This window comes from Acetobacter lovaniensis, from assembly GCF_014207635.1.
GTDB lineage: Bacteria > Pseudomonadota > Alphaproteobacteria > Acetobacterales > Acetobacteraceae > Acetobacter > Acetobacter lovaniensis.
The window spans coordinates 1-54,284 of sequence record NZ_JACHIE010000008.1 but is presented as its reverse complement, the minus strand read 5'-3'; the positions used below and the strand labels follow the sequence as shown (position 1 = coordinate 54,284).

The following is a 54,284-nucleotide window of genomic DNA, read 5'->3' as shown; positions in this document are numbered from 1 at the left end:
GATGCAGAAAATGCAGCGTTACGGCGCGAGATCGCTGCAATGCACCGGGAAATGATGGGGGAGATCCACCGCCTTCAGGCACGGGTGGACAAGTATGAACATACCTCCAATCTGCAAAGCCGCAAAATCAGTCGTGCTCCCCGCACGTTAACGGCAGCCGGGCCGGATGATGCGCAGCCCCAATTCCGTGAAGACCCGGTTGTTCCGCCCGCCAACCATGGCCCGCGTAGCCCCAATGATAGCCGCATTGCCCTACCGGAAGGGCCGGTACAGTCTTGGAGTTCATTCAAGGCGGCCTCCGCCAAGGATGAGAGCGTGGATATTGGCGGCATTAAAATCGGCTTCCCCAAAGGCCGCCCAACCATTGCGTCGGATGATAAGGCTTACGCGTTTTCCATTGGCCTTCTGGCGCAGGAAGACTTTGGGGGCTTTATGGGGGTTGGCCAGCGCGGGAAGGAAAGTGCTGGTAACTTCAACAAGTTTACCGAAAATGCACGACGTCTGCGCATTTACATGTCCTGGCGCTACAAAGACTGGGTAGTGAACGTAACGCCAGACTTTGGTGCCAATAACAGTGATGGCACCGTTGGCCTGTTTGAAGCCAACATGAACTATACAGGCTTGCACAACACAACTCTGACAGTAGGGTATTTTCAGCCCCGCATGGAAGAAGACAGCGCAGAGCGTTCAGGGGCATTTGAATTTCTGGAACGCCCGACCATTGTTGATCTGGTTCGTAACATTGCTGGTGGTGTAGCCCGCTTTAGCATTGGTGGTGAGCATTACGAAAAACGCTGGCTTGTCGCCGGGTATTTTACAGGGCAGAAGTATGGTGATCGCACAACTGACAAGACCATAACAGACAGCCAGACCGGTGCTGTGTTCCGTGCCGCAGGCCGTCCTTATGTTTCCAAGGATATTGATGTGCACGTCGGGGTTGGAGCGACGGCTGCATTTAAAGTGAACCAGTCCGGCACCGGAAGAACCACGACATTTAAGGACAATGTTGAAATTCCTCTGGGCGAAACACAATTACTGACATCAAATGCGTTAACCAATATTTCCCAGATATGGGCAGTGGGGCCACAGTTTGGTTTCCGTTATAAAAAATTCCTGCTCAAGGGTGAGTATTATCATGTTGGGGTGCAGCACGATAATGTAGCAGCCAGCATAGACCCGCCTGCCATTGGTTTTGATGGCTGGTACGTTGCGGCAAACTATACCCTGTTTGGGCATGGTCGTGGCTATAATGAAAAAATTGCCGCGTTTACAACCCCGGGTGTTGAATATGACTTTGACCCGGCAAAAGGGCACTGGGGCGCACTGGAAGTTAGCGGTCGCTGGAGTGTGACCGACCTGCGGACGTCTGGTACCACTAAAATGACAGGAACTGTCATTAGTACCGCAGGGGAAACTGGCAATAAACAGACTGTATGGCAAGGTGGGCTGAACTGGTATCCCAACCAGCACATCAAGGTCATGCTGGATTACACGCATTTTAGTGTTTCCAGCTACAATGGTGCAAAATCAACGGATGCCAATTTCTTTGGCCGCAGTGGCAACGCTGTTGTTGGCCGCGTGCAGGCAGCATTCTGATCTGACATTATGATTAAGGAACAGGCTTATGAAACAGGAAAACTTTTTTAACGTTCGCCGTGCCGTTCTCAAAGTAACGGCGGTATTGGGTGTTTCTTTTCTGGCGGGCTTACAGGTAACTGCAAGCTATGCGGAATCATACCACCTGTTGAATGTTTCCTACGATCCAACGCGCGAGCTTTATGCCGATGTGAATAAAGCTTTTTCTGCCCAGTGGCATAAAAACCATCCCGAGGATACGGTCAGTGTCAAATCGGCACATGGCGGCTCCGGGGCACAGGCACGTTCCGTGCTGGAAGGCGCGCCTGCAGATGTAGTAACACTCGGCCTAGCTTATGACATTGATCTGCTGGCACAGCACGGCCTGATTGCTGCTGATTGGCAAAACAGGCTGCCGCATAATGCGACCCCTTACACCAGCACCATTGTGTTTCTGGTTCGTAAAGGTAATCCCAAAAACATTCATGACTGGCCGGATTTGATCCGTGATGGCGTGCAGGTTATTACTCCCAACCCCAAAACATCTGGTGGTGCGCGCTGGAATTATCTTGCAGCATGGGGATGGGCTCTGCACCAAAAGGATGGCACGCCAGAAACCGCCAAAGCCTACCTGAAAAACCTGTTCAAGCATGTGCCTGTACTTGATACAGGCGCACGAGGCGCTACAAACAGTTTTGTGCAGCGTAATCTGGGTGATGTTCTGCTTGCGTGGGAAGACGAAGCTCTTCTGGCTACGCGTGATATTGGACCGGATCAGTTTGAAATTGTTGTGCCGTCACAGACCATTCTGGCAGAGCCTCCTGCATCTCTTGTTGATAAAAATGTCAAGGCGCATGGGACCGAAGTGGTAGCCAAAGCATATCTGGATTTTCTGTTTACGCCTGAAGGGCAGAAAATCGGTGCCAAACACTATTTCCGTCCTGTTGATCCTGCAATTCTGGAAGAAAACAAGGCACTCTTCCCCAAAGTGAATACCTTTGATGTAAAGAGCCTCGGTGGCTGGACCAAGCTGCAGAAAGAACATTTTTCTGACGGCGGCGTTTTTGATAGTCTTTACAAGTAAAACTGGAATGGCGCGTCGCACTTTAATGTGCGACGCGTTTTTAATGATCAAACAGAGTCAATAACAGTAAATGCAAAAGATGTTGGTGTTCCAATGGGTGTAGCGGGCCGAATGATTTGGAACCAACAGCCACATAATTTGGAACCCTAAAAACCATTTCCCCGATGCCGGGAAAATGGTCAATAAAGGCTCCCTAAAATGCCCTTTAATTGCTGATTAAAACCTCCCCACGCGTTCCTCGTCCGGTTGATTTGGAACTCACCGAGTAGTTGACCGTCACCGCTTCAATATCGAAGGCGGCAAACACTTCTCTCACTTCAGGCCGGTCATTCAACGACAGAATGAAGCGCCCTTTGATCTGTGACAGGTGGTCAGCCATTTCAATGAACTGATCCCGAGAGAACGGGGCATTATAATCCCGCTCACATCCCCAATACGGCGGGTCCAGATAAAACAGGGTGTTGTCACTATCATAGCGTCGCAACACTTCCTGCCATGGTAGGCATTCCACCACCACGCGGCACAGGCGCGCATGAACGTCTTCCAGCATGCTCCCCAATTGCTGCACGTCAAAACGAGCCCGTCTTAAAGATACCCCGAAGTTCTGCCCGCTAATCTTCCCACCAAACGCAGTGCGTTGCAGGTAAAGGAAGCGCGCTGCGCGGTGTAAATCCGTCAGGGTATCTGGTGCAGCCGAGGTCAGTCTCTGGAAGTCGTCTCGTGTGGTGATCTGCCAACGCAGAATGTCCATCAAAGGAACGTAGTGCCATCGCAGAATACGGAACAGATTCGCCACGTCACGGTTCAGGTCATTAATGACCTCGCACTCAACATAAAAATCCCGACGTAGGAACACACCACCCATACCAACGAATGGTTCAACGTAGGCAGAGTGCGGGATAGCACGCATTTTTCCTATGATGCGGGATGCCAGGCGCAACTTGCCCCCTAGGTACGGGGCGACAGGTTTGACCGGCTGAATTGGCCTTAGATTCGACTCCATTGGGGTTTTATTCCATACAGACCCCGCCGCTGCGCAGCGGTGGGCGGGGCGGTTATCCGTGGGTGTTGATGCACCCGGCTTGGCTGTTAGAGCAGCCTAGCCCCCGCCACTTGAACCGCGTCCGGTTGATATGGCGGGGTATCCTTTAATCCCGAGAAACCAGACGCTCACATGCAGCTACCAGTGGCCTGCATGCAGAATATGGTCCGAGCAATGTGCTGCTTGGTCCGGTGTATTCAACCTGAGCGACATGCCCGCCATGAAGCCTTGCGACCACATGGCACGTCCCATGCCCGGACAGGTCAACTTCAACGCCAAACGGTCCCTTGATGGTAAATGGTCCTTGCACGGCCTGATCCTGCCGCCATTGCAGAACCTCTCCGTCATCCAAAGCAGCCACGTTATCAGGAACGCCTGCACAGGCGATCAATGAGGAACGCGGCATACCGATCAAATCCCGCTTGGCCCGAACTGGGATGGAAGAGCAGGAAGCCACAAGCAGCAACAGGCACAGGCTAATCCTCATCATCGTTCCTCATCTGCAGGAATGGGTCTGCATGTCTGGATAACAGCAGCAGTATCCCCCCAACCATCAAAGTCCCGATCAGAGCCCCGAAACCACCCAGAACCAAAAAAAACTCGTTATCAGGCGTCATGCGCCTGCTCCGGCTGTTCGGTTTTGAGAGGAGGGGCATTATTGGCGGCTAGCGGGTATGCAGGCAACGGTGCAAAATCACGAGGGATACGCTGCGCCTGAGCGTCCAGTTCGTGAATAATCATGCGCGCGGCAATCGCCTGTGCGTAAACCTCCTGCATCACGTCATCCAGTCGCCAACGCAAAAGCATGAGGTCATTTACGCGCAGTGTCATTGTTGCCACCAGAGTATCCATTTGCCGGTCTCTCTCGGAGGCTCGGTCAAGTATGGCAAGCGCCTGCTGACCCGCATCAAACTTCTGGCGTTGCGCTTTCAGGTAGCCATTCATCATATTGGCACACCATCCGCCCACACCAGCTCCGGCCGTCATGATCAGGTTGCCATACTCGCTGATGAAGTGTGACACGCTCATACTTACTTCACGTCCCTGCAGCCGTGGGTGCTGCCATCACATCCGTAGGCTGGGCGGGCAGCGCCGTGCTGGTTGTATCCGTGCCGCTAGCTATGGCGGCGATGGCTTTCACATACGCCTTCATATCCGCCGTAAAGACCTCGCCCATGGCAGCGGTCAGGTTGGCCTGCTGCTGTATCCATGCCTGCGCTGTTGTGGCTTGCGTTTTCAGTGGAACAACCACGACCGGCGGCGCGTAATCGACCAGCGCGCCATTCTCCACGGCCATGCTTTTGGTGCCGGTATTTCCCCCTTTTGCTGTCCATTGCTCCGCCGTCATGGCGAACAGGGTGCTGGCAGCGGGCAGACCATCCATGGAAGCACAGCTCCACATATCGTACCACGCGCAGGGCTTCCCCATATCCGCATAGTAGCGTGCGGGATACGCGGCTTTCAGATCGTCCAGAATGCTCACTGTCGTTCTCCAATAGCCATGACTGTCAATGTAAACTGGACGGCGGAATTACCAGCACTATTGCTGGTGAAATATGTCGCTGCCCAAGTGAAGCCCGTGTTGTCGATAACTTCATTGTAGTTCGCGTCGAGCGCGATGTGCGCAACACGGGTCCAGGCATTACTGTTGGGTTCGTTGTTGATCCGCAGGAGAACACGCGGGACCGTTCCGGCCTTAAACGCTACCGGGAATTTGGTTGTGACAATGCCGCTGTTGTCGCCTGAGACGACGAACGTCTGTATCTGCTGGCCGGGATCAAGAGGCAGGTCAGACAGGCTGGCAAGAATTGGAGCAGTCGTACCGTCTCCGAACACAAGCCGCCCGTCCGCATTCTCCCAGATGTCGGTGATGCGCTTGTTCGGAGCAACCGGAACCGATTTGACATACCGGCCCTCTGCCGTCAGGGCATTTAAGGCATCCTTGCCACCAAAGATCAGGATGCTGGGGACCAGAACCTGCCCTGTTTCACTGAGGTCAAACACCCCGGTCGAGAGCGCCATAGTGCCCTTGTTGGCCGTTCCGGGCGTACCGCCAGCAATGGTCAGGGTGGCATCGGGCGCGGCGTCTCCCTCAGCAGGCGGCCCGGCAGACCAGAAGCGATGCGTAACGGTGCTGGCAACTGTTTTGCTGCCCCAGTCCATTGCACCCGTGACATTGCCGCCAACCAAGGGCAGAAACTGTTTATTCGCCCAGTCCTGCGTTGTCGCATCAGACAGAAAATCCACCCATTCAGACCCGTCAGCACCGGGAGTGGTCAGGTTTTTATCAGCAGTTGAGCGCCAGTATTTTGGTGTAGCATCCCGCACAACCGTTCCCAGCGGGTAACCTTTTATCGCGTCAGCCACACTCTGTGACCAAAGGGGAATACTCCCCAGCGCCTGAATAGCGATCGTAAGCTGGTCGTCATTATCAGCATCCGGGATCTGTCCTGAAGCGACAACTGGCCCTAAAAGCGAATTGCGATCCTGATTTCTGTCTTTGGCAACCAGGTACGTCCCCTGTATGTCCAATCCATCATTGCGGTCAATGAATTGCCTACGCCCCTTTGCATCAGTCACATATCCGCTTGTTGTTGTGTAATCTACCATTCAGGAAAGCTCCTGGTCTTTGATGTAAAGGTTAGTGTCAGCCGGTGCCTCGCGCTGGAGCGGGCAGAAGAGGCGCTGCAGAATGTCCGCAATAGCGGGCGTCAGAACAGAGCCGCAGATAGACACACCGCAGACTGCCACACCGCAGATCGCCGCGTTCGCTTCCAAATTGGCCGATCCGGATTTGACATGGACAACCCAATCCCACAGCAGGTTTTCATCCCCGCAGATGGCATCACCGCAGATCGCGGTCCCGCATACAGGCGGGTATGGCTCCTCAATCTCAATTTCCACACCCAAACTGGCCGCCAGTTGGGTCAGCGCAGGAATGGAGTTGTCCCCGACAGATACCCAGCGCTGGTGTGCCAGCGACTGGCGCAGGGCAGGTGTTACAGCTAGTGCATCCCGTCCGCATGGATCTGGCCCCAGCGTCCGCTCATAATCAGAAAGCAGGAGCGTTGCCGTGCCGGGGTTAATCTCCAGCTTTAGGGCTTCCAGCATGGCTTCGGCGTCAGCTATCAGACCAGCACCCGGATACAGGTATCCTGCAACATTGCTAGTTTCGTCCTTTGCCCAGGCGAACCCGTCCGGGCAGAGTGCATTCAGGCGGGCAGCCAAAATTTCATCGGGGGTGCGGCTCATGCCACGTCTGCCCATGTAATCGCACCCAATACCGGCACCTGATTGGCTGCAAGCTTAAAATCTTCCGTAGGGGCGGAGATAAAGTGACTGGTTTCCCCTGCAACCGCAGATACTGCATCGGACAAACCAGAGACATAAAGCCATCCACCCATGGCAATCCCTGCATAATAGGCAGCAACAGCGGCCTGCACTTCCGAGCGGGCAGATTGCGTATCCGGGTTGAGGGATATGGTCGGGTTCTGGGCTGCAATCTGTCCCGCCACTACCGTGACATTACCACGCACGGGCCGAATACCGTCGATGTAGGTCTGGATGGTCTCAATCTGTGCTTCTGTTGGCACAGTCGGACCAGGCATGAGCACAATAATGCCCACCATGTTGTTGCCCAGCCAGCCCGGCACCACATTCACATATCCAGCCCCGGCATCGCCTGCCAGTTCCTCATATTGTGCTGTAGTGCCTCCTGCCGCACGCTTGCGCACACGGAGCAGAATTCGAGAGCGCCAGACCTCCACATCTTCAATATCATCGCCACCGGCAATGCCTGCCCCGTCCGCACTGGCGGACGTAATCCCTGCAACAGCGGATACGAGCGTTAGGGCTGTGTTGGCAGCCAGATTACCAATCGCGCCTGCCGTCTCGGATCTGACGGATACTGCTGTGCCGTTTGATCCGGACGGAACAGTCACGGCAGATGTCGTTGCCCAGCGCACGGAGCCATCCACAGTCAACTCCGTTCCGGCTGGAACAATAACGTCCTGGCTGGCACTCAGCAGAACATAGCCAACAGCAGTGGTCGCCCCAATACGTGGTACCCCCCATGTGTCCGCATGTAGGGGCAGCAGACCGCCAATCGTTGCAGTCTGGATAAACATTTCCTTGGCGAGCTGCTGCACAGCCAGATACAGCTCATACAACCCCATGGCATGCACGGCAGCCAGCACGTTCTCGAACGTATTGGCCGCGCGCCCATCCAGTGTCACCAAAGATCCGTCATCCGCAGTAAACTGCCGCCCGTCCAGAAAGGTGCAGAAACGCTCGGCCAACGCATCTGGTGTTGGAATAACCAGTGTCACGCTCCACCCCCCACAACAACCGGAGTGGATACAATAGTGCCAAACGCGGATGCGCTGGCCTGCAACCGGCCGCGCGCGGTCCATGTGGCAGATACAGAGTAATTATGCCCATGGTCAGTTGCGATCTGCCCGATGCTTTCGTCCAGATACCGGATCGCGGCCTGCCGTGTGGCTTCAGTCTGCTTGGCATCTTCCAATAACCACAGACGGCAACCTGTCTGCCGTCCATCACGGCGCAGTCCGTCCCCCGGCCAGCCCCGTTTGGCCAGCAACCCACCGGGAGCCACACCATTCAGGACGCCCGGAATGCGGTCATCAGCGCGCGCACGACGGTACGAGCCCATGGCAATCAGGAACGTGCTGGCAGGGGTGCGGTCAATAACCACAGACCCACGCCCATTGCCTTTTGAAGCAACACGCACGTCACACCGGCCAAAGGCGGCGGACCATCCGATCGCAATGTTGGTGTATGGCACGTAAGTCATGCAGCAGAACATCGCGCGCGCGCGGTTTTCCGGGCAGACTGTCAGATAACAGGGTGTATTTTATGCCTGTGGCTTACCCGTCGTGTCAGAGCCTTTTTGCACACCAACATGGAGGTGGCCCTGCACGCTTACTGTCCCGGCAACTATATCCTGACTGGCCGTTATGCTGCCATTGACCTGCAATGGCACATTGAGCGTGGCGAGCTTACTGGTCAGATCCAGCACGGTCACGTCGCCAATCTCAACCGTCATTTCCGTGGCAGCCTGCACACGAACAAACTTGCCATCTTGTAAATAAACAGCCTGTCCAACAGCATCGTACAGAACAGTCTCGCCAGAGGCCAGATTACCCATATGCGCCAGAGAAGGATTGGCCGGAGGCAAAGCCAGAAGGTCGGCCTCGTCCCCGCCAAGTGCCACCACATGCGTAACAGCGCCGTCCAATGGCGCGCGGGAGGACAGCCCGAACTGCTGATGCACCGGCACGCTGCTACGTGGGCAGCCTGCATGGGCTTCCACGGTCAAAGTCTGCCCTGCGCCATTATCATTGATCGCATGCACAACAGCGCGCCTGGTCAGGGATCGCAGCTTCTGGGCGTTGTCGCTTTCCATCGTCATGACTTGCGGCTCTTGGCCGTGCCGTCAAAGGACCGCGCTCGCTTTGTGCGGCGTAGGCCATTATGGCGCGTATCCATGTCCCCCGTCAGATCATAAACGTCTGGGTCCACTACAGATATGCGGGTACGGTATCCATCCTGTGCGGCAACCCATGTTACAGCACCAATCAGCATGTCCTGGTCAATGCCGGCAAAGTGGTCCTGCACAAGCACCAACTGATTAGGCAGCCAGAGTGCGCCACTGGCTGCCCGCAACCCGATCACTGAATATACGCGCATCGCAGCACCGGCGCGGGTGGAGCGCATCCGCCATTCTGCCTGATCCTGCATGGTCCAGGGACTTGCATCCGTGCGTGGCTTCATTGCTTTGCGATGTGGCTTGCGGGCATGTCCGCGATAAGCCCCGGACGCGGGGCTCAGAGAACCAGTGTTTGGGTCAACGGGATTTGCCGCCTGTTGGGTAGCCACAGACCCACCACTTTGTGTCGCGGATAAAAAAACCCTTGGGCGGAAGCGCCTGACATCCGGGTCAATGGCGTGCCCCCATCGCAGGGTTGCTGCCGCTTCCGCCTGATCTGGAGAAAACTGCACGCCCGCACTACTCAACGGAGCAGCAAGCGGTGTTCCACCAGCTTTCAACGGGCTGTTAGCGGGTCTTAAATGGCTGTTAAACGAGCCTTTAACATACACGTCTGAAAACCGCCCTCGGGAGGAAAGGCGCGCTTCCATCGCATGCACATTACCGGGGTTGCGCAGGCTGTCTGGGGCACGGGTCTGCCCGGATTTTGTCAGCACCACCCCACCTACGCCATCGGATGTGACCAGAATGCCTCTCTGGCGGGAATGGCGTTCAATCGCGGCCATGGCGGTCTCGGCCGGTTCAAGCGCCACAAGTGTAAAAGGTGTGCCCATGTCCACATCTGCCGCCACAGTAAATCCGAACGGTGTGCAGATTGTCTGCACCAACTTGGCCAGCGTCACCATACGATATTCGCCAGGGCCAGTCGGGTTGGCTGTGCCATCCACCAGATCGCCCGTTACATCCCGGCCGGTAATCCATGCTTCAAAATTACCGCCTTCCTGCCGGAGCTGGACGTCATCTACCCAACCCTTCAGAACTGTCTGCCCATGGATCAGGATTTCCACAGGATCATGTTCGGTAATGTGGAAGACTTCAGCCAGAGCTGTTTTGGTTATTGGAGGAGGAGAACTGTCGCCAAACAACTTCAGATCATACCGGGGGAAATAACCGATGCGGAACTGCCCGGCTATGTCCGCTAGATCCCGCCCGACTTCGGCAGATGTATATTCCACCAACTCACGCCCTGCGATCCTGACCACCATGGGCCGTTGCCCGCCGTGAACTGTTACCGTTTCTGTTGTGCTCATGTGCCCTGCTCCAGCACATACAGCGTTCCGGCCGGAATGACTGCGGGTGTCAGAATAGTATTGCGGGTCATCATATCATTCAGCATGGGCACCACATTTTCTGTCGTATCACCTGCCAGGGCATAGGCCAGCAGCCATGGGTTCATTTCCACAGGAACCTGCACGGCAACAATGGATGGCAACCGCCCCAACTGTTCGGAAATATCGGCATAAACCGCAGCACGGGTGGTCTGGATGGCACTAAACAGATCCGCAATGCCCGCAGGGGCAATACCGTCACCAGTGGTTATCGCTCCCGCCGCAACAACAGCATTGCTCAATCCATCCAGTGCCGCCACTAGCGCATCCCGTGTGCTCAATGCCTCCTGAGTGTTGGCGAAGGTGATTGCCGCAGCCGTAGCAATCGCCTGTGTCACGCAGGCTACAGCCGCCACCAGTGTAATGCTCAGAGCGGCAGAACCACCCGGTGTGGTCGCCAGTTTTGTGCCAATGGCCACGCACCCTTTCGCTGCAGCAATCAGTAATGCCGTCCCGGCCGCAGGCGTTGGTGCAAGTGTGACACTCCCTCCCGCACCCTGCGCCGTCAGTTGCCCAAGATAATCAGACGTGGTGACAGAGGCAGGTGCGAACATGCCATTGGAGCCCGTCTCGCTGGTGATCTGTGCAGACCCGACCGCTGCTATGGGCACGGGCAGAACGGCATTGGCAATGGCAACTGGCACAGCCACCAACGCATCTGTCACAGCATCAGCAAAGGTTGTGCCCGTATTTTTTGCAGGCAATGCAATGCCCAGACTCAATACGGTCAGTGGCGTTGCACACGCCGTGGAAATAGGTTCGGACGTACTGGTGATCAGCCCCGAGAACATGGCCCCAACCTGAGCCACACTGTTTTCCACAGATCGCGCCAAAGATACCCCGATCAGCAAAGGGGATAGAACTTGCCGCATCACGGATGTTGCCGTGTCCAGCATGTCGTCAGCGGCGTTGAGAAGTTTGGTCAGGCTATCCAGAAACCCACTGGCCTGCCTACTGTTCGCCCCCTTGGGTTCACGCACCACTGTCATTTCCAGCGTGGCAATGCCCTGACGGCTCTCATCAAATCCGATGCGGGCTGGCTCCCCGATCAGCCTGACCTTCAGTTCCCCCCACCACGGGTGCACCAGTGTGGCTGGTCCTTTGGTGGCAAGTGCTGCGCGCATCAAACCCGCACGGTAAACGTAATCGTCCCCGCAGATCAGCCCACGAATATGGATGGGTCCGTCCAGTTCGCCCATATCCTGTAGAGCGAAGTCATCAACACCAGGGAAAAACATCTGAACAACGCGGCGTCCCACCTCATCTTCGGAGGCAGGCATGGAGAATGTCACGCCCCGGAAGCTGGCTTCGGCCAATGTCGAGGCAATGAGTGACGTCATGCCTCCCAGACCGGACAGGTTGGCAAGCCCCCCCATGGCTCCGACAGAGCCGTTGAGCATGCCCACTGCATTGGAAAGCGTGCCAGTCAGGCTCTTGGCGGTAGAGAGAACGCCACTGGCAGTTCCTGCTACATTGCCAACCGTAGAGCCGATCTTGCTTAATGCCCCACTCATGGCCGCCCTACCATCCGACCAGTGTTGGGAGATGCAATGGTCAGCCCTTGAGCCGGGCCAGAGACCTGACGCGCTGTAACACCACGATCAGTGGTAATATGCACGGCATACTGCCCTCCCTGATTGCCATGAACGGCTGCGGCACCCGCCATGGTTGGCACATGTGCGGCATGGCCAGCAGGCACCGGGGCCGCAAAACCCATATGCCGCCCCAACCAGCTCGTATCAAATGTGGTCTCCAGTTGGCCGATTTTGCCCGCAAGTCCGTCGGTGAGCGCATGCCATCCAGATGCAATCCCATCCAGAATACGCAACGGAATGCCCGCACCCCAGCCGTTCAGCCAGCCTGCAAAGTCCACAAAAAGCTGCCGGATAACACCCCACGATCCAGAAAACACAGCCCCAATACCACGCATTCCTTGTCCCATTCCCGCCAGGACACGTTGCCAGTCCAGATGGAAGATGCCAGCCAACACGTTACCTATACCCCGTGCTTCTTCCATCAGCCCACGACCAATGGTGGCAAACGATCCAGAAAACCGGGACCAGTGCAGGGCAATGTCGGCAATCGCCACGCCCACAACGACAAATGCCGTCACAATGGCGCTTGCCGCAGCGGTTGAAACTCCGAGGAAAGATGCCAGCCCCGTGGTGGCCCACATTTCAGCCAGAGCCACCCCACGCAAGGCGGTTTTAACCACAGCAAATCCAGCTTTGAGCGGTCCCCAGACAACGCCAAGGGCAGCCGTTGCGGCAGACAGACCAAGCACTGCACCAGTCACACCAATAATGGCTGAACTCGCCCCAGGCACATGCCCATCCAGCCATTCAAAGCCGGAATTTACCCGATTGAGCGCAGACGTCATGATGTTAAGCGTTGGCACAAAACCTTCGCCAACGCGCCTGTTCAACTGAGAGAGGGATTCCTCAAACGCCTTAACCCGGATTTGTGTGGATGTTAGGCCAGTGTCATAATCCTCCCCAATTTCGGACTGATCGGCTCCGGCCGTGCGTCGGTGAATTTTCTCATACTGGTCCCAATGCTGGGTCATGGCAGCCGCCGCCACGAATGAATCGTGGTTACGAAATATATCGCCCATGGCGCGGGCATCCGTGCCGCCTTTTGTCACACGGTTGATCTGCGCCATCACAGCCAGTAACGGATCTTCGCCCCGCTCTCTGGCATGCTGTTCGGTGCTGAACATATCAATGCCGTAATGCGCCAAACGGCGGCTAGTGTGTTCCTGCATCAGATCCACCAGCAACTGTTTGGTGTCCGTTACAGCCTCACCATCGGTGCCGGTTGATTTGCGGATAATTGCCATCGTTGCGGCCAGATCATCCACGCCCGCACGGCCATGAATACCAAATACCCCGGCCGTCGCTGCGGCTTGTGGCAGAAGGGGTGCCAGTTTTTCAAACGGCAGGTCGGCCGACTTCCCCGCAAGCGCCACCGATGCCAGTGCGCCACCAAGGTCGGAAGATTTTATGCCAAGACTTTCCTGAAGCGAAAACGCACTGCGCGCCACGGCATCGGGTGCTGCGTTATATGCGGTGCCAATGCGCGCAATCGTGGGCATGAGTTCGGAAATTTGTGCAGCCGAATAGTTTTCCCGAGAGAGGAAACCCGCCGCTTCAGCCAGATCCAGCCCACGCTGGCCAGTCTGGCGTGCCAGTATATTCAACTGCTGCCCGTAGGACTGGACAAACGCACGGTTCGCATCCCCGTGCAACTCACTCCCAATGCCGATATGTACTAAAGTGTTGTCCCACTCAGCCGCTGCGTGAATGGGCTCCAGCATGGCTATCGTGGACAGACCCGCTGTCATGGCATGGTGCATACTGCCCTGCAGGCTCTCGGAAAAACCTTTCCCCGCACTATGCATGTCACCGGCCCATGCACCCATGGGGCCATTCATAACAGCCCCGCCTGCCGCCCCCATGGCATCGCGCAGCGCACGCACACGGGTTAGCAGCGCATCCACGGCGCTGGTCGCCTTTTCGGCACCACCAGCAATTTCGGCACCCATGGCCTCGCCCGTGGTGCCTGCCACTGTCTCTGCGGCCCCCAGCTCGCCAAACGCCACATTCAGTTCGGAAACCTGCCACGCAGCAGTGCCGAAAGCTGTTGCCATAACGTCTGCCGCTACAGACGCACCTCGGGTGGCCTCCTCCATCCGGGTTGCCGCCCCGGCGGAAGCCCCGAGCGCTTCATCCAGCCGCACGGTTCCTGCCGTTGTGGCAGACAATGCCTCTCCAAGCTGGGCAAGAGGGGCCAGTGCGGTTGTCAGTCGGTCAAGTGTGGCATTCAGCTTGCCAAAAACATCGTCCAGAGCCTTTACGCCGCTGGATGCCTCGTCTTTGAGCGTCAGCCGCAGGGCAGCGGTTAGTTGAGAACCATCCACTGTTTTTAACTCCCACCCTGTGCTTGTACGGCTTGCTCTTCAAAAAAAGCACGGAGCTGCTCAGACCAGAACTGCAACTCCGGCCACGTCATGGCCATGTATTCTGCCTTGGACCAGCCCTGACCATTCGCCAGGGCGGTCACGACAACACCCCAGTTTACAGGCCAGGATTGGTAAAAATCGACGAAATTACTGTGGCCGCGACATAGTCCCGTGCATCCAACCGTTTTAAGATGGCTTCTCCAACGAAGCCTCCCATTTTGGTTGACTCCTTCATCATCATCAGCGCACGCGGACCATCGCCCTTTACGGCCTGAATACGCAACATTGCAGCCCCCGTCAGCGGGTGGAAAGTCAGTGTCGATACAGTCTGCTCAGAATGACCACCCCCCGGAACCTCAGTGGTCTGCACCACCGATTTCCGCAACGTCAGAAGCACAGTACCATCGGGCTGCCATTTTGCCCGCTTGGGTAACGCTGGCAGCTTTTCCTCGTCCTCCAGTTCGGTTTCCAAAGAAGTATCTGAGGCTTCCTGGTCCATGTGATCCCGAAGGAAAGAGTTGTCTTCATGGGAAACCAAAGGGGCTTCGTGCTTGCTCATGATGTCACCTGAATAGTGTAGTTGTCGAAGAACCAGCGCAGAGCGGCCTTGCCGCCGCCATCGCTGATGTCGGGCTTCTGTTCGATAATGGCGTCAGTGATGGCAATGACCTGCCCAGTGTCACAGCGCACCTGCAACGGCCCACGTGCGGACGGGTCGGGCCAGTCCAGATCATCTCCGGTCCCCATCAGGGCCGTGGCATCCACCTGCCCACCCTGATAGCCCGCAGCCGTGCGGGTCTTATATCCGGTGGCCACTGCCGTGTTCTTGCGGCCGGGCAGGCGTATCTTGCTGCCCGGTGTGCAGTCGATCAGCGTTGATCCAGAATAAATCTGGATAATGCCGATTACGTCACCAGCATTCGCCATGCATCAATACTCCGTCTGGATCTGGCCATCGAGCCGGATCAGGTTGCCGATGACCTTGATGGGCATCTTGTAAAGAAGGCGGTTTTTGTTTTCCGGGTCGATCCAGAACACCACCTGATCCGCCAGCGCATCCACATCCATGATCCAGCCCTGAGCCTCGTAAAGCTTGAGCTGGATCAAGGCTTCGGTCTTGGCGATCTTGGGTGTGATCACCCCGTCAGCCAGCCCCAGCGGGTCACCATCATCCGCCAGCTTCATGCGACTCCAGCCAGATGTGTAGCTGCGCCATTCGTAGCGCACGCGCGTATCTGTTTTGGGGGTCATGATGTCGAAATAAGCCGTGCTGGGCATTCCATTGGCGTCGGTTTTATAGGTTGTTGGCACGCGCTCAATCAGCACCGTGCCATCCTGCTCCACCTTGAAGGTCGTGCCACCCTGACCAAGAATGACATTGCGCATATTCTCATTGAACAGGTCAGCCGCATCCGGTGCCAGCCCCTGCAACCCCGTCAGAACCAGATCCTGCATCTGCCGCGCCGGGTCATTGTTGGATGCCTGGGACGCAATACCACCCAGCACGGCAGCAGCCTCCCACGGTGCCCAGCGTGAAGCGTTAGCGGGAATGGGAGAAAGGTATGGGCAGTTCAGTGTCGCCAGCAGGGCCAGCGTATCCGAATAGGTGCCTCGGAAGCCCACAAACCCATGCGCGTCCTGTTTGACCATGGCCCCATACCGGCGGGTCAGCTCCGTGGTAAAGGTGGTCAGGTTCGTGGCATCGTTCACCGTCAGATACATGTCGGTGTACCAAGTTGCATAAACCGCATCCAGCGCATCGGTAATATCAACCGAGCCCGCACCACCCGCAAACGGGGTCACGGTAAAACTCACCCCTGCCACCTGATCCGCATGGGCGGCACTCATGCGCAGGTCCAGATCATTACCCACAACACCTGGTTCATTTACCGTCAGGTCAACGGACGCCGTGTTGGCATTGGCGGCGGCACCAACAATGGCCGCAGCGTCAGCCACAGCAGCGATGGCGGCAATTACAGCCGCCTGCATCTGGGCAGGCGTCATGGCGCGGGTCAGCACTACCGGCACACGCACCCCACCAATGTAAAGAGCGACCGTGCCATTTGCTTTGGGCGAACCAACGGGCAGCACACCGCTCGCCGCCTTGGTAAAGGTTCCAGCCGTCTTGACGCCAATCACGTCAATCTGCTCGTAAGGAGCCGCCCCTAGAAGCTTGACGGCCGCGCGGGCAAGAGATGTGCCAGCGCCAAACAGGGCCGCAGGCTGGGCCGGATCAGTAATGGGCACAGGTGTCAGCACATTGGCCACACCGCCTGCAAGCTGGCCAATCAGCAGCCCGCGCAGTGGCATGTCCACCAGGCTATCACCATCACGCACGGCGGTGATTTCGGCATTGCTACCCGGCACATTCCAGTTGTCGGGAATTTCGGTCAGTGTCACCGATGTCATGGTTTACCCCCATTCTGGCTGGCCGAGGCTGTTGCAACGGCTGGAGTGGTGGCAGAAGTCGTGGCGGGTTTTTGCACCTCCACATCCCCCCAGCGGATCAGACGCCGCCAGAACGGATCACGCGGGTCCACGTCAACCGGCCCCTTGCCAATCAGTTTCCCACTCGCATCCCGCAAGGTTTCCGGGTGCCGGGGCACAACGCTCACAAGCGTATTCATTTCTCTGCTCCACTGCTCTGTGCTGTGGTGACGGGAGCAAAATCCCATGTGCCATCCACGTCACTCAAATCGGCCAACTGCGCCCGCGCCAGCTCTTTGCTGTAGCCAACATTCTTCACGACCACATTCAGGGTTGCGATTGCTGTGCGGTCATCAATCCAGTTCGCGGCTTCCAGATTGCTGGCGCGCTTCACGCTAACCTGCCCCACGCCCTCAATCCGTTGGCTGTCCAGGGCAAAAATGGCCGCAGCCATCATCCCCATCACACCGGGAGTTTTCGTGCCTTTGAGCAGAAATTCCGGCTTGTCCTGGCGCACCACCAAAAAGACCGGAATACTGACATCGCCACGGTAGTCGGTCCCGGACAGAGTGTTGGAGTTCCAGTCAGCCAAGCTCATGCCAATGGTGGGTGCTACCCGTGCGATTTCCGCCCAGCGTGCAGGAGACATACGAGGTTGCACGTGCTCATACCGGAACAGACTGGTCGGAAAGACCGGCTCCAGCAGGGCGCGCACCCCATCAAATGCCGCCAGTAACGGGCCACCATCGCGCAGAAGAGGCAGAACAGGGCTGGTCATAGCCCAAACCCCACGGATGGCCTGCGCGTGGCAATACGGCTGAAGTCATTGCCCACGTTCAGGGGGGTGGCTCCATCCAGCGTCACGCTGCCAGAATTGATATTCCCCAGCCACGCAATGGCGTCCTTGCGGTCAGCCCGCATGGAATCAGACGGTGCTGTATCGGTCTTTGACCACAGCACCCACCGTGCCAGCACACAGCAAACCTGCAACATCTTGGGAGATACACTTACCAGCGGCACCGCGTAACGGCGGCGCAGGTAACTGTCGATCTCGTCCGATGCCACGCCAATGGCAGTGTTGACCTGATCCTGGTCAATCACCGTGCGCTCTACGCCACGCGGTGTTGTGACCGTAATCAACTCATCCTCGCCAAAGGATTTCGTCATGTCGTCAACCGTGGCGTAGGCCATTACAAACCCACCCCGATCAGCTCAAGCATGGGCTCATCAACCATCGCGCTGATCTGCTCGGCCGTAAAATGGTCATGCGGGTAAATCCCCACGGCCGGGTGCTCCATGTCCGCACGCCGAAACCCCGGCTCACGGCACACAATGATCAGCTTCCGACGCGGCACATGCGCCCCTTTCTGGGAGAGCAGCGTGACCAGCTCGTCGGGACTGATCTCTTCACCACCACGGCCAGCAGCAGCCGCACGGTTGGTCTGGGGAGCCCGCGCCATCTGTTACGCCCCCACAGCCTGCGGCAGCCGGTCGGAAACCAGCAGATCGCAGTAGTCAGCCCATACGTTGGATGCCGGACCATACGTTTTGCCATCATCCGCCAGACTCATGACCAACGTGCTCTTGAGCAAAGTGCGCGCAGCTCCTTCCAGATTGCGCGGCACCACCATTACCGTTGGCTGCACACCATAGGGCGTGCCGTCCCGGCGGCACTGGCTTGCCATGCGGGCAATGGCATCCTGAAACACTGCACCCGTCAGTGGCCGGTTGGAGCAGAAGGCAAACTGATACATGCCGTATCCCGCCGTGCAGCGCCCATCCGTGCCCCACTGGAATTCACGGTGCATGAACACATTCTCGGAATTGAGCTGCGTGCGCGGGGTAATGGTGAACGGGCGGCGGTTCTGAAAGATCATGGCTTTCAGAGGTTTGCTGGTGTCGAACAGATACCACCACGGCTGGGCGGCTTCACCCGCAGCAATGGTGCTCATATTCGCGTAGGAAACCGTCTTGCCCGTGCTGTTAGTTGCTTCGTGATCAGTATCAAAGAAGTTCTGACCATCCATGCATTTGCTGGCACGTCCTTTGGACAGGGTTTCGTAAACCAACTTGTCAGGGAATGTTGCCGCGTCCTGACCGAGCGCTTCCACCCACGGGAAAATATACCCGTAAGTGTCATCTTCCAGATCTTCACGCTTGACACTGAAGCTCTCTTCAAATGTCCGATTAACCAGCACCATCCGATCAGCAGTGGAGAGCTGGTGGATCTGGCGCGGGCCAAGCCACTCCCGAATGCCGGGCAATTCCGACATACGTGGAAAGAAGTTCGCAGCGGACGTGGAGGGCATTTCAAGCGCGAACTTCTGCCATGTGGGCTGCACCACACCGAGTGGGCGGTTGAATGCCAGATTGATGCGCGTACTCAGCGCGTTGATGTTACCTGCTGTAATTTCCATGGTTCAGCGCGCCTTATGCCAGATACGTCCAGGCGGTGCCCTGCGCGTCGAGACCGGCAAATGTGCCAACCTGCTCACGGGCAGAACCACCTTCGGGTGTTTGGGTGAGGGAGACGGTCTCGTCATCGACCGCATAAACGGGTTTGCCATAGGCCGCCCATGTGGGTGCCACATCAAACGGCAGCGCCCATGTGCCGCGTTCGCACCACACATCACCTGCGCCGGTCTGGTCGCCATACACGTTGGACGTGCCGGTGTTGTCCTGCCCATGCCGCGCAATGCCTGCAATGCCCACGATGGGCGAAGGCGGTGCGGCTGCTGCAGCCTGAACCAGCGTTCCATCCTGACAGACGGCCGCAATGGAACCACGATACACCTTCATGCCCGCAGCAACCGGCAATGCAAATTCAGGGCCGTGCCCGCAAGGAATACGGGTCAGCGCGCGATCATCAGTAAGCATTGGCGTCCCCCAGAGCTTTACGCTCGGCATCCGTCACCTTGAAGGTGGCGTCCATTTTCGCCAGAGCCTTGGGGTCGGCATCCGTGTCCACACCCGCCGCTGTCTGGGTTGCATGGGCCGAAGTGTTCTGGCGTGCGATCTGCCCCTGCGGAATTTTGGGGAGCTGCGCGATAATCTTTGCCGCCATTTCGGGGTTGCTGGCATGCAGGGCAATCAGCTCGCCGCGCAGGTCTTTGCTGATCACATGACCATCCCGTGCGGCAGTATCTACAGCCGCTTCCGCCGTGCGTTCGGCGTCCTTACGCTGGAGTGCGGCCAACTCTGTCTGCACGGCAGTCAGTGCCTGGGCATGTGCGCTTTCGCCTTCAAGGCGGGCGCGCACGCCGGTGGTAATGGCGGCAGCATCCGCATCGGCCCCAAGGTTGAGCAGTCCGGCCAGACTGGTGTGCATGGCACGGCTGGATTTGGCGTCAGCAAGCGCACGGTCAACGTCCGCCTGCGTTGCTGTTGCGGGCAGCCCGAGGGCTGCCGCAATGGCTGCGAGGTCCATCCTCGTCTCCTGTTGTTTATGATGAAGGGAGGTCAGTTCCAGATTGGGGTCATTCGTCAGGGCGGCACGCAAGATGCACGTCACAACACCATCTGAAGTGTGATCGAAAACAGGAGAGACCCCGCGATACGCACGGTTGGCCCACGCCTGCTGGCCGGGCGGCGTCCACTCAACACGCCCCCAAATGCCATCGGCCCGGTTTTCAAGCTGGACGATCCAGCCCATGGCGGGAGATGACATGCCGATCTTTGCGGCTGTGTCTGTGGAATGGTTTTCGTCCAGAGTCAGCTTGCCATGGGCGCGCTCCATGCTTTCCGAAATAACTTTTGCCGGATCACGCAGCACGTAAGGTCCACGCCCATCATCACCTTTAAAGGTGCCTGCGGGCAGGATGTGTATCCACTCCGGCGGTGTATCTCCCGGAGCGGGCTGGATCATGTGGAGTGCTGCTCTTGCCATGCCGCGAATATCGCGCGGGGCGATCCATGCGGGCAGACTGACAGATAGCAGGGTAAGAAAAACATGGGGGAAAAGGCGAAAAACACCCGTGCCGGTTTTTTCGCCTCAGAGGGCGCTGGACAGGGACAGACCCATAATTCCCCACGGGAGGCGTAAAACGCTCTGTGAACCCCTTTTAGACCCTTTTAGAAACCTTTTAAAACCCAATCAGTCCTTACACCCCACCATCGCCGCCAAGGGCACGGGCAAAAACTGCCTCCAGTTCCTCCATGATCATGAGCACATCTTCGTCGGACAGGCCAAGGTAAGGGCGTGCTTCTATCAGCACACTGTCAACATGCCAGAGGTGCCCTCCCATCATGAACGAGAGATGTCGCCCGTTCTTGGGCTGGATCACGCCACCATGCTGATGAATGCCCGCATAAGGCAGCCGTGAGCCGACCAGCAGCTCGGGGCTGGCAACAATGGATTCAATGGATGCGCGCAACATGCCGCTTTCCACCAGAATGCCTGGCCCCTTCTTTTCCACCGCCGCGTAGAGTGGGTTCAGGGGGGCATAACTTGCCCAGGATACACCATCGGGATCTCGGCCATCGTCAAAGCGCTGCTGAACACTTCCTTCCAGCCCCACACCAATGGCAGCCAGCAGTTTTTCAGGTTTCAGCCCGATGGCCGCAATGCGTTCCAGCGTTCCATGCAGGCCGTCCCATTCCATGCTCACTGCAACAGACATTGAATTTCTCCCTCGACTTCCGATATGATGTGCGTGACGCGCCGCGACACGGTGTTATTCAGCCGACCATAGGACCACCCTTGCGGTGGGTTCGTTTGGGGGTTCTGGCTGGCCCCCCGGCGCGTCATTCCCCTAATTGTCCTCATCCGGCACAGTGTCCGCCTCGCTCAATGCGTCCAGACTGCCCGAGAGGATCGGCAAATCCCGCAGGGCTTTTGTGGCCTTTTCCTTCGTGGTCCGGTGGAAGGAGAGCAGGTAATTCTCTGCGCCATCGCCGGTAGTTTTCAGCGCCCCCCTGTAAATATATCCAGCCTGATGGAAGAACAGCACACGCTTCTCACCCTGCCGCGCCACAATATCAGGCTGTGCCAGGGCGGCTGGCAGACGCCGGTAATCCGCCTCCGTCAAATCCCCATGTTTATGGAGCTGCTTCTCCATCGTCTCGCCAGACAGCTTGACTGTGCGTGTCTGTGCTCCCAGCGCCTTGCGCACAGCCTCTGGCATTTCTCCGGCATTGACGTTGCCAATCGGGTGCTTGTGCAGGCGCAGGATGTCCGTCTGGCGGGCATCGTCTCTATGAACATCCGGCACCGGCACAAGGTGGGTCTCTTCCTGCTCAGGCTTGTGCGCAACGGGAGCAGGACTGGGAGCGGGCTTTTGTGGCGGAGCTGATGGACGCGCAACAGAGCCTGCATCCTCAGCCTTGAACCGGCTCCCTATTGGCGGTGCCAATCCCTCTTGCCATGCTTTGCCGGGGTTATAGGCAAAACCGGGGTCAATACCCTCTGGCACCCAGAGCGTCTCACCAGTGCGTTTGTTCAACCATGGCCGTGCGTTCAGGAGCGGTGCGCTGGAAACTGTCAGCCCCATGCGCTTGACCATTTTTTCCGACAGGGCGCGCACGGTGCAATGGCATTTCCAGCCATTGGGGGGGTAATGCGTGTTCCACCACGGGTCATCCGCCCGGATAACCTGACCGTTCCACGCTACATGCTGGGGTCTGGGGTGCTGGCAGGTGTGGTGCTGGTATTGCCAGTATGGGAACATCTCCAGCGCTTCAGGCGTGCTCTGGCGGGCATACCGCCCGGCTCCATGAGCTGTGAGCATGTTGGTGCTGTAGATAGTATCGGAGCGCCACGCGGCACTTCCATTGTACGCCCAGCCATGTTTGGCAACAATTGCGTCAAATTCCTTTCGGAAGCCATTGGCCGTAATCCCGCCCGCAATCGCCTGGTCAATGGCTTTACGAAAATCCGCAAGTAATGCCTGAGACGTGGCTCCCGCCACCATAAAGCCACGGGCATGCGCTTCGTGCCATAGGTCATCCCAATGCTTCGTCGGCACATTCAGCTTCTGCCGAAAAAACTCCATGGCCTTTCCGGGCGGCATCCGTAGGGCAGACGCAAGGCTGGCACCGTCCGTGTCAGCCATTGGCCGCCATTTCTTCGTACACCTCAAACTCTCCCAGCAGGTTGGCCACCATCATGCCTTGGGCCATGGCATGGGCAAATGCCGTGTCCGATAGCTTCAGATCGGCAATCCCACGGGCAATGTCGGACATATCCGTGGCGTGCATTACAACGTGCCGCGCCTGGTCAATCATGCCGTTCAGGGCATCCTGCGCGTCACGCGCCATACCCTCCACCGCCAGATCCATGACCGAGGGGTTTGCAGGCAACTGGCTGTGCGCGCGCATCAACCTGCGCAGGCGGGCCGAGAGCGCTGTATGCGCCGCGGTGTGCTCTGGCTCTGGCTCACGTGGCGTGCTGACAGTAGGAACGGGCACACGGGCAGGCTCGGCCCGAGGTGCCAGTGCTTCTGCGGGCAGAGTTTTTGGCGGCTCCACAGGTTGTGGTTGCGCCTTGGTTCCCACCACAATGTCGTCAGGCTCAGGCGGCTTCAGACCAAAGCGGTCATACAGATCCTGCGCACGGACCATCCATCCCTGCGGGCCAGCCCACTGGATGGCTGAGACCAGTTCAGTCAGCGGGGGTTCATCCGGCCGACCAATGGCAATAATGGGGTATTTGTCCTGCGGCCCGAACGAAAACGCCACCATGGGGGCCGCGCATTGCGTCGTGGCCGTGTGGGAAAGCATCAGAGCGTCAGCCCGTTCAATGTCGTCCTGAACCTGTTTGTGGACAGCACCGGATGCGTGGGCACCGGCCTTGCTTTCGGTCGTGCCAGTCTGCCCCAACACACCCTTGCTGATTTCTTCATTCAGGAATCGCATCCGGCGTTCATGGATGTCATTGGCACCCGCACCGTTCTTTGGTTCCTTGAAGTCGATCAGCATGCCTTGCGGGATCATGGCGGCACAGTTGCCCGCAATATCCGTAATCGCCCGGAACAGCACATTCCGGTCCTGTTCGGATGCATTGGGGCCGTATGTGCCCACCCGCATGGGTAGCCCGTAATTCTGGACAAACAATGCCCAGTCCCGGTTGGTGAACAGCTTGAACATCACTGCCCACACGCAGGCGCGCGTCAGACCACTCTGGATTGTCAGTCCCGACCAGGACGGATGGCGATGCACAACAAACTTGCTGGCCATCATGTCGGTCAGGCCAATCTGTGCAATGCCATCGGGTATGGGGCTGCGGGCTGGAGTAGCATTCTCATCACGGATCAGAACGCTTTCACCGTCCTCGTAACTCACCTCAAACCAGCGCTGCGGTCTAAAACTCATGCTCTGCGGATAAAAGTTCCCGGCCGCGCAGTTCCATTCCATTTCATGGACAGAAAAGCCTTTGGCCAGAGCATCCATCATATCAAACAACGACCGGCGCAGAATGCCGCGCTCCACCCATGCGCGCACAAAATCAGCATGTTTGACATGCTCAGGATCGTCTGACGCTGGAGTAACGGTAATCGGTAACTGCGACACAACCCGTTTGCGTGTGTTCAGCACGCCAAGGTAATGCAGATCCCGCCGCTCTATATGCTCGGCCAGAATTTGCCATGCCTGACTATCGCCCTGATCCGCCTGCGCCATGAGCGCACCAATTTTGGCTGGTGTCAGTTCGCCAATCGGTGTGGCGACCACAGCAGGGCGCAGCCCGGTCATCCGTGCGCCAGCAACGTCTCCGGTCAGATCAGACGCACTGATCGGCTGGCCATACTGGTTGATGAGCTGCGCCATGTGTTCAGGAGTCCTGAATAGTGGTGTTGAGGGTCTTGCACTCTTCAAAGAGCGCTTCGATCTCGGCCGCCGTGGGGGCCGTGCCCGAGGTGGAGCTTTCCACCGCCTTCACAATGGTGGTGACAATGGAGGGCACTTCCTCCGCAGCCGCCACGACCAGGCCAATAATGTTCACAATCATGGACGTGTTCATGGCTTACTGTTCCTTGCTGGCGGCAACACTGGACAGTGCGGCCGAAATGGCTTTCTGGAGTGCGGCCAGATCACTCTGGGCAGTCGCCACATCGCTGCTGCTGATCGTGGCGCTATTTTCCACGGCCGTATTCAACGGCTCCAGTGCAGCAATGGCAGCAGCACTGGCGGTCTTGATGTCGGCTTTAACCGTGGCATTCGGTGTGCCGAATTTTCCGGTCACATAATCAGCCGCAGGCGTTGCCAGCACTTTGTAGGACGCATCCGTGTCATAGACGGCGGTGGTCAGCTTGGCCTGCGTTGTCTCACCGCAGGCCGCAAGGCCAAGCAGCAACCCAAAGACTGCAATCTTTTTCTTCATCTTTCCCGTTCCTTCAGGTCCAAATGTTATTTGTGCGCCTTAATGGCGGCACATTCCCGCGCCATGTCCGTCACAGCGCTACTCCGCCGCGCATTCCAAAATTGTCTGATTGCGCGCCGTAATCTTCGAGCCGGTTGCGCGCATCCGGCGTGTCAGCACCGCTGTAATCTGCCCGACCACCCATATTGCGGATCGGATCAGGCACTGCGGTGTATTCGTAAACTTCGGGATCAGCCCGGCTGGCGGCATAAGCCAGCGCACCCGCAACGGCAGCGTCACCATGGCGCTTGTTGCCATCCCTGCCAGTTGAGCGGCCTTCCGGCACCCGGATCACACCGCGTACAATCTGAAGGCTGCGCAGATCATCGTGCACGTCCCTGTCGGCTGGAACGGTAATTAAACCGTCTTCAAAGGCCGCTTTAAACGGAGGCATGTTGTCACGGTACCAAGCCTCAGACAGCATCACGACTTCCACGATGCCGCCATAGCGCTGCATGGTGACTTCCCCGAGCCACTGGCCGTTACCGCGTCCGTCCAGCTTCACACCACGCAGCATGGGCAGGCGGTCCAGAACAAACCACAAGATCTGCTTCTGCTGCTCAAATGGCACATTCCGTAGTTCCAGAAGGAAGGGCGTGCGACGCAACAGACTGCGCTCAATGGCCACTGGCCAGAACACACTTAGGTCTCCACTCCGTGCAAAATCTTCACCCAGTGCATGGGGTGTTTTCTGGTCTAGTAGCTCCAGATGGGGCAACAGCTCGGTTTCGCAAAACCGCTTTGCTTCCGCTACGCGCACATGTTCGGGCAACAGGGTAAATTCTGTGGTGCAGCTCCAGCGCACAACGGGCACGGGTGTAGTGCGCGCTTCAATGAGTGCCAGAGGAATGGCGCTACCAGCAGAAGCACGAGGGATGCAGAACAACTCTTCATCTGCAGCATCACCATAGAAGTCGATAATGGACTGCCGCCACGCGGCTTCACCTTCAGCCGACCAGACCTCGCCAGTGCGCTCGCAGATTTTGTGGTAAAGACCGTCTGCCAATGCGTCATCCAGTGTGACACGCAACAGTTTGTAAGGTTTTCGTCCCGCTCGGATAGACTGAACCAGCACGTTAAACGGGTTGGTATCGCCATTATGGGTGGAAATGACCAGGACACGCCCACCCCACATCAGAAGGGCAAGGGCAGCCTTTAGCAGTTCGTCAAGATCGTCATGGAAGGCAGCTTCGTCAATAATAACTAGCCCCTGCATACCGCGAAGCGCACGGGGCACAGATGGCAGGGCAAGGATTTTGAAGCCGGACGGCAGATCAATCCGGAAAACCTTGCAGTCTTTTTCCGGGTGATCGGGATCATGAAAGACGCTTTCATGAACCGTTGCGGTAATCTTGTGTATCTGGGCCAGATGTTCGGCGCAGTAGTCGATAAACTCCCGCGCCATGTCCAGATTGTAGCCGATGTAAAACACATCCATACCACCGGCGTCTGCTGCGGCAGCAGCCGTTAGAGCAGCCCGATAGCTTGCCACCCATGAATACCCGATACGACGCGACTTCTCGACAACCGTAACGGCCTCAATGGCCGTCGTAGCCATAAGCTCCGACTGGTAGGAGAGAAACAGACTTGCAAATTCACTCTTTTGCACGCTTCACCCCGAATGCGCCTTCCATCAGCGCAGCTACGGTTTCAGCCGAAAGCCCCTGTTTTTTCGCAACCTGATTGACTGCTTTTTCAGCCTGCTTCCGCAGGCGTGCTTCTGTCTGCTCCTGAATTTCCTTGATGAATTCAGCGTCTGTCTTACTCGCACGGGTCAGGTGGTCTAATGCTTTGGCAAGAGCTTCCACCCCCTTGGGGTTCCCCCGGAGCGTTTCAATCCACGACGTATCGGTTTCACCCTCGCCATCGGCAGCCATATGCAGGTCAAGAATGATCCCGTGCAGAAGCTCAATGTTTGCGCGGGCAAACTGCGATGCCCCGCCGTCACCCGTCCTTTTGGCCAGCGCGTCCGCCATTGCTCTGGTGCGGACCAACTGCGCAGTCAGCTTCTCACGCTTGTGGAGATGCCTACCCAGAGCAGATCGGCTGATGTCCGTAATATCCAGCTCCCGAAGGGCTGTGATAATCTCATCAATCGAATGCCCGTGTGCACGCAGGCGGTCGATTTCATCACGGATTTCCTCTGGCAGCTTATCCACGGATGACGCCTTCCCCATGGTTATCGAGCCAGAGAAGCAGCCACGCCGGTGATACGCTGCAAGCCATCGGCCACGCGCGAACCTGTGGCTGTCAGCACTGCAACCCACACCTCTTCATGCGGGGTTTCCGTGGGAAGCTTTTCCACACGCATGCAGCCCTGATGTTCCAGCCACCCCATGTCGGTCCGCAGCGTGTCAAAATCTGTCACGCAGCCTTCTGCTTTCAGCACGCGCAGCAGAACAGGCTCTCCCATGCGACCGTCACTGATTTCCTTGAGTGTCTTCAGCACCCGCAGGCGGCGGTCTTCCATAATAACCTGAGCAACGCTCATTGTTTTAATCCCTTCTGGCCTGCACATGGCCACTTATGAGCAGGTGCAGCAGCTCGGTGTTGCGCTTGCCATCCTGTCGTATTTCATCAAGCTGTCCGCTGATCACCTCAATCACCACTTCGCGGGCCGCGTGGCGCTCACTCAGGCGAAAGACCCAAAAGAGAGCGACCACTGCAACGGCAAGGGCGAGAACACAGATCAGCAGCGTGATAACTGGCGGCACTCCCTGTGCCGCTCCTGCCATTTGCAACATGCCCGGCCGCTCAGGCGGTCGGAGTGGAAGCAGCCATCACCACAGCAGAAGTCGCAGCGATTGCGCTGGCGGCATCGTCATCCGTGGTTTTGGAGGAGGTTGCTTCAACGGTGCTCGCTGCATCCCCCCCCTGATCTTCAACCGAGGTCGCGTTGGGTGTCGCTGCGGTAACCGCTGGAGCCGTCACTGTTACGGCAGCAGGGACAGGCGTTGCAGGGGCAACCTGTGGCACCAGAATGCCCGCAAGGTCAGCCACCGCAGCCTTAACATGCGTCACAATGGCGTCCTGTGTGGGGAGTGCCACGCCCAGAGACTTGGAGAGGGTGACAAACTCGGTCACGGAAGCGGCCACAACCGGGTTGCGGGTTTCAAAATTGGCAAATGCTGCCTGCAGGTGGTCCACCCCGCCATCAATGGCGGTCACGGCAGACTTCACTGCCGTCTGGGCAATGGAAGCACTGGTCGCAAGCTTGCTACCGGCAATGGAGGGGACAATGGCGTTCAGAACGCTAAACAGGGGCGAAATGAACGACAGGAGGAGAGCTTTATTCATGTGAGGAATAGCCTCAAAAACAACGGTGCGTCGCCGCCGTAAAATCCATACCGCTCCGCGCGCCCGCGCAGCGGAAAACCGCTACGCCAGAGCCAATGCGTCCAGATCGGAAAGAGAGGCTTTCACCCGCCAGTTCAGCCGGTTCAGCCAGCCGTCACCATTCTCCATGAAGCCACGGAAACTCCGATAGGCAAGCTCCTGTCGGGAGGCGAGAGCGTAAATCATAAGCCTGCGCCACATTGCCTGCTTATTCACAGCGGAAAGCGTCAGCGGCCCTAATGCACCATCCGGTGATACACCCAGATCCTGCTGCAACTGCACCGCCCATCCGCGCGCAACAAAGCCAGCAATGGCTTCCAACCGCACGGTATCCAGTGCTCTCAATGTGGCTGCACCTATGTCGCCATCAATCTGGCTATCGGGTACGCCCACAATTTGCTGGAACTGTTTAGCCGCGCGGGACACACCGGCATTAAACCCAAAGTCAAACAGCATCCGGTCAATGCCCACGCCCACGGCATCCGCATTCAGCGCGCGCCAGTAATAAGCGCGGGAAATTGCCATGAAGGTTGCATGGTCAATCCGCTGCATGATCTGCGGCGTGACCAGATCGGCCGAACCCAGCCAGTGGGCCATTGTGGGGGCAGAAATACCACGCATGGACCCCACCAGTCGGCCAATGCCAACAATGCCGGATGTCCAGTTCCCCGGATCACTCCGGGTAGCCGAATACAGCCCCTCTCGGGTTTCAGTATCCGGTGCGATTTTTTCGAAGTTGCTGTCCATGCCTGCGACGATACGCGCGCATGGAAGGGGGCGGGCAGACTGTCAGATAACAGGGTGTATCGTCAGAAGAGGGAAATTTGCCGTTCATCAACCCGGCATCGGGCACGCGGGGCACACACGCGGGTGCCGGTTTCTCTGGCACGCTTCAGGGTCGCGTAGATCTGGCGCTCACTCAACCCCGTGCGTGTCGCCATTTCTCCAACTGTCATGCCCGCATTGCGGTAGCATAACACGCGCCATGCCTTGTGCATGGGAACATCCCAATATCCGGGGCCAAAGTAGCTGCAAATGGCCCCGGCCAGTTCATCACCATACATCTGGGTCAACTGGCTGGTGTCTGCCCGTTTGGGCACATACATCCGCGTCCCGCCAAATGCCTCCAGAAATGCCAGAACCGTGTCCACTCCTGCGGCGTCAACCAAGCATTCAACGCTCTCAGGCACATCGGACACGGCTCTCTTCCTTCCAGATTTTTCCAACAGGATTATCGCGGTAAACGCCTTTTCAGAGGCTCTTAAAATATGCCTCAAACGGCATATTTGTACACTGTTCTCCCATTTTAAGGGTTTTTGCCCGAATTGTCTTGATTTTTACTCAATCCATTCCGATCTGGCGCGTTGCGCCAATACCGGAACGATCAGCACAATTCGTCAATGATAACCAACCCCTGCATGCCGCGCTGCGCACGCGGTCCGGCCACACCACGATCCAACTGTGCCTCACGACCGGCTTTCCAGCCCTTATTGGCTGCATCACTCTGGCCACGCACTTTTTTGGATTGCCGCAACTTGATCTCTTCGTCTGATGTGTAGGTTTTTTGCTTGAATTTTTCGATCAGGGCTTTTTCATGAGCAGAAATTTTCATTGCCTCTACTCGGCTTTGAACACCCATGACCCAACCTTCACAGAACGCATCAGCTTTCGCGGTCCTATTTTTGGGAAGAGTCCGTTTATCCAGAGCGCGGATAAAATCCCGGCGCTGTTTGCGAAGCTGCCGCGCCAGAACATCGTACATATACGCGGCAATTTCACAGCGTGCCGATACCCCAACAAATGCAACCTTTTTGCGCGCATAAAGCGCCTTGCAACCCATGGCCATGGTAATCACCGTTAGCAACCAGCCCATATATTCAGGGGGGGCTGATGCTGAAGACAGCACTGAGTCTGCCAGCGTCTCGCCAATATCCAGCAGGTCTATATCGTCCTGGCACAATCCGTTCTCAGCCATAAACCGTTGCGCCTTCTCCAGCGCAAGGGCCGCCTCATGCGGGTTAGGCGATTTGGAGAGAGCGAGCAGCTTCTTCAGCCGCTCCATAATTTTTTCATCCATGTGACACCGTGCCTTTCTCCATCCGGCTCTTCCATGCCTTGAGGGCTTCAATCACCTTGCGGCCCTGTGGTTCGTCCAGGAACTCTGGCGCGCTCACACTCACGCACCGCTCTACAAAGGCCCGCAGTGCCTCCTTGGAGCCATCCCCACGCAGCATGGGCCTCATTTCCCGCCACAGGGCATAGACCTTGCGCACCCATGGCTTATGGTTCGGCCTGGACGCCTTGAAGCCCAGCCGCTTCATTTCGGCCAGCACATCATGCAACTGGCCAACAGAGCAGGCCGTGCTGGAAACATGCCCCGTCACGCGCTGGAGCAGCGCGCGATAGGTCACATCATCCAGCCCCAACTGGCGGCGTCCAACATGAACTTTCTTCACCATGTCAGAACGGCCCGGAGTGGCTTTGTTGTTGGAAAGCATGTGAGGTTTCCGGGTCATGATGCCACCTCTTTCTTGGCAAAGCGCGGGAGAAACATATCAGTCAACTTGCCAGTGCTGCGGTCCAGATGGCGGGCAATGCCCGCAACATCATGCAACAGGTTAAAATCGTCTGCGTTTTCCAGACGGGCGAAGTCCATAGAGCAGCCGTTGGAATGGACTGCTTCCAAATCCATACTAATCCCCTCTGCCACATCCCAACCGGCGCTACGGTTACCATTGTTCATATACAGTGATGCTGCACGCGTACTAATTCGTCTAATGATAGCCCGCTCTTCAGGCGTGGCAGTGAATTTTACAGCCATCACACCACCTCCAAAGAAGAGAACTGGAGCCGGATAGCCTGCCAGTCCTGGTCCCGCGTTTCCCGCCAGTAAAAGCGCAGGTACGGCTTACTGCTGGAAACCTCAATGCTGTTCGCCACAGCTTCCATAACATCGGGCCAGCGCGGGTGTGTCAGCTGCACTTTGCGTACCTGCTGCAAACGGTCCACGTTTACACGTCCCGTCCGTTCATCCGGTTCAAACGCAGCAGATAGAAGCAGGCGAATATCCGGGCTGACATTCTCGGTCAGATCATCCAGCACTTCTCCCATCAGGGCTTGCGCCGCCATAATGTCAGACGTGACGCGCCGGAAGTCGGCAACCGACAATTCAACCTTAAAGCAGCTATCCAGACTCTCTGCCTGAAACGCTCCCCGTGACCCTTTGCGCTTTTTGACCCGATACTGTTCAAGCAACGCGGTTTCATAGTTGCGGGCTTTTTCAAACATGCGCCGCTTCTGCTCAACCATCAGTTCGTGCAGGGCTTTGGCATCGTTCACCAGTTCAATGGCCAGATCATTGGACAACAGCGTGGTCGGAGCCATCCGTTCACGGGGCCACGGGCCAGAGCAGGTCATAACCATGCCTTCCATGTTAACGCTCATCCTACGTCTCTCCTGTTCATTCCTGAGTAATATGAAAAAAGGTCTTTGGCGGCCCCGATCAGGCTCACACGCAGTTTCTCGACTGCTTCAAAAGCCTGCTGGTCGGGCATGAGGTCCGTCATGCCGGGCACGGCGTAAAACTCGCCGTTAAAAGCCCTGTGGCGCAGGTAGGTTTTTATGGCGTCCCGTGTGCCGCAGCACAGCGGGAGCGCACCATCGGGAAAACCCACGCCGGGGTGCCACTCAATCCGCCCGTTCCGCTGGACCCACGCGGTGTAAATTTCACCAGTCACACGCGGTGCCATCAGTGCATCGTCCCTTTGTTAAGGTTGACCGGCAACAACCGCATGGTGCGCTCAATGTTCGCCTGAACCATGGAAAAATGGAGAACACTGACAACAGCCAAACTCCATGCGGCGTCATGCAGCTCTTTCATCATGCCGCCATTGCCCTGCGTAATGCTGACAATCTGCGCCATATCCTCGCCAATGCGATCAATGACACTGGCAAGGGACAGCGTGGGGTTCTTCTTCGCCATGTCATCCAGCGCCTCTCCCATGCTTTCAAAAATGGCGGGCAGGTTCCCAACTGCCGTGCAACTCCCGCTCATGGCCGCACCTCGACAAACTCGGCATCAATAATCTGCGGCATGGCCTGCACGGGAATACGCAGCAGGAAACAAGCTGCTTCCAGTTCATTGGCCATGCTATTCAGCCAGTCAGCGGCTTCCTGCCGGTCATTCTGGTCCAGAATGGTCACAGGCTTGGGTAGGGCATAAAGCTGTGCCCCATTCCGCATGGAGCGCAGCACCTTGTCGATTTTCTCAATGGGGGTCTGTGATGGCATCAGAGTGTCTCCATCTGCGCGAGAATTTCACCTGCGGTGGTATCTTCGGGGTAGCTTTCAAAAAACTCACGGATCACCTGCCGCCGTTCATCCCCGGCAATGTGGGTTTCATGCGTCAGGACAAAAGCCAGATGGCTTGCCGTGGCATCCGTGGGGCTGCTGCGCAGGAAGTCCCGAATATCGCGCAGCAGGGCACGGTGGCGTTCGGGCTGGGCAAAAATGGTGCTGTCAACAACTTCTGTCAGAACGTCAGACGGCACGGGCATTTCAAGACTGGACATCGCCGCTGCCTCCTTTCATACGAATTTTCGGAAACTCGCCGGTCATGTGTTCAGACCAGGCGCATTCAAGGTCTTTTCTGGTAATCTGATCACGCTTGTTCACACGGGCAATTTTGGTGGCGTTGCGCAGCACCTTGCTCATGCTCCGCAGCCCACCTTCGCGCCGCCCGATTTCCTTGGCGTAAAGCTGCACCTCTTCGCCCTGCACACCGTCCCACCCAGCAAGAATGGCGCACATGTCTTTCTGTCGGGGCTTATTGATCTTCCGGCGCAACCCAATTCGGCTGAATAACTGCGCATAGTCCGCCGTGCGACCTAACCCATCAAACTTGGCATTCAACGGGGCATTCCCCATAAACACTACACCCACCTTTGCCTGGTCATGAATGGAGCGGATTTCTTCAACCGCCTTGACGGAAAGGTGCTGGGCTTCATCAATAATCAACACCGCCTCCGTCCCTTTCAGGCGGCGGATAATGGAACGGATACGGCGCTGCCCTTTGTCATTGCAGCCCAAGGTTTCAGCAATTTCCAGCAACACGGCGGAAGGGCTGGACAGGCTGGGGTCCGCAGTAATCAGGAACACATTGTTAGTGCGCTTCTGATACTCCTCCGCCGCCATGGTCTTTCCGGTCCCGGCATTGCCGGAGATCACGGCCAGATCAACGTCATACTGTGCCGTTTCAATCAGGTTCATGATCGTCCTGGCCGTTTCCGTCATGATAAACCCCGGAACAACAGGCCGCTCAGAGCGGTTCCGTTCCTTGGTTTCCTGCGCCTCCAGCCACAACTGGAGCTTACCGGCCACTTTTTCATTATCCCCGGCATAATTGCCGCCAAGGAATGAACTGATCACCGGGCCAGATACACCGCATGCTGACGCGATCTGTGTCAGGGAGAGCTGGTCACGGTCTTTACGGTCCCTTACGGCGTCACGCAGGCGTGCGTGGTCATTCATGATCTGTGTCATGCGCAAAAATTTCCTCGTTTACTGGAGCGTTATCGGCTCAATTTAGTCTTCGTCAGTATCCACAAGTCGCAGGGAGCGCTCTGTAGGTCGCATCTGCTCGTTATACTTGGTCAACCAGTCTTCTTCTTCGTCATCATGATGCGCCACGGCAGCGTTGCCATGACTTATCGGAGACTTTGGCCGAAGTGGTCGAACAACTTTGGTTTCTGGCAAATCTGGCTCTGTAGTCTGCACATCACCATAAATGCGGGCCAGCTCATGTGCGTTTACCCGCTTTTCAGCTTTCTCAAGGTCTTTTGTTGCCCTTCTAAATGCCTTGAATGCGCGGCTTTGTGCCTGTGCTGCCTGCTGGTCGTTAAACCCTGCCTTGGCAAAACAGGTCGCAGCCCCCAGATAGGTGCCATCAATCCGGTAGACATGCAGATCATCATGCAAAGCCTGCGGGTCAAATCGGACCACAACAGATGTTCCCCGATGCTGAAGCAGGAAGTCCGAAAAATAGCGGTTATCAGATAGATTTATCACACCATCCCGGCGTGACACCGTGACGCTTTCCGCAGCCATCAGGCAAAGCCGATGCATTTCTTCCGTTGCGGTGGTAATCGCACCCCGATTTGCGGCCTCCTGATAGCTTTCCATGAAAACATCATCAAAGCTGCGCTTTCCCTGACACACATCTGAACGCCGTCCCAAACGGGCATTGTGCTCACGGATACCCTCAGACACTACCTCCAGAAATACATCCAGCGGCACCGCTGTAGACCCGTAATTTTCCGGCTTCGCCATAGGCGTATTACCAGTATAAGCCCCAGCAAAACGCGGGGGCTTTGCCAGATCACCAGCCAGATCACGCCATGCCCGTTCAATGGGCTTTGAGCGTCCGCTGTATGGTGTAGCCCAATGCACTTCAACACCCAAAAGAGGTAGAATGCCCATAGGCTCATCCTCCCGTACCTTGAAGCGGTAGCGGTTCTGCACGCCGCCCGTCAGCCACTTGCTGGCAAAGTTGCGCCCGTTATCCAGCCAGCATTTTTTCGGAACACCGTATTTGGCAACCATGTCACCAAAGGCCAGACGTACGCACTCCTTGTTTTCAGAAACATCTACCCGCCAGGACAAAATCTTGCCGCTGTAAATATCCTGAAAGCCGACTAAAACGGGCCTGACAATCATCTCCTTTCCGTTTTCAATCCATTTCACAAACACGTCGAACTTGTGACCATCCGCGTTGACCGCTTCCAGCGCATGGAACACGGCGTGGTCACGCTTCTGGGCAGGGAACATAACCTTTAGAGCCTGCTCTCCTTTCCGGCACAATGTCAGCAATTCCGGGGGCAGCGTATCCATGCGGCGTTTGAGGGTTTTAGCCGATGGTAACTGCCATCCCCGATTTTTAGCCAGCCCCTCAAGCCTACGCATGCAAGCCGTAAAGGTAGGCTCTTCCAACCGCAGGTAATCGGCCTTGAGAATATCCCAAGCCTCTGTCGGGCATTCAACCTGCTCGGCACGCTTGGCATAGTGAGGGGCCAATGCTGCCAGCCAGTCACACTTATTTAAGCCTCGCACGTCCCGATACCAATTCATGATAGTGGTCGTGCCAACACCCTCCATCTTGGCAATCTGCATCACCGCCATTTTTTTTCGGCACCCGGCATCCACCAAGGTCTCAACAGCCATAACAATACGGTGTGCCTTTTCCGCACGCGCTTTCAGGCTATTCGGCAAGGCATCATAGCGGGTCCAGATGTCCTGCCGCTCACGCATCGCCGTATCCTGTTCAACAACCTCGGCATCTTGCGTTTTTACAGCCAACGCAGCGCGTGCAGGCAAAGGCAGCACAAAAGGCGTAAATTCATAACCGCCGCCCGCTCCCTTGCGAACGCGCCATGACTTCCCTTCATTTTCCGGGGCAAGCCAGTTTTCCGCCTCAATACGGATGTTAATTCCGCGCTTTGTGGCTGGAAGCCCAGGTAAAGCCATTGCAGCCAACTCGGCTGGAGAAAACCATGGAACACTATTCAGCATCACCGCCCTCCACGCACCATCTGCCTGCGCAACCCGCTTTCCATGCGAGCGAGTTCCTGCTTGCGTTCACGCACTGCTGCCAGCTCGATCATTGGCAGGAAGCGCCGCTCAATCACTGTCCAACCGCGTGGCTGAACAAGAAATTCCACTAAACGCCGGTCCTGCGTGGCCCCCACAAGGGCGTCAAAGCGAGGCACACTGATCTGGTGGCCATCCCGCTGCACGCTGGCGTAAGCATTCAGCATATTCAGGCTGACAGGCCGCGTCAGAATGTCACTCATGCGCTCTGCCACTTCCGCACGGCTCAGGCTGCATTCGTCCAGCGATACCGCTATGGCCCGCGCCAACTGCGCCTCAAACCCGTTGCCCCGGATCAGAAAAGGATCAAAGGCGGCAACCGGCTCTGGTGGCGTCCAGTCCAGCAGAGAAAGCTGACGTTCATCCTTCCGGGTCATGCCACTCTCTCCATACTTCCAGCCGTCTGACGTAGTGTGGCGTCAGCCCGAACAATTTCCAGAAAGATTTCCTCAGAGCAGTCGAGTGCCCAAAGAATGTTGAACAGCACGCTGATTTTAGCACCCTGTAAACCGCGCTCGATTTTGCTTATAATCTCATCACTGTGCCCGCATTCGTGAGCCAGACGCTCGGCCGTCCAGCGCCGTTTGAGCCGCTCCCGCCGGACGATGCCGCCTATAGCGGAAGCCAGTGCATGAGTTCCTACCTTATTCATGCGGCTTCCCTCCCATCATCCAGAGGCAGCCCCGGCGCAATGTATTCCTGAAACCGCATGCGGGTGGCGCTATCAGCTTTGCCCCAAAGGTCCATAAGCTTTTCCAACATGGTCGGCGGAGATTTTTTGGGCTTCCCCTTAATCTGCCGGATGATTTCAGAGACATTTTTCACAGCAGGCCACTGCGCAATAAACTGCGCAATCTGTCGCTGCATGTCGGGAGTTTCACGGGCCAATGCATCAAGTTGCGCGCCACTTGCCGCGATCCATGTATTGGCAATTTTTTCCCGCACATCCGTCATAATGCTGGTATAACGGGCAACGGAACGCCGAATTGTTCTGGCATCCAAACCGAGCTTCTGGGCAGTTGCCTCGGTAAAGGACGGGATCAAGTGGACAAGGTTGTCCACTTGATCCGACTTCCGGTCCCCACCGTGTTTCGTTTCTGGGTGGAGTTCCTCGTAAACCTCCTTACGTCGCGCAAGAAATGTTGCCCTGTCGAGTGGGCTCAGTTCCCGGCGGCATATATTTTCGTCAATTTCCAGCAACTTCGCTTCAAGCTCTGTGGCCTTCACCACAACAGCAAATGCTGTTTCAATGCCCGTCAGAGCCAAGGCCCGCATGCGGTGTGCACCAGCAATCAGCCGATACCGCTTGCCAACTTTCCTTACTTCAATGGGGGTGCGCTGCCCCTGTTCCTGCATACTGGCCGCAATAACGGCCGCAGCATCATCATCAATCCCACGCAGGCGCTCACCAACGTCAATATCTGCGAGTGGAATAGACACGACCGACAGAAGTGGTTGAGGTGCAACCATGTTCATGCTGCCACCTCATTTTGACGGTGTGTGCTGCACGGCATGGCAGTAGGAGTTCTGTCAGCACGGAATGAGACAGGAGTTCCATCAGCATGAAACCGATCTGGCCACACTTCATGAGGCTCACGCCCAATCTGCTTGGCAATTTCGCGTTCCAGCGGGACAGAATAACCCGGTTGGGCAAGTGCCTGCGTAATTGCATTGGAGTTGCGCCCAAGGTGGCGGGACAACGCAGAAAGGCTGCCCCACTTCTTGCGGAGCGACGCTTTTACGTCCTCCACGTGCATTCCTAATGGCTTTCGTGCCATAATAGCCTCCTAAACCGGGGCGATGGCAGTCGCCCCTCTTTTTGGTCCCCACGCCGTAGCTTTCGCCCGGCCTTTGCATCCGTAGGGAATGAACGTGAGCATACAACCTAAAAGAGGCATTGCAACAGGAAAGAGTAGCTTCCCGCTTCTTTTGTGTGGATATTCTGTGAATAACACCGTTTTTATGAACTATAACAATGCGTTAGAGTTCTGGAATACTCGAAATGTCTAATTTCCCGGCTGAAAAAAAGAACTGGGAAGTCTCTGGTGTCCCTGAAAGGCTTCGTGATGCTGTTGATAAGGGTGGTGGCTACAACACAATAGTAAAACGGTCAGGCGTCTCCCCAAGCTCTCTTAACGAGTATCTAAAGGGGCGTGTCCTACGAATAGATACAGCAGCTCGTCTAGCGTTTGCCTGCGGAGTCTCTCTTCAATGGCTGATTTTTGGCACGGATGATGCTGAGGCGGCCGTTTCCGGGACAGCAAACGATGATACATCATTGATAGATTATTATGATGTTGCAGCCTCGGCAGGTTTTGGAATGTCCTGCCCCGACACACCGCAACCCGAAAAAGTGTCCATTTCCCGCCATTTTCTGCGCTCCGAACTCGGTCTAAATCCGTCAGGAACAATCATGCTGCAGGTAAGCGGGGACAGCATGGAACCTACCATGCGTGCCGGAGACAAGCTGATAGTAGACACAGAGCGCCGTCAGTTACTCGATGGCATACATGTTATGGTCGCTAGCGGAACCTTGCTCGTAAAACGCCTTTCCGCCGGTATGCACGGAACGGTCCGCATAATTTCCGATAATGATCGCTACCCCACACAAGAAGCAGAAATCAGCCGTTTCCGCTGGGGCGAACCAGACGGCGGAGACGCTATAACAATAATAGGCCGCGTAGCCTACAGATTACAGGCAATGTCATGACCGAAAATAGAAATAATACTGTTAAAATAAATAAACTAATAGCTCTTGCGTCAACTCAGTCTGTAATAATAACTGATCTAATAAGTGCAGTTTTAAAACTTCAAGCGGAAATTCAACGCAGAGATAATAGTATTTTTTCTACATTTGCCCCCAGAGATTCTTTCATGGATGAACTAAGGGTGATGAGTGAACAACTTGATGCTCTTGTAGAGATTGCATCTGATGACGATTAATAACAATACAGTTTCACTCAATGCCGAACGTGTACGTCGCGGATTGCAATCTTTTTCGTCTGAAGAAGGAAGATATGCTAAAGGAGGAGGGGGAGGAAACGATGGCATGGACGTCATAAAATATCGCCTAGAAAGCCTTGAAAAACGCTTTGATCGGCTAGACGTCCGGCTGGATAAGGTGGATGTGAGGCTGGACAAGATTGATGAGCGCCATGACCGCGACTTTCGCGTTATCTTCGGTGCGCTCATTGCAGTAGCTTTGGGTTTGGCCGGATTGATGGCCAAAGGATTTCACTGGCTTTAATGGAGCTTTAAAAGGGTCTTAAAAGCTCCCCCTTCAGAATAGGGTTCTCAATAGATTGGGTTCCATATTTGGTGTCCTTTTGGCTAAAATGCCGCTCAGGTTCCAGACACCACTCACCGGCATAATCATAAGAGCCACCAACCGCCAATTATGTCGACACCAGCGGTTTCCCTTGAATTTTCATCCCACGTAATCCCTGCTGGTCCCACGCAATCCCGTCTCACCTGTTGGTTCCATTCCGTCTGTCCCCTTACAATGGGCACAAAGTGCCAGGTGAAATCAAGCGCACCTGTTTCTGTATTGACCCGCAGGGATGTAATGCAATCACTCCGCTGATTGGCAACAAACACAAACTTCCCGGACGGATCAAAACTTAAGGCTCGCCCGTAATCAGCATGTACCCAGACTTCATCAAACAAAGTGATCGAACCGTCTTCGTGCACTTTAAAGCAGGCAATGGCATTGCCTAACCTGTTGGTAACGTAGAGAAATTTTCCTGTCGGATGCAAAATAATTTCAGCGGCAAGTGTACTTCCCCTAAACTGGGCCGTGACGGTTGAAGCTGTTTGCTTGACCTGCATGGCCCCTGTCTTGGCATCATAATCCGCCACAACCACACGGGAATCCTGTTCCCCCAGAATGTAAATAACCTTCCCGTCATGGCTAAAGCAGAAATGACGAGGTGCAGAGCCCGGTTCCATGCTCAACCAGGGTTTTTCTGCCGGTTTCAAGGTGCCGCTTTCCATATCAAACAGCCACACATAAACCCTGTCCAGCCCGGCATCACAGGCCAGAACAAACTTTCCGTTCACATCAGCTTGAATCATATGCACATGAGAGCCGGAGTGATCACTCACCGCATAATTACCAGGAGGGTTATCTGCTGCCCGTTCTGGCATTTTAGGCCCGGTATTGTGCACAAGATCAGTCAACAATCCCAGACTGCCATCATCCTGAATGCGCATGACGGCTGCACTGCCACCGGTATAATTGGCAATAAACAGATATTTGCCCGATGGATGCACACTTAAATGCGCAGGATCTGCCCCGCCACTACTCATGACGTTTAACTTGGTGAGCACCCCGGTACGGCGATTGACCTGAAAAGCCGTGACGGATCCCGTATGTCCGCCTTCAAAATCACTGATTTCATTAACCGTGTACAGGCTGTTCTGGTCAGGAGAGAACGCCAGAAAAGAAGGATTATCCGCAGGGATGACGTGCCCCAGTTGGGTTAGGATACCACTCTGCTGGTTCATTTCAAATAAGGTTATGCCAGTTGCATTACTCTCGGCCGGGCCTGAACGTGTATAGCCACCAACATAACATAAAATGCGTGGTCCAGTTTTTTTTGCCGCTTTTTCCGGGTTGGCTTTGGGTAACGCAGCTTTGGGAATAGGGGCGGGAGGGGGAGCGTTGTCTCCAAAGGCTTTTCCAAAATGAGAGGCAAGACCTAATCCCATGATGGAAAAACCAAAAACTCTACGGCTCAACATATTATATTTATGTTTCATGTCTTATATTATTACAGGTCATACTGAAATAAGCAAAAAACAGTTTCCAGTGTAGTACTACCTGCGTTGTTTATTTCTGTCTTTTACCGTCATGCCACTTTTTCAAGGCATCCAGAGTCTCCAAAACATGCTGTTCTGGTTTGTTGCTGGTAAAACTCAGTAGAATAGTCCCATCTGGTGCAATAACATAAGAAGTGCGTTGTGAGAGTAAAGTATGATGCTCTGTGTTAACCGAGTGGTACAGAATAGCTGTTAAAGCTCCCGGGTCTGCCAGAACAGCAAATTTATCCCGGCATTCCACTTTTGAAAACTCTGCGACCCTATCAGTATTCCCCGCAGTTATGCCAATAAGCGTAGCTCCAGCAGCATGGAACTGCTCTACTGCCTCTGCAAAATCATGCGCTTCCTGTGTGCAGCCCGTAGTAAATGCGGCGGGGAAAAAGTAGAGGACTACAGGTCCCTGCGCGAGAGCTGTTTTGAGTGAAAATGTAAAGGGTTCGCCAGCCAGAGCACCCCGGAGTGTAAAATCTGGGGCACTGCTTCCCTGGGATAAGGCTGCATGAGCCGCTCCAGCGCCCAGACATGTACCGACTGCGACAGAAAGCGTGACCAAAAAGCCTGATACGGCGTTTAAAAACGTTGTCTTCCTGATCACGCTAAGCATCCCATATGTTTTCACTCCGGCAGGGGAGCGTACAAAACTGTGCCTGTGAACTTACACCTAGCTCTGCTCTTGTTCAGCCATTTTTGTTGGAGCGGCCTCATGCAGTGTAATCACCGGCCAGAATGTTACGGCTATGGCATTTTGTAAATCCCTGAGTTGGGTTTGTATCCAGCTCATATAGTCATGCAAACCACGGATGATAATTTCCTCAGCTGTCTGGTCCTGAAGGCTGGCCCGAAGTTCGGCCACGCATTCCAGCAGAGGTGAGCAGAGCTGGCGCAGGTTGTCATGGCTTGACAAAAGCGTGAGCGTTTCGTCGATCTGGCGCAGATTGGTGCTCAGAGAGCGCGGGAACCCATCATTCTTGAGCAGAAAGCCAACAATATTGGCAGGTGTCAGGGTGACAGGGCGCAGCCTGCGGAAGGCATGGTAGGCTGCAGCCGAGCGTAATACGGATGTCCACTGCGTCAGATCAATATCGGACCCCGGCGCTTCAGACTGCGGCAGCAGCATATGGTAGCGGATGTCTATCAGCCGGGTAATCTGATCGCTCCGCTCCAGAGCTTTGCCCAGTCGGTAGAACAGCCAGGCCTGATCACGGTACAACGTCCCTTCAGCAATCCCAAAATGGGTTTGACAGTCCTGCCTTACCCGGGTGCAGAGTTCAGCCAGATTGTGGTCTGCCATATCTCCGTTTTTGAGATTAAGCAGGTTCCGGGAAAACACATTGAGCTGTGTCCATAGTTCAATAGAGACAAGAGGACGGACCGCACGTGCATTTTCGCGCACTTCCTGCGCAAGCGAGACCAGTGATGAAGGGTTACGGGTTTCTGTGACATAAAACGGCACGATTTCCGTGTGCTGTGTGGTGTTGTGTATCCGCTGGAACAGGCTTTCATCCGAGTTGATGGCCAGAATGGAATCCCAGGCCGTCTGCCCTTCGGCGTTACGGACAAAGGTTTCCGTAACCTCCAGAAGGCGGGCCAGATTTTCCATGCGCTCCATGTAGCGTGCAAGCCACATCATGCATTCCGCATAGCGCGATAGAAGGGGAGTGGGGGAAACAATTATCATGATGCCATGACCCATGTATCTTTTGAACCGCCGCCTTGGGATGAGTTGACGACCAGTGAGCCTTTGCGCAGGGCAACGCGGGATAATCCTCCGGGCATGACCCAGACAGAACGGCCTGTAACCGCAAAAGGTCTCAGGTCAACATGGCGGGCTTCCACCGTATCTCCACAAAGTGTTGGTGTAACAGACAGGCCGATTGTCGGCTGGCTGATGTAATTCGCCGGGTTATGACGCAATTTCTGGCTGAAATCGTTCAACTCCGCCTGTGTGGCCTGTGGGCCGATCAGCAGCCCGTACCCGCCAGATTCACCAACGGGTTTGACAACAAGTTTGTCAAGATTAGCCAAGGTGTACGCCAGTCCCTCCGGCTCTGCGCATATATGTGTTTCCACACTGTCCAGAATAGGGTCTTCATCCAGATAATAGCGGATAATGCGCGGCATATAGGCATAGACGGCTTTATCATCCGCAACCCCGGTACCCAGTGCATTGGCCAGTGTGACATTGCCGCGCCTGTAAGCCTCCACCAGACCGGGCACCCCCAGAAGACTATCAGGATTAAACGCAATCGGGTCGAGAAACTCATCATTGAGACGACGGTAAATGGAGTGGACAGGTTTTGGCCCCATAACGGTGCGCATGAAAACCTTGTGCTCATCCACAAACAGGTCGCGGCCTTCGACCAACGGGACACCCATTTCGCGCGAGAGGAACACATGCTCAAAATAGGCAGAGTTATAAATACCGGGGGAGAGCAGAACAACCTGAGGGTCGTCAACACCTTCTGGGGCGACCTCACACAAGGCGTTATGCAGGCGAGAGCCGTATTCCTCCACCGAGCGGATGGGCAGGCCAGATGCCAGATCCGGCATGAGCCTGAGCATCATGTGGCGATTTTCTATGACGTAGGATACGCCAGAAGGCGTGCGTGCATTGTCTTCGAGAACCAGAAAGCGGCCCTGCTGGTCACGGATAAGATCTGTTCCATTGATATGGACATAAACCCCACCAGGCACGTGTAAACCAACCATGGCCTGACAGTAATTGGCGTTTTGCAGCACGAGTTCGGCTGGAACCACACCATCCTTCAGGATATGCTGCTCATGGTAAATATCATGCAAAAACAGGTTGATAGCCTGAATACGCTGTTGAACTCCACGTTCAATATGCTGCCATTCTTCGGCGGTAATCATGCGCGGAATAGCGTCAAAGGGTAAAATACGATCAATGGCTTCCCTGTCCGTATAAACGGTAAAGGTGATGCCCATTCTGTAAAGTTGAGCTTCGGCCGAGGCTGTCCTGTTCTGGAGTTCCTGTATCTGCAATGCGGACAGACGTTTTTTCACGCAATCTATGAGGGGCGGAGCAGGGGCTTTGCGGTTCATCAACTCGCAGAAAAAATCGGGAGTGGCGTAGTTGTCCAGCAGTCCGCGTGTTGGGGGAGGGGCAAGGTCTAGGGCGTTCGTCATTAAAGCCTCCCTTCTGGCATCCAGGATAGGGCCCTGTCTGCCAAAACGTTTCGAATATGCATTAACGGAGCAGGATTTCCGGCATTTGCCAAGCACAAAATACGCACTCGCATTTTGTTTGCATAAACCCGCATGGGTCCCTTGCATGCGTTGCACGGAGTGATATGATTTTGCGCTAAATTATTGTTCTGATACCAAACAGATATCGGCAGCCCACGGCGTTGGGTTGCACCATGAGCAGGGCCCTTATTTCTGATGAGTTCACAGGTAACGCTTTTGCACCGGACCTGCTACCGTTACGACCGCCCCGTGGCTATGGGGACTCAGACAATACGGCTACGTCCGATGGAAACCTGTCGCACGCCTATTGAATCATATGGTTTGCATATTCGACCAGAAGGTTTCAACCTGAAATGGGAGCGTGATTCGTGCGGAAACGATGTGGCCTGCGTTGGTTTTCTGGACCGGTTGACACATTTTGACATCGAGGTGTCTCTGGTCGCGGATATGACCGCCTACGACCCGCTCCTGCAAACTCTGGCCCCCGATGACCATAGCGACATGCCTCTGGAGGAACATTCGGCACAGCCCGAATGCGGGGATGAGGTCAGAGATTTTCTCTCGTGTTACCCTGTAGGAACAGGAGGAGACATGCTGGGAGACATGATGGCCATGAACCGGGGCATTGCCAGAACAGTCGGCTACCAGCGCAGGCTGGAGCCAGGCGTATGGTCTCCGGAGGAAACTCTTCGTCGCAAAGTGGGTTCCTGCCGTGACAGCGCGTGGCTTTTTGTCAATATAGCCCGGCATCTGGGATATGCTGCCCGGTTTGTCTCGGGCTATCTTATTCAAAGTGCGGGCATGGCAGACGGAGCGGAAGTCCTGACCGGGGAGTTGCATGCATGGGCGCAGATTTTCATTCCCCAACGCGGCTGGCTGGGGTTTGATACGACATCCGGCCTTCTCGCCGGGCAGGGGCATATTCCTCTGGCCGTTGCTGCCAGACCGGAGGACGCAGCCCCTGTTTCGGGGCTATTGGACCGATGTGAGGCAACTTTCAATGTCTGCATGAAGGTCGAGCGTCTGTTTACCTGATAACAGACGCGGTAAAGCATTTTTTATGAGCCGTATGCAAAGGGTGGGTGCGGGATGAAGCGTTTTACCTGCCAGTCCTGTGGGCAGCTGGTTTTTTTTGAGAATACCCGTTGCGACCAGTGTCATGCTCCTTTGGGCTATATGCCCGAAACGGCCAGCCTTGCGGCTCTTGTACCTATGGAGAAAGGTCTTTACCATCCATTAGGGCAGGATAAAGAGGGCAGCGCGCGTGCTTTTTGCGCCAATCATGCGTATGATGTCTGTAACTGGTTGACACCAGCCTTGCAGGTCCATGATGCGTTCTGCTTTGCCTGCCAGTTTAACCGGGTTATTCCCAACCTGAACATTCCGGGCAATATGGAACGTTGGCGTAAGCTGGAAATTGCCAAGCATCGCCTTTTTTATACTATCCTCAGATTGAGGCTTCCGGTCAAAAGCCGCCAGCAGGACCCACAGGAAGGGCTGGTATTCGATTTTCTGGATGATTCGCCCCAGAGTTGGCCACCGATCATGACGGGGCATAGCCATGGCGTTATTACCATCGCAACCAAAGAGGCGGATGATGCCTACAGGGAGCATATGCGTGTGGAAATGGGAGAGTATTACCGTACTCTTCTGGGGCATTTCCGGCACGAAATTGGTCATTACTACTGGAACGTCCTGATCCGTGATGGCGGACGTCTGGAACAGTGCCGGGCCGTATTTGGTGATGACCGGACAGATTACCAGAGTGCATTGCAAAAACATTATGCGCGTTCAACCCCGGATAACTGGCGGGAGCATTACGTCAGCCACTATGCCATGTCGCACCCATGGGAAGATTTTGCCGAAACATGGGCGCATTATTTTCATATAGTCTCCACACTGGAAACGGCCTTATCTTACGATATGACTATTGGACCCATGGTGGATGGCAAGTCTGTTCCAACCCACAGGTCTGATCCTTACCTGCACATGCCGTTTGATGACATCATGGAAGCCTGGCTGCCTTTGACATATGCAGTCAACAGTCTGAACCGCTCCATGGGACTGGCCGATTTTTACCCTTTTGTGCTCACAGCTGGTGTAAGGACAAAACTGCGTTTTATCCATGACGTCGTCCGCAATGTACAGCGGGAGAGTAATCAGTCATCAGGATTATTGTAACTGGATTTGTGAAAAAAGAATTTCATCGTTCAAAGTCATAATGACGTTTTTGGCGCGGCGGGACAGTAAAAGCACCCTCAGGGTCTGTGAGAGAGGCACAAAGGGTGCCTGCGCCATGATCTCCCGGTCAACGTCTGACCATGCGTGGTTGCTTGCCTCCCTGTCTGTCAGGGCCAGCATGGCGGCCTCTTGCATTTTCCGGTCGATTTCCGGGTCACAAAAGCCCGAATAATTGGGGGAGTTGTCAGAGTTAGGGTGAAAGGTCTCGCAGGAAAACAGGGTTTGCAAAAAACTGGAAGCGGAAGGGTAGTCGGCATTCCAGCCTGCCAGAGCTATCTGAAAATGGTTTTGTGTATTCTGGATGTAGGTAAACGCTATGGCAGGGCTTATACTGCGGACTGTCGCCTTGAAGCCGAGCATGTCCAGCGTATTGCGTATATCCTCCGCCGTGGCGCTGCCGTGTTCTTCGGATGGGACAATAATGGTCACTTTCTGCCCTGCCATACCGCTTTCCTTCACAAGTTGGCGGGCCACATCCATATCCGGCTTAACCCAGTTTTTTGCCGGATGTGTCGGTGAGGCACCCTGAGTGTAAAAACAGAACGGCTCATAACCCGGAGTGCCATCCGGCAGGATCTGGCATAGGGGCGAAGCCACGGCCGGGCCACCCCGGTAAATAATCATGGCATGCCGGTTGACCGCGTAATTCAGAGCCTGCCGAACCTTGAGCGATGTAAACGGCGGCTCATGCACGTTGAGCATGGCAAAGTAGGACAGGAGCGGGGCGTAAAGATGCACCTGACTGGCGTAGCGGCTCCCGACTTCCCCTAAGCGGTCCAGCGGAACATTTTCGTACATCCAGTCCGCCTGCCCGTTTTCTACGGCAGTAACGGAGGCCTCTCCATCCAGACCAAAGGAAACCTGAACCTCATCCGGATAGGCTGCGGGTTGTGCCTGATGCGACCATTCGTGAAAAAATGGATTACGCTCCAGACGTAACAGGGTGGTCGGGTCATACTCCGTAATGCGATAGGGACCTGTTCCGGGTATGGGGGTGTTGCCCATGTCATGCGCTGGAGTGTCTGCTGGCAGGATAGCAGCATGCATCCATGCCAGCCGGTCCAGAAACTCCGGGTCTGGGGCGTTTAAATGGAAGATGATCTGCCTCGTCCGGGCATCCGTTTCCACCCCACCATCCAGTGTGCATGTGATGGGGTTTTCCAGACAGGACCGGGCACCAACAATGGCCCCGTAATATGGTCCCGCGGTTGGACTTCCTACCTTGAAAAGGCGACGGAAAGACGCCGCTACATCATCAACCGTAACGGGCTTGCCGCTGGAAAAATATAATCCGTCCCGCAGGGTCAGGCGATAGGTGCGTCCGTTATCCTCTGGGAGGGGTACAGCCTCAACCAGATTGGCAACGACCGGATGCGCACCGGGGCCAGAAAATTTGGGATAGGTCAGCAGTGTGTCATACACTGGTGTTTCAAGCACTTTTGTCAGAGCAATGTAAGATATTTGCGGGTCGAGTGTGCCTGCGTCACTTTGGGCGAGAATACGCAGCGTGCCTCCCTTATGGGCTTCCGGCTGCTCATTTGTGGCCCATGCGGGGGGCATGGAGCAGGCGAGCAGGCCCAAAGTCACCATATAGGGGCGTAAAAAAGGCATCCATTGTCTCATGCCCAAAGTATGGCGTGCTTTGCGGCGCTGTTCAAACTGGAAATGGGCGGGGTATCCGTGCTGTCCATTGCCCTGCTCTGTTTCTCCCGGCTTGAATCCGATCAATCGCCTTATGCGAGACGTCGCCTGTCAGGACATTATCATGATGCTTTTTCCCGTCTGCGCAAGTTTGTCCAGTGCTACAAACACATGCGAATATTTTTTGACCTTTCACAAAACAGTCATGCCTAAACTGTTTTTTTTACGTGTAGTGTTCTGTTACAGCAAAGCAGGAGGCGAATATGCATCTTCATCAGGTTGTGCAGACGACGCAGGTAAAAACCTCGGATCGTTGGCGTGAGGCCGTTCGCGAACGCTGGCGCATTACGCTGCTGAGCGCATGGGAGCGGGATGCTCTGGTTGAAGGCGGCACGGTAAGGGCCTGTTCTCCACAGGTGGTCTTTTTGCGCCAGAAGCCCCGTATGCTTCGTCATAACGCGGCCTATAAATAATTTTCCTGCTTCTGTCCGTATGTCAGGCTGTTCCGGCAGGTTTACCCCTGCCGGTTTATGCTACACGCATTGCGTTTAAAAAGCCGATGTTTAAAAAACATGATGAATAATGGCCTTGGGCGCTTGCGTTTACCCGGCCAAAGTCATAAGAGGAAGCGCCAAAGGTCGGGTGACCCGCGGCAGTGATTTGCTACAGGGTTAACCCGCCACGTTGTAATTCAGCAAGGGTGCCCGCTGCATGACTTTCTCTCCATACAGCCGTGTTACTGAAGCGCTGGCGTTTGACGATGTTCTTGTCGTCCCGGCTGCTTCCGATGTCGTGCCAGGTCAGACCGTGGTGCGTACGCATCTGACGCGCTCCATCGAGCTTAACATTCCGCTTATTTCTTCCGCCATGGATACGGTAACGGAAGAGCATATGGCCATTGCCATGGCGCAGCAGGGTGGCCTTGGGGTTATTCACAAAAACCTCAAGCCCGAAGAGCAGGCCGAGCATGTGCGTCGGGTCAAGCGGTTTGAATCCGGCATGGTGGTCAACCCGGTTACGGTCGGCCCGGACCAGACACTGGCAGACGTGCGCGAGATCATGCACCGGCATGGCATTAGCGGCCTGCCGGTTGTGCAGCCCGGCACCCAGAAGCTGGTTGGCATTCTGACCAACCGCGATGCCCGCTTTGCGGTTGACCCCACTCAGCGTGTTTCCGAGCTTATGACCAAGGACCGCCTGGTTACGGTTAAAAATGGTGTTGACCCGGATACGGCCCGCCAGCTTCTGCACAAGCATCGGATTGAAAAGCTGCTGGTTGTGGATGATGCCGACCGTTGCGTCGGGATTATTACCGTCAAGGATATGGACAAGGCGGTCGCCCATCCTCTGGCAATCAAGGATAACATGGGGCGCCTGCGCTGTGCTGCAGCAACCGGCGTGGGGGAAGATGGCTTTAGCCGCGCCAAACTGCTGATTGACGCCGGGGTCGATGTTCTGGTGGTCGATACCGCCCACGGCCACTCCGCTGGTGTGCTGGCCGCGGTCGAGCGCCTGAAAGCGCTGGATGACGATATTCAGGTTATTGCCGGTAACGTTGCAACGCCGGAAGCCGCGCGCGCACTGGTTACCGCCGGGGCTGATTGTGTTAAAATTGGTATTGGACCGGGCTCCATCTGCACTACGCGTATTGTCGCCGGGGTGGGTGTGCCGCAGTTTTCTGCCATTTTGGAAACATCTCTGGCCTGTAAGGAAATGGACGTTCCCTGCATTGCCGATGGTGGCATTCGCACGTCGGGCGATATCGTAAAGGCCATTGGTGCCGGGGCCGACGTGGTCATGATCGGTTCGCTGCTCGCTGGTACGGAAGAAGCGCCGGGCGAGGTTTTCCTGTATCAGGGGCGTTCCTACAAATCCTACCGGGGCATGGGCAGCCTTGGCGCCATGGCGCGTGGCTCGGCAGACCGATACTTCCAGCAGGAAGTCAAGGATACGCTCAAGCTTGTCCCAGAAGGGATTGAAGGCCGCGTACCCTATAAGGGCAGCATGTCTGCCGTTATTCACCAGCTTGTTGGCGGGTTGAAGGCTGGCATGGGCTACACTGGCTCGCGCGAGATCAGTGATCTGCAGGTCCGTGCCAAGTTCCGCCGCATTACCGGGGCTGGCCTGCGCGAAAGCCATGTGCATGACGTGTCCATCACGCGTGAAGCTCCCAACTATCGTCAGGACTGATCTGCCTTTATGACCCCTACAGCCAGACTTGCCGCCAGTATTGACCTGCTTGCGGCTATGGAGGCGGCACCACGCAAACCAGCGGATGCCGTTGCCAACAGCTTTTTCAGAGAAAGACGCTATATTGGCGGCGGCGACCGGCGTGCCATTTCCGGGCTGGTGTGGGACATCATGCGCAACTGGCGCAAGCTGGGCTGGTGGCTTGAGCAGAACGGGGGCACAGCCAGCCCCCGCATGCTGGCTGGTGCCCAGCTGGTGTTTGATCGTACCCCTATGGAAAAGCTGGCATCCATTTACGGTGGTGGTCGCTTTGCCGCAGGATTACTCAGTGAGTCTGAACAGGCAGTACTGAATGCCCTGATTGGCAGGGAGCTTGAGTGCGCGGATATGCCACGGGCTGTTCGGCTTGAGGTGCCAGACTGGCTGCTTCCCAGACTGGAAGAAACCTTCGGGACGGACCTTGAGGCAGAAATCAAGGCCATGGCGGAACCTGCCTCTCTGGACCTGCGCATTAACATGCTGCGCACAACCCGCTCGGAGGCCATGCACGCTCTGGCGCGCGAAGGGCTGCATGCGGAAGAAACAAAGCTATCCCCTTGGGGACTGCGGCTGGAAGGCCGCCAGCCTGTAACCGCCAGCAAGCCTTTCCGTGATGGACTGGTCGAAATTCAGGATGAAGGCAGCCAGCTTGTTGCCGCCATGGCGGGCGTTGACCCCGGCATGCGTGTTCTGGACTACTGTGCGGGTGCCGGTGGCAAAACATTGGCCCTTGCCATGATGATGGAAAACAAGGGCCATATTGTTGCATGCGATGTTTCTGTCGTGCGGCTGGAAGGCGCTGTTAAAAGACTGCGCCGCGCAGGGGTGCATAATGTGGAGCGCCACCTGCTGACCGAAGGGGACAAATGGGCCAAAAGGCGTGCAGCCTCGTTTGACCGTGTTCTGGTAGATGCGCCGTGCAGCGGTACGGGCACGTGGCGCCGTAACCCGGATGCGCGTTTTCGTACCACGCAGGTCGATCTGGAGGAACTGCTGGTCAAGCAGGCAGCCATTATGGATCGGGCGGCCGCGCTGGTTAAACCCGGAGGCCGCATGATCTACGCCACATGTTCTCTCCTGAAGGCCGAAAATGCCGGGCAGGTCGAACAGTTCGTGGCTCGTAATCCGGACTTTCATCTTGTTGCGTCCGGCTCCCCGACGCTTCCGGAGAGTTTGCGTGAGATGTCCATGATCAGCCTGACACCCGCACGAGATGAGACTGACGGCTTTTTTGCGGCTGTGCTGGAACGACGGGAACAGAAAGACTGAGCATTTTTTACAAAAGGATATTTCCCCACTGCTTTTGCGGTCTATCCTGCCAGTTTGGTGTATAATTTTCATGCCCTTATGCTTTAAGCACGAAAGAACATGGATCACATCTGGCTCCGAGACAGACCCGCATGACCGATAGTGTAATTATTTTCGTCTTTTTTGTGTTGGGCGGCAATATGCTCGCGCAATGGACGGCATGGCGTTTCCGGCTGCCCGCTATTGTGCTGCTGTTCTCGCTCGGGTTGCTTTATGGGCCTGTCCTGCAGGTCATGCATCCGTCGGAAATGATCGGCTCGGCTTTCCATCCCCTTGTGTCACTTGCTGTGGCCCTGATCGTTTTTGAAGGTGGTCTGGCACTTGATTTTCGACAGTTGAAAGAGGCCGGGGAAGGGGTTTTACGCCTGACACTGGTGGCCCTTCCCATTAATTTTCTGTTGGGCAGTCTGGCCGCACATTCTATTGGCGGCATGGGATGGGGACCTGCCTTCCTGTTTGGCTCGATTGTGGTGGTCACAGGACCCACAGTGGTTCTGCCTCTGTTGCGCCATGCCAAGCTTAAACCCCGTATTGCCGCATTCTTACGTTGGGAAGCCATTCTGAACGACCCGGTGGGGGCCATTCTGGCAACATTGGTGCTAGAAGTGCTGCTCATGCGCCCCGGCGAAGGATCGGGTACAGTCTTCACGGCCATTGTCCCCCATATGCTGGCCAGTGCTGTCCTGATGATCGGGTTAGGCATAGGGACGGCATGGTGCATAAAGTGGCTCTGTGTGCGGGATATGCTGCCTGATATCATGAAGTTGCCATTGTTCATTACATTGGCGCTCATGCTCTATGTTGTCGGGACTTTGAGCATGGATGGTGCAGGGCTGATCGCTTCTACCGTTTTTGGTATGGGGCTCGCGAACCTGCGTATCCCGGGTATGAGTGAACTTCAGCGGATGAAAGAGGCGCTGGTCGTTCTCATTGTCTCCGTGCTGTTCGTGCTTCTGGCGGCGGACCTGCAACGCCACGAACTTACTGGCCTTTCGTGGTCTATTGGTGGGTTAACGCTGGCAGTTCTGTTTCTGGTCCGTCCACTGGGCATATGGCTGGCAACCATTGGCACCAGCCTGAGTTGGGCTGAACGGTTTTTTGTGGGCTGGATCGCCCCGCGCGGCATTGTTGCTGCCGCAGTGGCTGGCATTGCGGGTGTCCGGTTGCAGGATGCCGGTTACCCTGGTGCGGGGCTGGTCATGCCTGCAGTGTTCGCCATTATTGCCTCGACCATGATCCTCCATGGTTTTTCGCTTATTCCGCTTGGTCGCAAATTGAATCTCACCCTTTCCAACCAGCCGGCGCTTGCCATTGTGGGGGCAAGCGAGTGGTCCACACAGCTGGCACAGGTTGTGCACGAAGTCGGCACGCCGGTGCTTTTGGTCGATAGCTCCGCAAGGGATCTCGCAGTTGCCCAAAAAGCGGGTGTACCGGTGCTCTGCGCAGAGGTTCTGTCGGAGGAAGGGGCGGAAAGTCTGGAAGAACGTCCGGCGGATTACCTGATTGCAGCGACACCTGACGCTATTTACAATGGACTGGTCTGTGCGCATCTGGCTCCTCATTTTGGCCATCAGCGCGTGTATCAGGTCAGCCCCGGCATTGCCCGTCTGGACCAGTACCGCGGCCTCAGCCGTGAAGCGAGGGGAAAAGTGCTTGGGCAACCGGGATGGAACTTTACCTTGCTGGAAACTCTGGTCAAACAGGGTTGGCGCTTTGTGGCCAAAAACATTACGGAAGAGAACAAAGAGCGCCTTTTAAAGGAAAACAGCGACTTCCTGATTTTCCTGATGATCCAGAAAGGTGCCGCCATTACTGTTGTATCTCTGGAAGATGATGCCTCTCCCCCCTTCTGGGTAGGACTGGTGGCTATTGGCCTTATGCCCCCCCCTAAACAGGAGGAGGCTGCCTAAACGCAGGCTCCATGAATTGTTTGAACTGAGTATTGTGTTGTCATTCACAGGTAAATTAGCAGCGGATGAAGCTGTGAGTGACATATTTTTGTTGCCCGAGCGGCTATGATCCATAGTGATACTCATCACCACAGGATTATTTTAATGCTCAATAGCAATTATGTATGCCCGATTTTGGATACGCGAAGCTGAATGAGCCGGCTTATGATAACCATAATTGTGCTTCGTACGATATCTGTCCGTGTTGTGGAAATCAGTTTGGATATAGTGACGCTGGGTTTTCTCACGAAAAGCTATGCTCAGGACTCATAACTAGAACATGACTGTTGCGGCGAGACAGACAGCCGAGAAAAAGACCGTAGAGCATCTGTCGTAGCGCGTGGCGACACGCCTCCAGTCCTAGAGCCTGCCGAACATGATTTCGATGCAGTTGCGGCTGACCCTGCCCCGAACGTGCCCTCAGTTTTGAGTTAGGGTCTGTGGGTTGTTGTATGCCTTTTTGGCGTGTTGAGCGAAAGCCTCTGGCGTCATGCCATTGAGGCTGGTGTGTGGCCTGACGGCGTTATAGTCGACCCGCCAGGCGTCGATGACCGTCCGAGCGTGGGCGA

66 protein-coding genes and 1 pseudogene (1 of these 67 running past the window's edge) are annotated in these 54,284 nt (G+C 55.8%); 11 read left to right on the top strand and 56 right to left on the bottom strand.

What is annotated here, in order from left to right:
• A protein-coding gene (locus HNR55_RS10135; RefSeq protein WP_166114996.1) for an OprO/OprP family phosphate-selective porin crosses the window boundary here: on the top strand, positions 1-1,596 show its 3' portion. The gene continues 87 nt to the left of window position 1, outside the view; 1,596 of the gene's 1,683 nt are visible here — the last part of the coding sequence; its start codon lies beyond the left edge, outside the window; its stop codon occupies positions 1,594-1,596.
• A 28-nt stretch (positions 1,597-1,624) separates the two neighbouring features.
• Positions 1,625-2,659 (top strand): sulfate ABC transporter substrate-binding protein, encoded by a 1,035-nt coding sequence (locus HNR55_RS10130; protein ID WP_166114993.1) that lies wholly within the window; start codon positions 1,625-1,627, stop codon positions 2,657-2,659.
• A 205-nt stretch (positions 2,660-2,864) separates the two neighbouring features.
• Here HNR55_RS10130 and HNR55_RS10125 read toward each other — a convergent pair whose 3' ends face one another.
• From HNR55_RS10125 to HNR55_RS09885, 49 genes are all read right to left on the bottom strand, one after another.
• The gene (locus tag HNR55_RS10125) at positions 2,865-3,662 is read right to left on the bottom strand and encodes a DNA adenine methylase (RefSeq protein WP_166114988.1); all 798 of its coding nucleotides are present in this window, start codon (positions 3,660-3,662) and stop codon (positions 2,865-2,867) included.
• 145 nt (positions 3,663-3,807) lie between these two features.
• Complete coding sequence (locus tag HNR55_RS10120) at positions 3,808-4,191, bottom strand: hypothetical protein (RefSeq protein WP_166114985.1); 384 nt, start codon at positions 4,189-4,191, stop codon at positions 3,808-3,810.
• A gap of 116 nt (positions 4,192-4,307) precedes the next feature.
• Positions 4,308-4,730, bottom strand: coding sequence for a hypothetical protein (locus HNR55_RS10115; protein ID WP_166114982.1), 423 nt, complete (start codon positions 4,728-4,730; stop codon positions 4,308-4,310).
• Between the two features lie 7 nt (positions 4,731-4,737).
• Positions 4,738-5,184, bottom strand: coding sequence for a hypothetical protein (locus HNR55_RS10110; RefSeq protein WP_166114977.1), 447 nt, complete (start codon positions 5,182-5,184; stop codon positions 4,738-4,740).
• Positions 5,181-6,311 carry a hypothetical protein gene (locus HNR55_RS10105; protein ID WP_166114974.1) on the bottom strand — a complete coding sequence of 377 codons (1,131 nt, stop codon included), beginning with the start codon at positions 6,309-6,311 and terminating at the stop codon, positions 5,181-5,183. The genes HNR55_RS10110 and HNR55_RS10105 overlap by 4 nt, the downstream gene beginning before the upstream one ends.
• Positions 6,312-6,953, bottom strand: a complete 642-nt coding sequence (locus HNR55_RS10100) for a putative phage tail protein (protein ID WP_166114971.1) — start codon at positions 6,951-6,953, stop codon at positions 6,312-6,314.
• On the bottom strand, positions 6,950-8,029 hold the full coding sequence (locus HNR55_RS10095; RefSeq protein WP_166114968.1) for a baseplate J/gp47 family protein: 1,080 nt from the start codon (positions 8,027-8,029) through the stop codon (positions 6,950-6,952). The genes HNR55_RS10100 and HNR55_RS10095 overlap by 4 nt, the downstream gene beginning before the upstream one ends.
• Complete coding sequence (locus tag HNR55_RS10090) at positions 8,026-8,514, bottom strand: phage GP46 family protein (RefSeq protein WP_166114965.1); 489 nt, start codon at positions 8,512-8,514, stop codon at positions 8,026-8,028. Before HNR55_RS10090 ends, HNR55_RS10095 begins: the two co-directional genes overlap by 4 nt.
• A gap of 60 nt (positions 8,515-8,574) precedes the next feature.
• Positions 8,575-9,132: a phage baseplate assembly protein domain-containing protein gene (locus tag HNR55_RS10085; protein WP_166114963.1), complete on the bottom strand. Its 558-nt coding sequence runs from the start codon at positions 9,130-9,132 to the stop codon at positions 8,575-8,577.
• The gene (locus HNR55_RS10080; RefSeq protein ID WP_166114962.1) at positions 9,129-10,520 is read right to left on the bottom strand and encodes a phage baseplate assembly protein; all 1,392 of its coding nucleotides are present in this window, start codon (positions 10,518-10,520) and stop codon (positions 9,129-9,131) included. The genes HNR55_RS10085 and HNR55_RS10080 overlap by 4 nt, the downstream gene beginning before the upstream one ends.
• A complete protein-coding gene (locus tag HNR55_RS10075; RefSeq protein WP_166114960.1) occupies positions 10,517-12,112 on the bottom strand; it encodes a DNA circularization N-terminal domain-containing protein in 1,596 nt (531 codons plus the stop codon). The genes HNR55_RS10080 and HNR55_RS10075 overlap by 4 nt, the downstream gene beginning before the upstream one ends.
• Positions 12,109-14,517, bottom strand: a complete 2,409-nt coding sequence (locus HNR55_RS10070) for a phage tail tape measure protein (protein WP_166114957.1) — start codon at positions 14,515-14,517, stop codon at positions 12,109-12,111. The genes HNR55_RS10075 and HNR55_RS10070 overlap by 4 nt, the downstream gene beginning before the upstream one ends.
• A 5-nt stretch (positions 14,518-14,522) precedes the next feature.
• Positions 14,523-14,660 carry a hypothetical protein gene (locus HNR55_RS10065; RefSeq protein ID WP_166114954.1) on the bottom strand — a complete coding sequence of 46 codons (138 nt, stop codon included), beginning with the start codon at positions 14,658-14,660 and terminating at the stop codon, positions 14,523-14,525.
• A gap of 14 nt (positions 14,661-14,674) precedes the next feature.
• Complete coding sequence (locus tag HNR55_RS10060) at positions 14,675-15,118, bottom strand: hypothetical protein (RefSeq protein WP_166114951.1); 444 nt, start codon at positions 15,116-15,118, stop codon at positions 14,675-14,677.
• Positions 15,115-15,486, bottom strand: a complete 372-nt coding sequence (locus HNR55_RS10055; RefSeq protein WP_166114948.1) for a hypothetical protein — start codon at positions 15,484-15,486, stop codon at positions 15,115-15,117. Before HNR55_RS10055 ends, HNR55_RS10060 begins: the two co-directional genes overlap by 4 nt.
• A 3-nt stretch (positions 15,487-15,489) precedes the next feature.
• Positions 15,490-16,968, bottom strand: a complete 1,479-nt coding sequence (locus tag HNR55_RS10050; RefSeq protein ID WP_166114945.1) for a phage tail sheath subtilisin-like domain-containing protein — start codon at positions 16,966-16,968, stop codon at positions 15,490-15,492.
• Positions 16,965-17,186 carry a hypothetical protein gene (locus HNR55_RS10045; RefSeq protein WP_166114943.1) on the bottom strand — a complete coding sequence of 74 codons (222 nt, stop codon included), beginning with the start codon at positions 17,184-17,186 and terminating at the stop codon, positions 16,965-16,967. Before HNR55_RS10045 ends, HNR55_RS10050 begins: the two co-directional genes overlap by 4 nt.
• Positions 17,183-17,764, bottom strand: coding sequence for a hypothetical protein (locus tag HNR55_RS10040; RefSeq protein WP_166114941.1), 582 nt, complete (start codon positions 17,762-17,764; stop codon positions 17,183-17,185). Before HNR55_RS10040 ends, HNR55_RS10045 begins: the two co-directional genes overlap by 4 nt.
• Entirely contained in the window at positions 17,761-18,177 is a 417-nt protein-coding gene (locus HNR55_RS10035; RefSeq protein WP_166114938.1) for a gp436 family protein, read from the bottom strand. The genes HNR55_RS10040 and HNR55_RS10035 overlap by 4 nt, the downstream gene beginning before the upstream one ends.
• The gene (locus tag HNR55_RS10030; protein WP_166114936.1) at positions 18,177-18,446 is read right to left on the bottom strand and encodes a hypothetical protein; all 270 of its coding nucleotides are present in this window, start codon (positions 18,444-18,446) and stop codon (positions 18,177-18,179) included. The genes HNR55_RS10035 and HNR55_RS10030 overlap by 1 nt, the downstream gene beginning before the upstream one ends.
• Positions 18,447-18,449: 3 nt before the next feature.
• Positions 18,450-19,403 carry a Mu-like prophage major head subunit gpT family protein gene (locus HNR55_RS10025; RefSeq protein ID WP_166114933.1) on the bottom strand — a complete coding sequence of 318 codons (954 nt, stop codon included), beginning with the start codon at positions 19,401-19,403 and terminating at the stop codon, positions 18,450-18,452.
• Between the two features lie 13 nt (positions 19,404-19,416).
• Positions 19,417-19,863 carry a hypothetical protein gene (locus HNR55_RS10020; RefSeq protein ID WP_166114928.1) on the bottom strand — a complete coding sequence of 149 codons (447 nt, stop codon included), beginning with the start codon at positions 19,861-19,863 and terminating at the stop codon, positions 19,417-19,419.
• On the bottom strand, positions 19,853-20,851 hold the full coding sequence (locus tag HNR55_RS10015; RefSeq protein ID WP_166114925.1) for a phage protease: 999 nt from the start codon (positions 20,849-20,851) through the stop codon (positions 19,853-19,855). The genes HNR55_RS10020 and HNR55_RS10015 overlap by 11 nt, the downstream gene beginning before the upstream one ends.
• Positions 20,852-21,086: 235 nt before the next feature.
• Positions 21,087-21,605 (bottom strand): phage virion morphogenesis protein, encoded by a 519-nt coding sequence (locus tag HNR55_RS10010; protein ID WP_166114921.1) that lies wholly within the window; start codon positions 21,603-21,605, stop codon positions 21,087-21,089.
• Between the two features lie 132 nt (positions 21,606-21,737).
• Positions 21,738-23,036, bottom strand: a complete 1,299-nt coding sequence (locus HNR55_RS10005; RefSeq protein ID WP_166114918.1) for a phage head morphogenesis protein — start codon at positions 23,034-23,036, stop codon at positions 21,738-21,740.
• The gene (locus tag HNR55_RS10000) at positions 23,029-24,747 is read right to left on the bottom strand and encodes a DUF935 domain-containing protein (RefSeq protein WP_166114915.1); all 1,719 of its coding nucleotides are present in this window, start codon (positions 24,745-24,747) and stop codon (positions 23,029-23,031) included. Before HNR55_RS10000 ends, HNR55_RS10005 begins: the two co-directional genes overlap by 8 nt.
• Positions 24,748-24,751: 4 nt before the next feature.
• A complete protein-coding gene (locus HNR55_RS09995; protein ID WP_166114913.1) occupies positions 24,752-24,940 on the bottom strand; it encodes a hypothetical protein in 189 nt (62 codons plus the stop codon).
• Between the two features lie 3 nt (positions 24,941-24,943).
• Entirely contained in the window at positions 24,944-25,300 is a 357-nt protein-coding gene (locus HNR55_RS09990; protein ID WP_166114908.1) for a hypothetical protein, read from the bottom strand.
• Between the two features lie 70 nt (positions 25,301-25,370).
• Complete coding sequence (locus HNR55_RS09985; protein ID WP_166114907.1) at positions 25,371-26,948, bottom strand: terminase large subunit domain-containing protein; 1,578 nt, start codon at positions 26,946-26,948, stop codon at positions 25,371-25,373.
• Positions 26,935-27,498, bottom strand: coding sequence for a phage protein Gp27 family protein (locus tag HNR55_RS09980; RefSeq protein ID WP_308446047.1), 564 nt, complete (start codon positions 27,496-27,498; stop codon positions 26,935-26,937). Before HNR55_RS09980 ends, HNR55_RS09985 begins: the two co-directional genes overlap by 14 nt.
• Positions 27,499-27,518: 20 nt before the next feature.
• Positions 27,519-27,830, bottom strand: coding sequence for a VpaChn25_0724 family phage protein (locus HNR55_RS09975; protein WP_166114902.1), 312 nt, complete (start codon positions 27,828-27,830; stop codon positions 27,519-27,521).
• A 4-nt stretch (positions 27,831-27,834) separates the two neighbouring features.
• Complete coding sequence (locus tag HNR55_RS09970; protein ID WP_166114898.1) at positions 27,835-28,083, bottom strand: hypothetical protein; 249 nt, start codon at positions 28,081-28,083, stop codon at positions 27,835-27,837.
• Between the two features lie 10 nt (positions 28,084-28,093).
• Positions 28,094-28,636, bottom strand: coding sequence for a hypothetical protein (locus tag HNR55_RS09965; protein ID WP_166114895.1), 543 nt, complete (start codon positions 28,634-28,636; stop codon positions 28,094-28,096).
• An 81-nt stretch (positions 28,637-28,717) separates the two neighbouring features.
• Positions 28,718-29,422 carry a glycosyl hydrolase 108 family protein gene (locus HNR55_RS09960; protein ID WP_166114893.1) on the bottom strand — a complete coding sequence of 235 codons (705 nt, stop codon included), beginning with the start codon at positions 29,420-29,422 and terminating at the stop codon, positions 28,718-28,720.
• Between the two features lie 62 nt (positions 29,423-29,484).
• Positions 29,485-29,874, bottom strand: coding sequence for a hypothetical protein (locus tag HNR55_RS09955; protein WP_166114890.1), 390 nt, complete (start codon positions 29,872-29,874; stop codon positions 29,485-29,487).
• A 185-nt stretch (positions 29,875-30,059) separates the two neighbouring features.
• A complete protein-coding gene (locus HNR55_RS09950; protein ID WP_166114887.1) occupies positions 30,060-30,752 on the bottom strand; it encodes a DUF2786 domain-containing protein in 693 nt (230 codons plus the stop codon).
• Positions 30,745-31,191 (bottom strand): gp16 family protein, encoded by a 447-nt coding sequence (locus tag HNR55_RS09945; RefSeq protein WP_166114884.1) that lies wholly within the window; start codon positions 31,189-31,191, stop codon positions 30,745-30,747. The genes HNR55_RS09950 and HNR55_RS09945 overlap by 8 nt, the downstream gene beginning before the upstream one ends.
• Positions 31,188-31,496 carry a DUF6874 family protein gene (locus HNR55_RS09940; RefSeq protein ID WP_337250295.1) on the bottom strand — a complete coding sequence of 103 codons (309 nt, stop codon included), beginning with the start codon at positions 31,494-31,496 and terminating at the stop codon, positions 31,188-31,190. The genes HNR55_RS09945 and HNR55_RS09940 overlap by 4 nt, the downstream gene beginning before the upstream one ends.
• Positions 31,496-32,119: a DUF3164 family protein gene (locus HNR55_RS09935; RefSeq protein ID WP_166114878.1), complete on the bottom strand. Its 624-nt coding sequence runs from the start codon at positions 32,117-32,119 to the stop codon at positions 31,496-31,498. Before HNR55_RS09935 ends, HNR55_RS09940 begins: the two co-directional genes overlap by 1 nt.
• Positions 32,116-32,424, bottom strand: a complete 309-nt coding sequence (locus HNR55_RS09930; RefSeq protein ID WP_166114875.1) for a hypothetical protein — start codon at positions 32,422-32,424, stop codon at positions 32,116-32,118. The genes HNR55_RS09935 and HNR55_RS09930 overlap by 4 nt, the downstream gene beginning before the upstream one ends.
• Complete coding sequence (locus HNR55_RS09925) at positions 32,424-32,729, bottom strand: hypothetical protein (RefSeq protein ID WP_166114872.1); 306 nt, start codon at positions 32,727-32,729, stop codon at positions 32,424-32,426. Before HNR55_RS09925 ends, HNR55_RS09930 begins: the two co-directional genes overlap by 1 nt.
• On the bottom strand, positions 32,726-32,965 hold the full coding sequence (locus HNR55_RS09920; RefSeq protein ID WP_166114870.1) for a hypothetical protein: 240 nt from the start codon (positions 32,963-32,965) through the stop codon (positions 32,726-32,728). Before HNR55_RS09920 ends, HNR55_RS09925 begins: the two co-directional genes overlap by 4 nt.
• Positions 32,965-33,246, bottom strand: a complete 282-nt coding sequence (locus HNR55_RS09915; RefSeq protein ID WP_166114867.1) for a hypothetical protein — start codon at positions 33,244-33,246, stop codon at positions 32,965-32,967. The genes HNR55_RS09920 and HNR55_RS09915 overlap by 1 nt, the downstream gene beginning before the upstream one ends.
• A complete protein-coding gene (locus HNR55_RS09910; protein WP_166114864.1) occupies positions 33,233-34,216 on the bottom strand; it encodes an AAA family ATPase in 984 nt (327 codons plus the stop codon). Before HNR55_RS09910 ends, HNR55_RS09915 begins: the two co-directional genes overlap by 14 nt.
• Positions 34,217-34,258: 42 nt before the next feature.
• On the bottom strand, positions 34,259-36,196 hold the full coding sequence (locus HNR55_RS09905; protein ID WP_166114856.1) for a transposase domain-containing protein: 1,938 nt from the start codon (positions 36,194-36,196) through the stop codon (positions 34,259-34,261).
• A 44-nt stretch (positions 36,197-36,240) separates the two neighbouring features.
• On the bottom strand, positions 36,241-36,696 hold the full coding sequence (locus tag HNR55_RS09900) for a hypothetical protein (RefSeq protein ID WP_166114850.1): 456 nt from the start codon (positions 36,694-36,696) through the stop codon (positions 36,241-36,243).
• The gene (locus HNR55_RS09895) at positions 36,693-36,971 is read right to left on the bottom strand and encodes a helix-turn-helix domain-containing protein (protein ID WP_166114847.1); all 279 of its coding nucleotides are present in this window, start codon (positions 36,969-36,971) and stop codon (positions 36,693-36,695) included. Before HNR55_RS09895 ends, HNR55_RS09900 begins: the two co-directional genes overlap by 4 nt.
• A complete protein-coding gene (locus tag HNR55_RS09890; protein WP_166114841.1) occupies positions 36,968-37,795 on the bottom strand; it encodes a ParB/RepB/Spo0J family partition protein in 828 nt (275 codons plus the stop codon). The genes HNR55_RS09895 and HNR55_RS09890 overlap by 4 nt, the downstream gene beginning before the upstream one ends.
• Positions 37,792-38,097 carry a helix-turn-helix domain-containing protein gene (locus tag HNR55_RS09885; RefSeq protein WP_166114836.1) on the bottom strand — a complete coding sequence of 102 codons (306 nt, stop codon included), beginning with the start codon at positions 38,095-38,097 and terminating at the stop codon, positions 37,792-37,794. Before HNR55_RS09885 ends, HNR55_RS09890 begins: the two co-directional genes overlap by 4 nt.
• Positions 38,098-38,321: 224 nt before the next feature.
• Here HNR55_RS09885 and HNR55_RS09880 point away from each other — a divergent pair, with 224 nt between their 5' ends.
• The 3 genes from HNR55_RS09880 to HNR55_RS09870 are packed head-to-tail and all read left to right on the top strand — an operon-like array spanning position 38,322 to position 39,566.
• Complete coding sequence (locus HNR55_RS09880) at positions 38,322-39,029, top strand: XRE family transcriptional regulator (protein ID WP_166114834.1); 708 nt, start codon at positions 38,322-38,324, stop codon at positions 39,027-39,029.
• Positions 39,026-39,262 (top strand): KH domain-containing protein, encoded by a 237-nt coding sequence (locus tag HNR55_RS09875; RefSeq protein WP_166114832.1) that lies wholly within the window; start codon positions 39,026-39,028, stop codon positions 39,260-39,262. The genes HNR55_RS09880 and HNR55_RS09875 overlap by 4 nt, the downstream gene beginning before the upstream one ends.
• Positions 39,252-39,566, top strand: coding sequence for a hypothetical protein (locus tag HNR55_RS09870; protein WP_166114800.1), 315 nt, complete (start codon positions 39,252-39,254; stop codon positions 39,564-39,566). The genes HNR55_RS09875 and HNR55_RS09870 overlap by 11 nt, the downstream gene beginning before the upstream one ends.
• Positions 39,567-39,691: 125 nt before the next feature.
• On the opposite strand, the gene HNR55_RS09865 is transcribed toward HNR55_RS09870, so the two are convergent.
• The 4 genes from HNR55_RS09865 to HNR55_RS09850 form a co-directional block, all read right to left on the bottom strand.
• Positions 39,692-41,080: a lactonase family protein gene (locus HNR55_RS09865; RefSeq protein WP_166114829.1), complete on the bottom strand. Its 1,389-nt coding sequence runs from the start codon at positions 41,078-41,080 to the stop codon at positions 39,692-39,694.
• A 70-nt stretch (positions 41,081-41,150) separates the two neighbouring features.
• Positions 41,151-41,744 (bottom strand): peroxiredoxin, encoded by a 594-nt coding sequence (locus HNR55_RS09860; protein WP_166114826.1) that lies wholly within the window; start codon positions 41,742-41,744, stop codon positions 41,151-41,153.
• Positions 41,745-41,801: 57 nt separating this feature from the next.
• Positions 41,802-42,833: an alpha-E domain-containing protein gene (locus HNR55_RS09855; protein WP_166114823.1), complete on the bottom strand. Its 1,032-nt coding sequence runs from the start codon at positions 42,831-42,833 to the stop codon at positions 41,802-41,804.
• The gene (locus HNR55_RS09850; RefSeq protein ID WP_166114820.1) at positions 42,815-44,287 is read right to left on the bottom strand and encodes a circularly permuted type 2 ATP-grasp protein; all 1,473 of its coding nucleotides are present in this window, start codon (positions 44,285-44,287) and stop codon (positions 42,815-42,817) included. Before HNR55_RS09850 ends, HNR55_RS09855 begins: the two co-directional genes overlap by 19 nt.
• Before the next feature lie 255 nt (positions 44,288-44,542).
• Between HNR55_RS09850 and HNR55_RS09845 the strand changes: the two genes are divergently transcribed.
• Complete coding sequence (locus tag HNR55_RS09845) at positions 44,543-45,382, top strand: transglutaminase family protein (RefSeq protein ID WP_166114817.1); 840 nt, start codon at positions 44,543-44,545, stop codon at positions 45,380-45,382.
• 54 nt (positions 45,383-45,436) lie between these two features.
• Positions 45,437-46,528: a zinc-binding metallopeptidase family protein gene (locus HNR55_RS09840; RefSeq protein ID WP_166114815.1), complete on the top strand. Its 1,092-nt coding sequence runs from the start codon at positions 45,437-45,439 to the stop codon at positions 46,526-46,528.
• Here HNR55_RS09840 and HNR55_RS09835 read toward each other — a convergent pair.
• Positions 46,520-48,199 carry an ABC transporter substrate-binding protein gene (locus tag HNR55_RS09835; protein ID WP_242005542.1) on the bottom strand — a complete coding sequence of 560 codons (1,680 nt, stop codon included), beginning with the start codon at positions 48,197-48,199 and terminating at the stop codon, positions 46,520-46,522. The two genes, HNR55_RS09840 and HNR55_RS09835, sit on opposite strands and share 9 nt — an antisense overlap.
• 293 nt (positions 48,200-48,492) lie before the next feature.
• On the opposite strand from HNR55_RS09835, the gene HNR55_RS09830 reads away from it, so the two are divergent.
• The 4 genes from HNR55_RS09830 to HNR55_RS09815 all read left to right on the top strand — a co-directional run bounded on the left by HNR55_RS09830 (position 48,493) and on the right by HNR55_RS09815 (position 53,676).
• A complete protein-coding gene (locus HNR55_RS09830; RefSeq protein ID WP_166114813.1) occupies positions 48,493-48,702 on the top strand; it encodes a hypothetical protein in 210 nt (69 codons plus the stop codon).
• Between the two features lie 238 nt (positions 48,703-48,940).
• Positions 48,941-50,419: an IMP dehydrogenase gene (guaB, locus tag HNR55_RS09825; protein WP_166114811.1), complete on the top strand. Its 1,479-nt coding sequence runs from the start codon at positions 48,941-48,943 to the stop codon at positions 50,417-50,419.
• Positions 50,420-50,428: 9 nt separating this feature from the next.
• On the top strand, positions 50,429-51,727 hold the full coding sequence (locus HNR55_RS09820) for an RsmB/NOP family class I SAM-dependent RNA methyltransferase (protein WP_166114808.1): 1,299 nt from the start codon (positions 50,429-50,431) through the stop codon (positions 51,725-51,727).
• Between the two features lie 131 nt (positions 51,728-51,858).
• Positions 51,859-53,676, top strand: coding sequence for a cation:proton antiporter (locus HNR55_RS09815; RefSeq protein WP_166114806.1), 1,818 nt, complete (start codon positions 51,859-51,861; stop codon positions 53,674-53,676).
• 312 nt (positions 53,677-53,988) lie between these two features.
• Here the strand turns inward: HNR55_RS09815 and HNR55_RS16965 are convergent.
• Positions 53,989-54,111 (bottom strand): annotated as a pseudogene (locus tag HNR55_RS16965) (IS5/IS1182 family transposase); the annotation flags it as partial.
• A gap of 24 nt (positions 54,112-54,135) precedes the next feature.
• Positions 54,136-54,284 (bottom strand): integrase core domain-containing protein (locus HNR55_RS09805; protein ID WP_184382669.1); only part of this gene is annotated, 149 nt, incomplete at its 5' end.

Bases quoted from the DNA above. Each gene is read 5' to 3' on its own strand.
- HNR55_RS10130 (WP_166114993.1), top strand. From the start codon at position 1,625: ATGAAACAGGAAAACTTTTTTAACGTTCGCCGTGCCGTTCTCAAAGTA.
- HNR55_RS10125 (WP_166114988.1), bottom strand. From the start codon at position 3,662: ATGGAGTCGAATCTAAGGCCAATTCAGCCGGTCAAACCTGTCGCCCCG.
- HNR55_RS10120 (WP_166114985.1), bottom strand. From the start codon at position 4,191: ATGATGAGGATTAGCCTGTGCCTGTTGCTGCTTGTGGCTTCCTGCTCT.
- HNR55_RS10115 (WP_166114982.1), bottom strand. From the start codon at position 4,730: ATGAGCGTGTCACACTTCATCAGCGAGTATGGCAACCTGATCATGACG.
- HNR55_RS10105 (WP_166114974.1), bottom strand. From the start codon at position 6,311: ATGGTAGATTACACAACAACAAGCGGATATGTGACTGATGCAAAGGGG.
- HNR55_RS10100 (WP_166114971.1), bottom strand. From the start codon at position 6,953: ATGAGCCGCACCCCCGATGAAATTTTGGCTGCCCGCCTGAATGCACTC.
- HNR55_RS10090 (WP_166114965.1), bottom strand. From the start codon at position 8,514: ATGACTTACGTGCCATACACCAACATTGCGATCGGATGGTCCGCCGCC.
- HNR55_RS10085 (WP_166114963.1), bottom strand. From the start codon at position 9,132: ATGACGATGGAAAGCGACAACGCCCAGAAGCTGCGATCCCTGACCAGG.
- HNR55_RS10080 (WP_166114962.1), bottom strand. From the start codon at position 10,520: ATGAGCACAACAGAAACGGTAACAGTTCACGGCGGGCAACGGCCCATG.
- HNR55_RS10075 (WP_166114960.1), bottom strand. From the start codon at position 12,112: ATGAGTGGGGCATTAAGCAAGATCGGCTCTACGGTTGGCAATGTAGCA.
- HNR55_RS10060 (WP_166114951.1), bottom strand. From the start codon at position 15,118: ATGAGCAAGCACGAAGCCCCTTTGGTTTCCCATGAAGACAACTCTTTC.
- HNR55_RS10055 (WP_166114948.1), bottom strand. From the start codon at position 15,486: ATGGCGAATGCTGGTGACGTAATCGGCATTATCCAGATTTATTCTGGA.
- HNR55_RS10050 (WP_166114945.1), bottom strand. From the start codon at position 16,968: ATGACATCGGTGACACTGACCGAAATTCCCGACAACTGGAATGTGCCG.
- HNR55_RS10045 (WP_166114943.1), bottom strand. From the start codon at position 17,186: ATGAATACGCTTGTGAGCGTTGTGCCCCGGCACCCGGAAACCTTGCGG.
- HNR55_RS10040 (WP_166114941.1), bottom strand. From the start codon at position 17,764: ATGACCAGCCCTGTTCTGCCTCTTCTGCGCGATGGTGGCCCGTTACTG.
- HNR55_RS10035 (WP_166114938.1), bottom strand. From the start codon at position 18,177: ATGGCCTACGCCACGGTTGACGACATGACGAAATCCTTTGGCGAGGAT.
- HNR55_RS10030 (WP_166114936.1), bottom strand. From the start codon at position 18,446: ATGGCGCGGGCTCCCCAGACCAACCGTGCGGCTGCTGCTGGCCGTGGT.
- HNR55_RS10025 (WP_166114933.1), bottom strand. From the start codon at position 19,403: ATGGAAATTACAGCAGGTAACATCAACGCGCTGAGTACGCGCATCAAT.
- HNR55_RS10020 (WP_166114928.1), bottom strand. From the start codon at position 19,863: ATGCTTACTGATGATCGCGCGCTGACCCGTATTCCTTGCGGGCACGGC.
- HNR55_RS10015 (WP_166114925.1), bottom strand. From the start codon at position 20,851: ATGATCCAGCCCGCTCCGGGAGATACACCGCCGGAGTGGATACACATC.
- HNR55_RS10010 (WP_166114921.1), bottom strand. From the start codon at position 21,605: ATGTCTGTTGCAGTGAGCATGGAATGGGACGGCCTGCATGGAACGCTG.
- HNR55_RS10005 (WP_166114918.1), bottom strand. From the start codon at position 23,036: ATGGCTGACACGGACGGTGCCAGCCTTGCGTCTGCCCTACGGATGCCG.
- HNR55_RS10000 (WP_166114915.1), bottom strand. From the start codon at position 24,747: ATGGCGCAGCTCATCAACCAGTATGGCCAGCCGATCAGTGCGTCTGAT.
- HNR55_RS09995 (WP_166114913.1), bottom strand. From the start codon at position 24,940: ATGAACACGTCCATGATTGTGAACATTATTGGCCTGGTCGTGGCGGCT.
- HNR55_RS09990 (WP_166114908.1), bottom strand. From the start codon at position 25,300: ATGAAGAAAAAGATTGCAGTCTTTGGGTTGCTGCTTGGCCTTGCGGCC.
- HNR55_RS09975 (WP_166114902.1), bottom strand. From the start codon at position 27,830: ATGAGCGTTGCTCAGGTTATTATGGAAGACCGCCGCCTGCGGGTGCTG.
- HNR55_RS09970 (WP_166114898.1), bottom strand. From the start codon at position 28,083: ATGTTGCAAATGGCAGGAGCGGCACAGGGAGTGCCGCCAGTTATCACG.
- HNR55_RS09965 (WP_166114895.1), bottom strand. From the start codon at position 28,636: ATGAATAAAGCTCTCCTCCTGTCGTTCATTTCGCCCCTGTTTAGCGTT.
- HNR55_RS09960 (WP_166114893.1), bottom strand. From the start codon at position 29,422: ATGGACAGCAACTTCGAAAAAATCGCACCGGATACTGAAACCCGAGAG.
- HNR55_RS09950 (WP_166114887.1), bottom strand. From the start codon at position 30,752: ATGGATGAAAAAATTATGGAGCGGCTGAAGAAGCTGCTCGCTCTCTCC.
- HNR55_RS09945 (WP_166114884.1), bottom strand. From the start codon at position 31,191: ATGACCCGGAAACCTCACATGCTTTCCAACAACAAAGCCACTCCGGGC.
- HNR55_RS09940 (WP_337250295.1), bottom strand. From the start codon at position 31,496: ATGGCTGTAAAATTCACTGCCACGCCTGAAGAGCGGGCTATCATTAGA.
- HNR55_RS09935 (WP_166114878.1), bottom strand. From the start codon at position 32,119: ATGAGCGTTAACATGGAAGGCATGGTTATGACCTGCTCTGGCCCGTGG.
- HNR55_RS09930 (WP_166114875.1), bottom strand. From the start codon at position 32,424: ATGGCACCGCGTGTGACTGGTGAAATTTACACCGCGTGGGTCCAGCGG.
- HNR55_RS09925 (WP_166114872.1), bottom strand. From the start codon at position 32,729: ATGAGCGGGAGTTGCACGGCAGTTGGGAACCTGCCCGCCATTTTTGAA.
- HNR55_RS09920 (WP_166114870.1), bottom strand. From the start codon at position 32,965: ATGCCATCACAGACCCCCATTGAGAAAATCGACAAGGTGCTGCGCTCC.
- HNR55_RS09915 (WP_166114867.1), bottom strand. From the start codon at position 33,246: ATGTCCAGTCTTGAAATGCCCGTGCCGTCTGACGTTCTGACAGAAGTT.
- HNR55_RS09910 (WP_166114864.1), bottom strand. From the start codon at position 34,216: ATGACACAGATCATGAATGACCACGCACGCCTGCGTGACGCCGTAAGG.
- HNR55_RS09905 (WP_166114856.1), bottom strand. From the start codon at position 36,196: ATGGCTTTACCTGGGCTTCCAGCCACAAAGCGCGGAATTAACATCCGT.
- HNR55_RS09900 (WP_166114850.1), bottom strand. From the start codon at position 36,696: ATGACCCGGAAGGATGAACGTCAGCTTTCTCTGCTGGACTGGACGCCA.
- HNR55_RS09895 (WP_166114847.1), bottom strand. From the start codon at position 36,971: ATGAATAAGGTAGGAACTCATGCACTGGCTTCCGCTATAGGCGGCATC.
- HNR55_RS09890 (WP_166114841.1), bottom strand. From the start codon at position 37,795: ATGAACATGGTTGCACCTCAACCACTTCTGTCGGTCGTGTCTATTCCA.
- HNR55_RS09885 (WP_166114836.1), bottom strand. From the start codon at position 38,097: ATGGCACGAAAGCCATTAGGAATGCACGTGGAGGACGTAAAAGCGTCG.
- HNR55_RS09880 (WP_166114834.1), top strand. From the start codon at position 38,322: ATGTCTAATTTCCCGGCTGAAAAAAAGAACTGGGAAGTCTCTGGTGTC.
- HNR55_RS09875 (WP_166114832.1), top strand. From the start codon at position 39,026: ATGACCGAAAATAGAAATAATACTGTTAAAATAAATAAACTAATAGCT.
- HNR55_RS09870 (WP_166114800.1), top strand. From the start codon at position 39,252: ATGACGATTAATAACAATACAGTTTCACTCAATGCCGAACGTGTACGT.
- HNR55_RS09865 (WP_166114829.1), bottom strand. From the start codon at position 41,080: ATGAAACATAAATATAATATGTTGAGCCGTAGAGTTTTTGGTTTTTCC.
- HNR55_RS09860 (WP_166114826.1), bottom strand. From the start codon at position 41,744: ATGCTTAGCGTGATCAGGAAGACAACGTTTTTAAACGCCGTATCAGGC.
- HNR55_RS09855 (WP_166114823.1), bottom strand. From the start codon at position 42,833: ATGGGTCATGGCATCATGATAATTGTTTCCCCCACTCCCCTTCTATCG.
- HNR55_RS09850 (WP_166114820.1), bottom strand. From the start codon at position 44,287: ATGACGAACGCCCTAGACCTTGCCCCTCCCCCAACACGCGGACTGCTG.
- HNR55_RS09845 (WP_166114817.1), top strand. From the start codon at position 44,543: ATGAGTTCACAGGTAACGCTTTTGCACCGGACCTGCTACCGTTACGAC.
- HNR55_RS09840 (WP_166114815.1), top strand. From the start codon at position 45,437: ATGAAGCGTTTTACCTGCCAGTCCTGTGGGCAGCTGGTTTTTTTTGAG.
- HNR55_RS09835 (WP_242005542.1), bottom strand. From the start codon at position 48,199: ATGCCTTTTTTACGCCCCTATATGGTGACTTTGGGCCTGCTCGCCTGC.
- HNR55_RS09830 (WP_166114813.1), top strand. From the start codon at position 48,493: ATGCATCTTCATCAGGTTGTGCAGACGACGCAGGTAAAAACCTCGGAT.
- guaB (WP_166114811.1), top strand. From the start codon at position 48,941: ATGACTTTCTCTCCATACAGCCGTGTTACTGAAGCGCTGGCGTTTGAC.
- HNR55_RS09820 (WP_166114808.1), top strand. From the start codon at position 50,429: ATGACCCCTACAGCCAGACTTGCCGCCAGTATTGACCTGCTTGCGGCT.
- HNR55_RS09815 (WP_166114806.1), top strand. From the start codon at position 51,859: ATGACCGATAGTGTAATTATTTTCGTCTTTTTTGTGTTGGGCGGCAAT.